The 42,161-nt window shown below is 74.3% G+C and carries 37 protein-coding genes; 14 read left to right on the top strand and 23 right to left on the bottom strand.

What is annotated here, in order from left to right; all coding sequences use genetic code 11:
- Positions 1–275 (top strand): hypothetical protein (locus tag ACGF13_RS39720; RefSeq protein WP_392884475.1); only part of this gene is annotated, 275 nt, incomplete at its 5' end.
- Between the two features lie 135 nt (positions 276–410).
- Here the strand turns inward: ACGF13_RS39720 and ACGF13_RS39715 are convergent.
- Positions 411–1,415 (bottom strand): stage II sporulation protein M, encoded by a 1,005-nt coding sequence (locus ACGF13_RS39715; protein ID WP_392884473.1) that lies wholly within the window; start codon positions 1,413–1,415, stop codon positions 411–413.
- 324 nt (positions 1,416–1,739) lie between these two features.
- Here ACGF13_RS39715 and ACGF13_RS39710 point away from each other — a divergent pair, with 324 nt between their 5' ends.
- Positions 1,740–2,762 (top strand): RDD family protein, encoded by a 1,023-nt coding sequence (locus tag ACGF13_RS39710; protein ID WP_392884472.1) that lies wholly within the window; start codon positions 1,740–1,742, stop codon positions 2,760–2,762.
- Between the two features lie 29 nt (positions 2,763–2,791).
- Here the strand turns inward: ACGF13_RS39710 and ACGF13_RS39705 are convergent, their stop codons facing one another.
- Positions 2,792–3,430, bottom strand: coding sequence for a hypothetical protein (locus ACGF13_RS39705; protein WP_392884471.1), 639 nt, complete (start codon positions 3,428–3,430; stop codon positions 2,792–2,794).
- 117 nt (positions 3,431–3,547) lie between these two features.
- Here ACGF13_RS39705 and ACGF13_RS39700 point away from each other — a divergent pair, with 117 nt between their 5' ends.
- Positions 3,548–4,060, top strand: coding sequence for a SigE family RNA polymerase sigma factor (locus ACGF13_RS39700; protein WP_392884469.1), 513 nt, complete (start codon positions 3,548–3,550; stop codon positions 4,058–4,060).
- On the top strand, positions 4,057–5,082 hold the full coding sequence (locus ACGF13_RS39695) for a hypothetical protein (RefSeq protein WP_392884468.1): 1,026 nt from the start codon (positions 4,057–4,059) through the stop codon (positions 5,080–5,082). The genes ACGF13_RS39700 and ACGF13_RS39695 overlap by 4 nt, the downstream gene beginning before the upstream one ends.
- A 68-nt stretch (positions 5,083–5,150) precedes the next feature.
- On the opposite strand, the gene ahcY is transcribed toward ACGF13_RS39695, so the two are convergent.
- The 6 genes from ahcY to ACGF13_RS39665 form a co-directional block, all read right to left on the bottom strand.
- Entirely contained in the window at positions 5,151–6,599 is a 1,449-nt protein-coding gene (gene ahcY, locus ACGF13_RS39690; protein ID WP_392884466.1) for an adenosylhomocysteinase, read from the bottom strand.
- A 340-nt stretch (positions 6,600–6,939) separates the two neighbouring features.
- The gene (locus tag ACGF13_RS39685; RefSeq protein ID WP_392884465.1) at positions 6,940–7,917 is read right to left on the bottom strand and encodes a cation diffusion facilitator family transporter; all 978 of its coding nucleotides are present in this window, start codon (positions 7,915–7,917) and stop codon (positions 6,940–6,942) included.
- Positions 7,918–7,996: 79 nt separating this feature from the next.
- Entirely contained in the window at positions 7,997–9,247 is a 1,251-nt protein-coding gene (locus ACGF13_RS39680) for an SIS domain-containing protein (RefSeq protein WP_392884464.1), read from the bottom strand.
- An 81-nt stretch (positions 9,248–9,328) separates the two neighbouring features.
- Positions 9,329–9,511: a Trm112 family protein gene (locus ACGF13_RS39675; RefSeq protein ID WP_224284587.1), complete on the bottom strand. Its 183-nt coding sequence runs from the start codon at positions 9,509–9,511 to the stop codon at positions 9,329–9,331.
- 123 nt (positions 9,512–9,634) lie between these two features.
- Positions 9,635–11,020, bottom strand: coding sequence for a phosphomannomutase/phosphoglucomutase (locus tag ACGF13_RS39670; RefSeq protein WP_392884462.1), 1,386 nt, complete (start codon positions 11,018–11,020; stop codon positions 9,635–9,637).
- Positions 11,021–11,149: 129 nt separating this feature from the next.
- Positions 11,150–11,515: a DUF3499 domain-containing protein gene (locus ACGF13_RS39665; RefSeq protein WP_392884460.1), complete on the bottom strand. Its 366-nt coding sequence runs from the start codon at positions 11,513–11,515 to the stop codon at positions 11,150–11,152.
- Positions 11,516–11,679: 164 nt separating this feature from the next.
- Here ACGF13_RS39665 and ACGF13_RS39660 point away from each other — a divergent pair, with 164 nt between their 5' ends.
- Entirely contained in the window at positions 11,680–12,132 is a 453-nt protein-coding gene (locus ACGF13_RS39660; protein ID WP_392884459.1) for a metallopeptidase family protein, read from the top strand.
- Between the two features lie 60 nt (positions 12,133–12,192).
- On the opposite strand, the gene ACGF13_RS39655 is transcribed toward ACGF13_RS39660, so the two are convergent.
- From ACGF13_RS39655 to ACGF13_RS39645, 3 genes are all read right to left on the bottom strand, one after another.
- Complete coding sequence (locus tag ACGF13_RS39655; protein WP_392884457.1) at positions 12,193–13,926, bottom strand: DUF5719 family protein; 1,734 nt, start codon at positions 13,924–13,926, stop codon at positions 12,193–12,195.
- Positions 13,927–13,932: 6 nt separating this feature from the next.
- Positions 13,933–17,775: a glycosyltransferase family 2 protein gene (locus ACGF13_RS39650; RefSeq protein WP_392884456.1), complete on the bottom strand. Its 3,843-nt coding sequence runs from the start codon at positions 17,773–17,775 to the stop codon at positions 13,933–13,935.
- Positions 17,776–17,999: 224 nt separating this feature from the next.
- On the bottom strand, positions 18,000–18,272 hold the full coding sequence (locus ACGF13_RS39645) for a WhiB family transcriptional regulator (RefSeq protein ID WP_030062195.1): 273 nt from the start codon (positions 18,270–18,272) through the stop codon (positions 18,000–18,002).
- Between the two features lie 625 nt (positions 18,273–18,897).
- On the opposite strand from ACGF13_RS39645, the gene ACGF13_RS39640 reads away from it, so the two are divergent.
- From ACGF13_RS39640 to ACGF13_RS39630, 3 genes are read left to right on the top strand one after another with little or no spacing between them, the layout of a single operon-like run.
- Positions 18,898–19,539 (top strand): cysteine dioxygenase, encoded by a 642-nt coding sequence (locus ACGF13_RS39640; RefSeq protein WP_392884454.1) that lies wholly within the window; start codon positions 18,898–18,900, stop codon positions 19,537–19,539.
- A gap of 41 nt (positions 19,540–19,580) precedes the next feature.
- Positions 19,581–20,540: a 2-phospho-L-lactate transferase gene (gene cofD, locus ACGF13_RS39635; protein WP_392884452.1), complete on the top strand. Its 960-nt coding sequence runs from the start codon at positions 19,581–19,583 to the stop codon at positions 20,538–20,540.
- Complete coding sequence (locus tag ACGF13_RS39630) at positions 20,537–21,829, top strand: coenzyme F420-0:L-glutamate ligase (protein WP_392884451.1); 1,293 nt, start codon at positions 20,537–20,539, stop codon at positions 21,827–21,829. Before cofD ends, ACGF13_RS39630 begins: the two co-directional genes overlap by 4 nt.
- Before the next feature lie 57 nt (positions 21,830–21,886).
- Here ACGF13_RS39630 and ACGF13_RS39625 read toward each other — a convergent pair whose 3' ends face one another.
- Both ACGF13_RS39625 and ACGF13_RS39620 read right to left on the bottom strand, forming a co-directional pair.
- On the bottom strand, positions 21,887–22,798 hold the full coding sequence (locus tag ACGF13_RS39625) for a DNA-3-methyladenine glycosylase family protein (protein WP_392884449.1): 912 nt from the start codon (positions 22,796–22,798) through the stop codon (positions 21,887–21,889).
- Between the two features lie 149 nt (positions 22,799–22,947).
- Positions 22,948–24,096, bottom strand: a complete 1,149-nt coding sequence (locus tag ACGF13_RS39620; RefSeq protein ID WP_392884447.1) for a peptidoglycan recognition protein — start codon at positions 24,094–24,096, stop codon at positions 22,948–22,950.
- Between the two features lie 104 nt (positions 24,097–24,200).
- Between ACGF13_RS39620 and ACGF13_RS39615 the strand changes: the two genes are divergently transcribed.
- From ACGF13_RS39615 to ACGF13_RS39605, 3 genes are all read left to right on the top strand, one after another.
- Positions 24,201–24,992, top strand: a complete 792-nt coding sequence (locus ACGF13_RS39615; RefSeq protein WP_392884445.1) for a TIGR03089 family protein — start codon at positions 24,201–24,203, stop codon at positions 24,990–24,992.
- A 36-nt stretch (positions 24,993–25,028) separates the two neighbouring features.
- Positions 25,029–26,327 carry an LCP family protein gene (locus ACGF13_RS39610; RefSeq protein WP_392884443.1) on the top strand — a complete coding sequence of 433 codons (1,299 nt, stop codon included), beginning with the start codon at positions 25,029–25,031 and terminating at the stop codon, positions 26,325–26,327.
- Between the two features lie 203 nt (positions 26,328–26,530).
- Complete coding sequence (locus ACGF13_RS39605; protein ID WP_392884442.1) at positions 26,531–28,156, top strand: LCP family protein; 1,626 nt, start codon at positions 26,531–26,533, stop codon at positions 28,154–28,156.
- Positions 28,157–28,432: 276 nt separating this feature from the next.
- On the opposite strand, the gene ACGF13_RS39600 is transcribed toward ACGF13_RS39605, so the two are convergent.
- The 5 genes from ACGF13_RS39600 to ssuE form a co-directional block, all read right to left on the bottom strand.
- Positions 28,433–29,473 carry a glycosyltransferase family 2 protein gene (locus ACGF13_RS39600; protein WP_392884441.1) on the bottom strand — a complete coding sequence of 347 codons (1,041 nt, stop codon included), beginning with the start codon at positions 29,471–29,473 and terminating at the stop codon, positions 28,433–28,435.
- 161 nt (positions 29,474–29,634) lie between these two features.
- Positions 29,635–31,632 carry a hypothetical protein gene (locus tag ACGF13_RS39595; protein ID WP_392884440.1) on the bottom strand — a complete coding sequence of 666 codons (1,998 nt, stop codon included), beginning with the start codon at positions 31,630–31,632 and terminating at the stop codon, positions 29,635–29,637.
- A gap of 224 nt (positions 31,633–31,856) precedes the next feature.
- On the bottom strand, positions 31,857–34,424 hold the full coding sequence (locus tag ACGF13_RS39590) for an ABC transporter permease (protein ID WP_392884439.1): 2,568 nt from the start codon (positions 34,422–34,424) through the stop codon (positions 31,857–31,859).
- A gap of 19 nt (positions 34,425–34,443) precedes the next feature.
- On the bottom strand, positions 34,444–35,232 hold the full coding sequence (locus tag ACGF13_RS39585) for an ABC transporter ATP-binding protein (protein WP_392884437.1): 789 nt from the start codon (positions 35,230–35,232) through the stop codon (positions 34,444–34,446).
- Between the two features lie 322 nt (positions 35,233–35,554).
- The gene (gene ssuE / locus ACGF13_RS39580; protein ID WP_392884436.1) at positions 35,555–36,109 is read right to left on the bottom strand and encodes an NADPH-dependent FMN reductase; all 555 of its coding nucleotides are present in this window, start codon (positions 36,107–36,109) and stop codon (positions 35,555–35,557) included.
- 842 nt (positions 36,110–36,951) lie between these two features.
- Here ssuE and ACGF13_RS39575 point away from each other — a divergent pair.
- Complete coding sequence (locus ACGF13_RS39575; RefSeq protein ID WP_392884434.1) at positions 36,952–37,920, top strand: LCP family protein; 969 nt, start codon at positions 36,952–36,954, stop codon at positions 37,918–37,920.
- A gap of 38 nt (positions 37,921–37,958) precedes the next feature.
- Positions 37,959–38,444 (top strand): hypothetical protein, encoded by a 486-nt coding sequence (locus ACGF13_RS39570; protein ID WP_392884433.1) that lies wholly within the window; start codon positions 37,959–37,961, stop codon positions 38,442–38,444.
- Positions 38,445–38,509: 65 nt separating this feature from the next.
- On the opposite strand, the gene ACGF13_RS39565 is transcribed toward ACGF13_RS39570, so the two are convergent.
- The gene (locus ACGF13_RS39565) at positions 38,510–39,085 is read right to left on the bottom strand and encodes a hypothetical protein (RefSeq protein WP_392884432.1); all 576 of its coding nucleotides are present in this window, start codon (positions 39,083–39,085) and stop codon (positions 38,510–38,512) included.
- A gap of 283 nt (positions 39,086–39,368) precedes the next feature.
- Complete coding sequence (locus ACGF13_RS39560) at positions 39,369–39,872, bottom strand: peptidylprolyl isomerase (RefSeq protein WP_392884430.1); 504 nt, start codon at positions 39,870–39,872, stop codon at positions 39,369–39,371.
- 190 nt (positions 39,873–40,062) lie between these two features.
- Between ACGF13_RS39560 and ACGF13_RS39555 the strand changes: the two genes are divergently transcribed.
- Positions 40,063–40,467: a MerR family transcriptional regulator gene (locus ACGF13_RS39555; protein WP_392884479.1), complete on the top strand. Its 405-nt coding sequence runs from the start codon at positions 40,063–40,065 to the stop codon at positions 40,465–40,467.
- 6 nt (positions 40,468–40,473) lie between these two features.
- On the opposite strand, the gene ACGF13_RS39550 is transcribed toward ACGF13_RS39555, so the two are convergent.
- The 3 genes from ACGF13_RS39550 to ACGF13_RS39540 all read right to left on the bottom strand — a co-directional run.
- Entirely contained in the window at positions 40,474–40,953 is a 480-nt protein-coding gene (locus ACGF13_RS39550; protein ID WP_392884477.1) for a GNAT family N-acetyltransferase, read from the bottom strand.
- An 89-nt stretch (positions 40,954–41,042) separates the two neighbouring features.
- On the bottom strand, positions 41,043–41,909 hold the full coding sequence (locus tag ACGF13_RS39545) for an oxidoreductase (RefSeq protein WP_392884428.1): 867 nt from the start codon (positions 41,907–41,909) through the stop codon (positions 41,043–41,045).
- Between the two features lie 159 nt (positions 41,910–42,068).
- Positions 42,069–42,161 (bottom strand): acyl-CoA dehydrogenase family protein (locus tag ACGF13_RS39540; protein WP_132919430.1); only part of this gene is annotated, 93 nt, incomplete at its 5' end.

Genomic DNA, 42,161 nt, shown 5'->3' with positions numbered 1-42,161 from the left:
TTTGGCACGCTGTTGAGTTCTCAAGGAACGGACGCTTCCTTCGGACCGCCTTCCAGCAGGCCCTCCGGGCTTCGTTCTTTCGTGTTTCCAGCTTACCAGATGTTTTCCGCTCCGTTTACCGGGGCTTCATTCATCCGATTCCCGCTGGCGGGATTTCCTGCGAACTTCGTTCCGAAGCCTATCAAGGCTTTCGGAGTGCTCAGTCCGTGGGATTTGCTTCGTCGGAGGGCGCGCATTTCGTGAAACGCGCTCGCCTCGATTCGGCGGTGTCGTAGACACTAACGCCCGGGTCCGACTGTTGTCCAGTCAGTCCCAACCGTTCAAACCTACTAGCCCACCCACACCACGTCAATGGTTTGGTCGGGGTGAGAAGAAGAGTAGCAGGTCAGGAGCCTGTTGATCACATCGGCTCAGGCCGCGACGGGCTGGAGGTCCGCCCGGTCGGCCGCGTCCAGATCACCGGACTCGCCGTCCTCGGCGGCCTTTCGGCCCAGCACCAGGGCGTAGACGAGGAAGGCCGCCTCGGCGAGCACGCCGATGGAGATGCGGGCCCAGGTCGGCAGGCCGGACGGGGTCACGAAGGCTTCGAGGACGCCGGAGACCGCCAGCACCGTCGCCAGGCCGATCGACATGCCGATGATCGCGCGGCCCTGTTCCGCCAGTGCCACCGAGCGGGTCCGCGGGCCGGGGTCGATGACGGTCCAGCCGAGGCGCAGGCCGAGGCCGCCGGCCACGAAGACCGCGGTCAGCTCCAGCAGGCCGTGCGGGATGAGCAGGCCGAGGAAGACGTCGAGGCGACCGGCGGAGGCCATCAGCCCGACGCCGACGCCGAGGTTCACCGCGTTGGTCCACATCACGTAGAGCACCGGAATGCCCAGCGCGATCCCGAACAGCAGGCACTGCACGGCGATCCAGGCGTTGTTCGTCCAGACCTGCGCCGCGAAGGAGCTGGCCGGCCGGTCCGAGTAGTACGTCTCGTACTGGCCGCCGGGGCGGGTCAGCTCCTGGAGGTGCTCGGGTGCGACCAGGCTGTTGCGGACCTCCGGGTGGGTGGCGACCCACCACGCGAGCAGGACGGTGGCGACCATCGAGACGATCGCCACCGGCACCCACCAGTGGCGCGCGCGGTACAGCGCGGCCGGGAAGCTCACCGTGTAGTAGCGGGCGACGTCCTGCCAGCCGTTGGTCCGGGCTCCGGTCACCGCGCTGCGGGCGCGGGAGACCAGGCCGGTCAGCCGGCTCACCAGGGCCGGTTCGGGCGCGGCGGCCTGGACCTTGGCGAGGTGTCCGGTGGCGCGCTGGTAGAGCGTGACCAGCTCGTCGGCCTCCTCGCCGCTGAGCCGGCGCCGCCGGGCGAGGGCGTCCAGCCGGGCCCACTCCCCCTGGTGGGTGGCGACGAAGACGTCCAGGTCCATTTCGGCGGCTCCATGATCGGCGGCGGGCGCGGACGTGCGCGGGCGGGCGGGTGGGTCCAGGCTGGCGGTCCGGGCCGGCGGGTCCGGGCGGACGCGTGCGGCCCAGCATGCCAGCAGGGACTGCCGCCCGGGCCGTCGGGATCTCACTTCCCGTGCGCCCGCCGGGCCCCGTATGTTGGCGGCTGCGGATCAGACTGCGGAGAGCGGGTCACGGGGGGGGAGCCGGTCCGGGGTGACTGCCTCCCCCGGGTGCAGCCGTTGTCCCAGGGGTGGATCTCCATGGGCGAGCCGTACGGGCTCCAAGAACGTGAACGGACAGGTGTCTTGAGCGACCTGGTGACGGGTGAGGCGGTCGTTCTCGGCCTCCAGACGGCGAAGCTTCCGAGCAGGGCCCTGGCGATCGTGATCGACCTGTTGGTGGAGTTCGCCGCCCTGCTGGTGTTCACGCTGGTGCTGAGCGTCGCCCTGATCGGCCTCGACAACGCCGCGCTGGCCGCCACGATGATCGGCCTGACGGTGTTCTTCATGGTGGCCGTGCCGGTGATGATCGAGACCCTCACCCGCGGCCGCTCGCTCGGCAAGGCCGCGCTCGGTCTGCGGGTGGTGCGCACCGACGGCGGGCCGGTGCGGTTCCGGCACTCGCTGGTGCGCGGACTGGTCGGCTTCTTCGAGATGATCGTGCTGACCGGCGCCCCGGCCGTGATCACCTCGGCGGTGCACTCGGACGGCAAGCGGCTCGGCGACATCTTCGCCGGGACGGTGGTCGTCCGCGAGCGCACCCCGGGTGCGGGCGGTTCCGCCGCCTCGCTGCCGCCCGTACACCCGCAGCTGCTGCAGGCGATGGGCCACGAGCTGGTCGCGATGGACCTGTCCGCCGTGCCGGAGCCGCTCTGGCTTGCCATCCGCCAACTGCTCGGCCGGGTCGGCCAGTTGGACCCCGCGGTGATGAACCAGATGTCCACCCGGCTGGCCGGGGACCTGTCCGCCAAGATCGGCCACCCGGTCGCGCCGGGGCTGCACCCGGCCGCGTACCTGGGCGCGGTGCTCACCGAGCGCCAGCGGCGCGAGTGGACGCGGGCCCGGGAGCAGCAGTGGGCGGCCGGGCCGATACCCGCCGGGGCGGTCCCCGCTCAGCCGGTCCCCGCCCAGGCGCCGGCTCCCGTGCCGGCTCCGACGGTCCCGGCCGGTCGGCCCACCCGGGTCCTCGGTCTGCCGCCGCAGCAGCAGCCCGCTCCCATGCCCCCGGCCGTACCCGCGGCCCCGGCCGCGCCGGCCCCGACCGCCGCACCGACGGCCCCGTCCCTCGACAAGCCCGCCGCCGACACCGGCTTTGCCCCGCCCGCCTGAAGCCCGGCCACCACGGCCGTACGGGCCCGCTACTCCTCCTCCGCCCCCACCCGCCAGGCGTTCGGCGGCGACTCCAGCTCCTCCAGCTCGATCCCCTCCGCCGCCAGCACCACGTCCCCCGCCAGGTGCACGACCTGCTGCTCGCCCGTCTCCAGGTCCGCCACCTGGTACCGCTCGACCAGCAGCGGCCCCGAATCCGTCTCGTGGGTGTCGACGCCCTCCAGCAGCCACCCCTGGTCGAGGGTGCGCGGCGCCAGCACCGGCTCGGTGAGGGCCACCAGCCGCACCCGCGCGCTCGCCCCCTCCCGCAGCCGCAGCAGCCGGGCGGTGGCGACGAGGAAGCCCGGCGAGCGGCCGGTGAAGGCGTGCGCCCGGTCGTGGCCCTCCACCGCGTGCTCGCCACCGGGGTCGGCCGCGTCGGTACGGACCCAGGCCACCCCGTCCACCGCCCCGCCGCGCACCTGCCAGCCGCCGGCCCGCAGTTCCATCCGCAGCGGCCGGGCCCGCGAGTCCAGCGTGAGGTCGGTGCTGCCGAGCACCCGGCCGTCCGGCGCGTAGGTCTTGGAGACGTACCGCCAGCCGACCGCCCCGGGGGCGCAGCTGAAGCGCTCCTCCCCGAGCAGGACGTGGTCATGAGGGTCATGGAGCGAGTACCGGCCGTTGGGCATGCCGGAAAGCCTACGTGCGCCGCGTGCGCGCTCCGCGTGCAACCTTCCGGCCGGTGCCCGCATTAGAGCGGCGGACGGCGCGGCGGCGCGTCGCCACCACGACGAGAGGGGGTGCGGATGGCGAAGCAGACGCGCGACGTGGAGTTCACGGAGTACGTGGCCTCCAGGAGCGGCTGGCTGCGCAAGGTCGCCTATCTGCTGTGCGGGGACTGGCACCGGGCCGACGACCTGGTGCAGGAGTGCGCGACCAAGCTGTACGTGAACTGGTCACGGGCCGGCCGGGTGGAGAACCTGGACGGCTACGCCCGCAGGGTGCTGGTCAACACCTTCCTCGCCGAGCAGCGCACCTCCTGGTGGCGGCGGATCTCGCGGACCGCGACGCCGGTGGACGTCGCGTCGGTGGCCGCCGACCTCGACGCCAACCTCGACCTGCGCGAGGCGCTGGCCGCGCTGCCGCCCAGGCAGCGGGCCACCGTGGTGCTCCGGTACTACTGCGATCTCACGGTCGATCAGACCGCCGATGCGATGAGCTGCTCCTCGGGCAATGTGAAGAGCCAGACCTCACGCGCTCTCGCCACCCTCCGGACGACCCTCACCCCTCGTCCCACCACCGCCGAGAGGACGCCATGAGGACGCACGAGCAGCGTGATCTGACCGCCCGGCTGAGCGCCCTCGCCGAGGCCCCGGCGCCGCCCCCCGCACTCGACGCCTCGGCCGTGATCGCCCGCGGGCGGGTCCGGCTGCGCCGCCGCCGGCAGGCCCTGATCGGCGTGGTGGCCGGGTCGACCGCCGCCGTCCTGGCCGGGGTGCTGCTGCTGCACCCGGCCGGGGGCCCGCCCGCACCGGCCGTCCCCGCGCCCACCGCACCGGCCTCGATCACGCCGTCCCCGACCGCCGCACCGACCCCGGCGGCCGCCACCGGTCCGCTGAGCACGGAGGTCCGCTTCGGCTGGCTTCCGCAGTGGCTGGCCCACCCGGCCGTCGGCTACGCGAACAGCGACGGCCGGTCCGTCGCGACCGCGGCCACCACGACCGCCGTCCTCAACGCGGTCCCCGACCTGAAGCTGGAACTGCTGCGCGGCCCCGGCGAGTCCGTCGCCCCCGGTACGCACACCGTCACCGCGCCCGCGGTCGCCGGCCGGGAGGCCCGCTGGCTGGTCACCGACGCGTCGGGAACCACGACCGGCCTGCGCTGGCGGACCGAATCCGGCCGCTGGGCCGAACTGCGCGCCACGGTGTGGCTGGGGTCGAAGATCCAGGACGACCTGCTCCGGGTCGCCGCCGACGTCCGGTTCGGTACCTCGGACGTCCCGTTCCCGGTGCGGCCGACCGGCGTGCCCGCCGACCTCAGGCTGCGGACCGCCGAGGTCCACCGGCCCAGCAAGGACTCCGAGCCCAAGTGGAGCGCCATCCTGTCGTACACCGTCGACGACAAGTGGCTGAGCGTCACGATCCAGCCGGACGGCTTCGGGACGTTCGCGGACGGCCGGCCGAACGGCGGCACCCCGGTGTGCCGGGTCGCGAAGGGCGTCCGGCTCTGCGCCAACGGCACCGCGGCACAGGCCGCTTCCGTCCAGGCGGCCGGCGGGCTCGCCGGCCTGCTCGAACGGTTCGACGTGCTCGGCGCGGACGAGGCGTCCTGGGCCCGCTGACGCGCCCCGCACACGCCGACGGCCGGCGCCCCCGGAGAGGAGGCGCCGGCCGTCGGACCGTCAACCGGTCAGTAGCGGTACTGCTCGGCCTTGTACGGGCCCTCGACCGGAACGCCGATGTAGTCGGCCTGCTCCTGGGTCAGGGTGGTCAGCTTCACGCCCAGCGCGTCGAGGTGCAGGCGGGCGACCTTCTCGTCCAGGTGCTTCGGCAGCACGTAGACGCCGATCGGGTACTGCTCGGTCTTCGTGAACAGCTCGATCTGGGCGATCGTCTGGTTGGCGAAGGAGTTGGACATCACGAAGGACGGGTGGCCGGTCGCGTTGCCCAGGTTCAGCAGGCGGCCCTCGGACAGCATGATGATGGTGTGGCCGTCGGCGAAGCGCCACTCGTGGACCTGCGGCTTGACCTCGGTCTTCACGATGCCGGGCAGCTTCGCCAGGCCCGCGATGTCGATCTCGTTGTCGAAGTGACCGATGTTGCCGACGATCGCCTGGTGCTTCATCTGCTCCATGTGCGAGGCAAGGATGATGTCCTTGTTGCCCGTGGTGGTGATGAAGATGTCGGCGATCGAGACGACGTCCTCCAGGGTGGTGACCTGGTAGCCGTCCATCGCGGCCTGGAGCGCGCAGATCGGGTCGATCTCGGTGATGATCACGCGGGCGCCCTGGCCGCGCAGCGACTCGGCGCAGCCCTTGCCGACGTCACCGTAGCCGCAGACGACCGCGACCTTGCCGCCGATCAGGACGTCGGTGGCGCGGTTGATGCCGTCGATCAGCGAGTGGCGGCAGCCGTACTTGTTGTCGAACTTCGACTTGGTGACGGCGTCGTTGACGTTGATGGCCGGGAACAGCAGCTTGCCGTCACGGTGCATCTCGTACAGGCGGTGGACACCGGTGGTGGTCTCCTCGGTCACGCCCTTGATCGTGGAGGCGACCTCGGTCCACTTGTTCGGGGTGTCCTTGAGGGTGCGGTTGAGCAGCTCCAGGATGATCCGGAACTCGTCGTTGTCCGCGGTGGACGGGTCCGGAGCGGCACCGGCCTTCTCGAACTCGACGCCCTTGTGGATCAGCAGGGTGGCGTCGCCGCCGTCGTCCAGGATCATGTTCGGGGTCTTGCCGTCAGGCCAGGTCAGGGCCTGCTCGGTGCACCACCAGTACTCGTCCAGGGTCTCGCCCTTCCAGGCGAAGACCGGCACGCCCTGCGGGTTCTCCGGGGTGCCCTCCGGGCCGACGGCGATGGCCGCGGCCGCGTGGTCCTGGGTGGAGAAGATGTTGCAGGAGCACCAGCGGACCTCGGCACCGAGCGCCGTCAGGGTCTCGATCAGGACGGCGGTCTGCACGGTCATGTGCAGCGAGCCGGTGATGCGGGCGCCGGCCAGCGGCTGCGACTCGGCGTACTCGGCGCGGATCGCCATCAGGCCGGGCATCTCGTGCTCGGCCAGCTGGATCTCCTTGCGGCCGAACGGCGCCAGGGAAAGGTCGGCGACCTTGAAGTCACCGGTGATGTCGGTCGACATGCGTCTGCTCCTCGCTGATGGGGTGGGGCCAAAGGTCCGGGCGTGCTTCGCGCGCGTCAGGCCGTACGGGTGCACGGCCACGCCGGGACCGCCGGATCCGCGCCGGACCGGCCTCCCGTTGCGCAGCACAAACCGTCGGAGGACCTCTCTCCCTCGACCGGCGCACACCCTACGGGTGCGGACCGCCGATCGACCGCCATCAGCAGCGACGTTCTGGCTCTGGTGACGAATCTACACCGACGGCCCCGTCGGCCGTCCGCCGATGACCGATTTCGGCCTGCGGTCCGACCGGGCCCGAGCCGGGCCCGTGACGGTCCCCCGGCCGTGGCCGGGGGACGGCTCAGTGCTCGCCGCCGGGGCCCGGGCCGCCGGGCGTGGCGGCCGGGTCGTCGCCCGCCGCGGCCTTCTCGGCGCTGTAGACGTCGGGCTCCAGGTAGATCGCCCGGGCGATCGGGACGACCGCGCGCACCCGCTCCTCGGCCGCGTCGATCGCCTCCGCGACCCGGGCGGCGCTGTCCTCGGCGTTGACGGCGATCTTGGCGGCGACCAGCAGCTCCTCGGGGCCGAGGTGCAGGGTGCGCATGTGGATCACCCCGGTGACGGTCTCGCCGTCCACCAGCGCCTCCCGGATCCGGCGCACCGAATCCTTGTTCGCCGACTCGCCGAGCAGCAGCGACTTGGTCTCCAGGGCGAGCACCACGGCGATCACCACCAGCAGGACGCCGATGCACAGGGTGCCGATGCCGTCCCAGACGCCGTCACCGGTGATCACGGTGAGCCCGACGCCGAACAGCGCCAGCACCAGGCCGATCAGCGCGCCGGCGTCCTCCAGCAGCACCACCGGCAGCTCCGGCGCCTTGGCGGTGCGGATGAACTGGGTCCAGCTCTGCTTGCCCTTGGCCTTCTCCGACTCCCGCATCGCCGTCAGGAAGGACCAGCCCTCCATGCCGATCGCGAAGACCAGCACGCCGATCGCCCAGCCCCAGGCGTCCAGCGCCTCCGGGTGGCTGATCTTGTGCCAGCCCTCGTAGATCGCGAACAGGCCACCGACGCTGAACAGCACGATGGCCACCAGGAAGCCGTACACGTAGCGCTCGCGGCCGTACCCGAAGGGGTGCTCCTCGTCGGCCTCCCGGCGCGCCCGCTTGCCGCCGATCAGCAGCAGCACCTGGTTGCCGGAGTCGGCCACCGAGTGCACGCCCTCGGCGAGCATCGAGGAGGAGCCGGTGAAGCCGAAGGCGGTGAACTTGGCCGCCGCGATCGCCAGGTTCGCGGACAGTGCCGCGATCAGTGCCTTGGTGCCGCCTTCGGTACTCATGCCTCTTCTTCCTCACGGGTCGGTCAGCGTCGTCGAGCGCTTACCGTACCGGCCGGGAAGTCCCGTCCGACCGACCGCCTCAGGACTGCGCGGCCGCGAGCCCCAGGTAGACGGCGGCGAAGTCGGTCAGCGCGACCAGGTCGGCCAGCGCGTGCAGCGCGTCCGGCCGGGTGCTCGCGTACTCGGTCAGCCGGACGTCGTGGGCGGCGGCCAGCCGGTGCGCCCGGGTGACGCCGAAGCTGCGCGGCCCGGCGTCCTCCTCCGGCACCTCGACCGGGCCGTCCCGCCCCTCCTCCGCCACCGGGCCGGCCGCGCCCGGGACGTGCCGCAGCAGCAGGACCTGCAGGTGCAGCGGGTCCGGCTCCTCGACCCGGTCGCGGAAGAAGTCGTCCGGGTCGGCGCCCGCGCCCAACTGCCCGGTGAACATGCCGCGGTGGGCGGTGAGCACCTGCGGCAGCGGCCCGGCCAGCGCCGGGCGCCCGGCCCGGTCGGCCAGCTGCGCGGCGAACCGGGCGGCGGCCGCCCCGGCGATCGGGCCCTCGGCCCACAGCAGCGGGACCGTCCCGGCCAGCCGGGCGGCCAGGCCCTTCGCCGGGTTGGTGTACGCGGCGGCGTCCGGGCGGCAGCGCACCGCGGCGGCGTCCAGCAGGTCGGCGACGGCCGGCAGCGCGTCGTACGGAAGCTGGGTGAGGCCGATCTTCTGGGCCAGCGCCAGCATCGGGGCGAGGTGGGACCAGAGCGCCGCCGGGTCCTCGGCCGGCAGGTCCGGCTCGACGGCCGGCACGGGCGCGAGGTCCTCGGACAGCACCGAGGCCGTGAACGGCAGCGGCAGCGCGCGCACCTGCAGCGCGGCCTCGGCCAGCGCGCTGCCGGCCGGGGCGGTGACGACGATCGCGCAGCCGCGCGCGTACGCCTGCTCGGCGAGGCTGACCAGACCCTGCTCACCGCCGTCGGCGGAGCTGATCACCAGCAGGTCCAGCGGGCCGGCCCAGCCGGGCAGCTGCCAGCCGAGCCCGGCGGTGAAGGCGGGCCGGGCGCCGGCCCGGTCGGCGCGCGGGGCGGCCGCCTCGGTCGGCGGCAGCGCCGTGACCAGGGAGCCCGTGCCGGCCAGCGCGGACAGCATCTCGGCGGCGGTCAGCGCGCTGCCGTGCCCGGCGACCAGGACGGCGCGCGGACGGCCGTCCGGACGCAGCCGGTCGAGGCCGGCCGACTCGGCCTGCCGCAACGCGGTGCGGACCCGCGCGCCGGCGCCGGCCAGGGCCAGCAGGGCGCGGTCGTGGTCGGCGCGCTGGAGCGCGGCCGGGTCGTCGAGCAGGGTGTCGTCGAGCATGCGGCGAACCTCCGGCTGCGGTCCTCTGGGCGCGCGCTCCGCTGCGCGCCGGGCGGTCGGGGTGGGGCTTCGCCCCCAGGATCACGCCGGGCGGCGGGCCTCGTCCACCAGGAGGACCGGAATGCCCTCGCGGACCGGGTACGCGAGGCCGCAGTCCGCACCGGTGCAGACCAGCTCGGGCTGCTCCTCGGTGCCGCCCTCGGCGAGCGCGGCCCGGCACTGCGGGCAGACCAGGATCTCCAGCAGGAAGGATTCGAGCTTCATGGGGCTCTCCAAAGTTCGGGGGTGGCACGGAGGTGCCCCGGCCGATAGGAAACCCTACCGGCCGGGGCACCGGGGCCCGTGGTCAGGCGCGGGGCTCGGACCGTGGCCCCCGGGCCTCGGGGCTCAGCCGCGGACGACGGCGAGCACGCCGTCGCGCAGCTCGGCCATCTTCGCCGGGTCCTTGGCCTCGACGTTCAGGCGCAGCAGCGGCTCCGTGTTGGAGGCGCGCAGGTTGAACCACCAGTCCGGGCCGGCCACGGTCAGGCCGTCCAGCTCGTCCACCGTGGTGCCCTCGCCGCCGGCGAAGGCGGCGCGGACGGCGGCGGTGCTGGCGGCCTGGTCGGCCACCGTGCTGTTGATCTCGCCGGAGGCGGCGTAGCGGTCGTACTCGGCGGTGAGCGCGGACAGCGTGCCCGGCTGCCCGCCGAGCGCGGCCAGCACGTGCAGCGCGGCGAGCATGCCGGTGTCGGCGCGCCAGAAGTCGCGGAAGTAGTAGTGGGCGGAGTGCTCGCCGCCGAAGACGGCGTCGGTCTCGGCCATCTCCTGCTTGATGAAGGAGTGGCCGACCCGGGTGCGCACCGGCTTGGCGCCGAGCTCGCGGACCACCTCGGGGACGGTCCAGGAGGTGATCAGGTTGTGGATGACCGTCGGCTCGGCCTCGCCGGCGGCCTTGGCGCGGGCGACCTCGCGGACGGCCACCAGGGCGGTGATCGCCGACGGGGAGACCGGCTCGCCGCGCTCGTCCACGACGAAGCAGCGGTCGGCGTCGCCGTCGAAGGCCAGGCCCACGTCGGCGCCGACCTCGCGGACCTTGGCCTGGAGGTCGACCAGGTTCTTCGGGTCGAGCGGGTTCGCCTCGTGGTTCGGGAAGGTGCCGTCCAGCTCGAAGTACATCGGGACGAGCTCGATCGGCAGGCCGTCGAAGACGGTCGGCACGGTGTGGCCGCCCATGCCGTTGCCGGCGTCCACCGCGACCTTGAGCGGGCGGATCGCGGTGAGGTCGACCAGGCCCAGCAGGTGGTCGGCGTAGCCGCGCAGGGTGTCCTGGGCGGACAGCGCGCCCGGCTTCACGTCCTTGACCGGGACGGTGACGGTGTCGTCCTCGGCGGTCCAGGACTCGACCAGCTCGCGGATCTCGGCCAGGCCGGTGTCCTGGCCGACCGGGGCGGCGCCGGCCCGGCACAGCTTGATGCCGTTGTACTGCGCCGGGTTGTGGCTGGCGGTGAACATCGCGCCGGGCAGGTCGAGCTTGCCGCTGGCGTAGTACAGCTGGTCGGTGGAGCACAGCCCGATCTGCACCACGTCGGCGCCGTAGGCCGCCGCACCCTCGGCGAAGGCCAGGCTCAGCGACGGGGAGGAGGGCCGCATGTCGTGCCCGACCACGATCGCGGACGCGCCGGTGACCTGCACGAACGCGGCACCGAAGGCCCGGGACAGGCTCTCGTCCCACTGGTCCGGGACGACGCCCCGGACGTCGTACGCCTTCACGAGCTGCTTGAGGTCGCGCACTGCGGCTCCACCCTGGTCTTAGGACCGATCACGATACGTCTGGGCCACCGCGCGTCCGGTCGACGGGCGCGGTGACGGTAGACGGGCAGCGTACCCGGGCCGGACGAACGCCCCGTGCCGGGTGAGGGCTCAGTTGTCGGGCGAGCGCAGGACCCGGAGGTGGCCGCGGCGGCCGCCCTCGGTGGACTCGCCCTCGGGGAACCGGCCCTGACGGTGGGTCTGCGGGCGGGCGGCCTCGCGCACGGCGTTGGCCAGCGCCTCCAGGTCGTCGCTGCTGCGGCGCAGCGGCCCGGCCTCCGCGGCGAGCCGGACGACCTCCCAGCCGCGCGGGGCGGTGAGGCGCTCGGCGTGCTCGGCGCACAGGTCGTAGCAGTGCGGCTCGGCGTAGGTGGCGAGCGGGCCGAGGACGGCGGTGGAGTCCGCGTAGACGTACGTCAGCGTCGCGACGGCCGGCCGGCCGCACGCGGTCCGCGAACAACGACGTACAGAGCTCACGAGGGTGGACGGTACCGCACTCCCCGCCGGGGAGCGAAGACCGGCTGCCCGGAGGGGGTGCCGTGTCGCCCTCCGGGCGCCGGGGCCGCGGATCCGGCGCCCCGTGTGATTCCCCGTCGGAGTGGTCCACTTCCGACCGTCCAAGGACTACCCTCGGCAGTGATATGGACAGCTCCGCACCGCAGTCATCGACAGGCCCGGCGCGCCGCCCCCGGCACCGCGACCGGCACGGGCGGGGCCTGCGCGGCCCGCTGGCGCCGCCCCAGGTGCCGATCTCGCTCACCCGCTCCGAACTGTTCGACGACTACGTGCGCGAGTCGGTGGAGCGCCTCGAGCGGCGTTGGCCGCAGCTGATCGAGGTGGAGTTCGCCGTGCAGGAGGTGCCGCTGCACGAGCCGGACGGCGCCGACCCCGAGGACGGCGTGCCGCTCGGGCGGGTGTCGCCGGGTGGGCAGGGGCGCAAGAGCCAGATCGTGGTGTACCGGCGGCCGGTGGAGATCCGGGCGAAGACCCGGGAGGACCGCGCGGCGCTGGTGCACGAGATCCTGATCGAGCAGGTCGCCGAGCTGCTGGGGCTGTCGCCGGACGCCATCGACCCGCGCTACGACGAGGACTGAACCCCGACGGGGGCGGCACCCGGTGGTGCCGCCCCCGTCGTCCGCCCTGAGCGGGACGGCTCAGCGCAGGACGACGCCCGGGTCCTGACCGGCCTGCGGGACCTTGACGGTGCTGCGGTCGTCGCGCAGCGCCTGGACGGTGAACATCGGCACGTCCTTGGTCGGCAGGGACAGCATCCGGGCGGCCACCACGGGGCCGCCGGAGACGGTCTCCACGGTGAGCGCGAAGGTCCCGTTCAGCCCGGCGGGCTCGGGTGCCGGGAGGGCGACCGTGCCGCCGGCCGGGACCTGGACCTCCTTGGTGGCCGGGGTGCCGCCGCCGCTGCCGGCCGAGGCGGTGACCCGGACGGTGGCGGCGTCGCCGCTGGAGGTCAGGTAGAGCGTGGAGGCGCCGGCCCGGTTGTCGGCGACGGTGGCGCGGGCGCCGACCGGGTTGCTGCCGGACAGCCAGGCCGCGTCGGTCTTGCCGTTGGCCGCCGCCCGGTCGACCCGCAGTCCGGCCACGATCGGGGTGCGGTGCTTGTCGTCGCTGGGCGACAGCCGCAGCCCGGCGACCTCGTCCCGGGTGACCTTGCCGAGGTCGACGGCGGCCACCATGCCCGCCTTGACGTGGATCGACTCGTTGCCGGCCGGGCTGAACCAGCCGTTCTTGCCGGACAGCTGGATCTTCAGGTCGGCGTCGTCCTCCGGCGGCGCCCAGACCACCAGGCGGGCCGAGGCGGTGTCGGCGGGCAGGCCGGGCAGCACCTGGACGGGGGCCGGGTCGGCCGAGGCCGGGACCCAGTCGGCGCCCTTGCCGCTGTCGGCGGCGTGCAGCGCGGCCCCGACCCGCCCGGAGCGCGCCACCACGTGCACCGCGAGGTCGGCGACCGCGCCCTTGCTGATGGTCGACAGCAGGATGGCCTGGGAGCTGCCGGGCGGGACGGTGATCCCGTTGGCGGCGTCGTTGTCGATCAGGCCCTTGTCGCCGTACAGCTTGATGTCCACCACCGCGGCGGAGGACTCGGTGTTGACCAGGCTGACGTAGTCGACCCGGTCGGCGGCGGTGCTGGCCCCGGCGAACCAGAAGCCGGTCCCGGCCGGGGTGCACGTGAGGCCGGACAGGCCGAGGCCGCGCGGCTCGGTGACCACCGTGCTCTGGGTGACGGTGAAGCCGGGGGCGAGGACGCCGGTGGCGACGGCCCCGGTGCCGGGCGCGGCGTCGCCGTTGGCGGCCGGGCCGGTGGCCGGGGTGCCGGGCTTGGGCACGGTCAGCCGGGCGTCGGCGGGTGCCGCGTTCCTGTCCTGGGCCGGGGCGGCGGGGGCGCCCGAGCCGGTCGGCGCCGGGGTGGCGGGCGCCGCCGGAGCGGTGGTCGGCTGGGCGGCGGGCGCGGCGGGCGCGGCCGCGTCGGAGAGCCAGCCGGCCCCGCCGGTGGCGGAGCCCGTCCCGGGCGGGGTGTAGGCGGTGAGCGTGGTCGAGCCGGTCAGGCCCTGGAGCGGCTGCGGGCAGACCGCGGACGTCCGCTCCACCTGCGCGGTGGTCGGCGCCACGCCGGCGGCCGCCTTGGCCGGAGCGGCCGGCGGGCGCACCTCGGCGATCCCGAACACCGCCGCGAGCACCACGGCCGCGGCGAGCAGCGACGGGGTGGTCCTGGCCGCGCCGCCGGCCCCGGCGGCGAACCGGCTGCGGCCTGGGCGGGCCGCCGGGGCCGGCCCGGACGGCTCCGCCGCGAAGGCGGGCCCGGCCTGCTCGGCGGCCGCGTCGGCGCCGGACTTCTTCCTGAACGCGGGCTTCTTCATCGCGGGCTTCTTCATCGCGGGTCAGCTCCCCGATCCGTGCTGGTGCGGGTACCGGCCGGGGCCGTTGGGGTCGTTCGGGTCGTAGTAGGGCTCGGGCTGCTGCCCGCCGGGCCCCCAGGGCTGCCCGTCCGGCTGCGGCTGGTGCCCCTGGTACCCGTGGGCGTCGTAGCCGTACGGCTGCTGCTCGGGCTGGTACGGCTGCTCGTAGCCCTGCTGCTGTTGCTGGTAGCCGTCGTACGTCTGCCCGCCGTACGGTGCAGCGACCGGCTGCTGGGCCGCGTACTGGTCGTAGCTGTACGGGTCGGCCTGCTGGTACGCCTGGTACGGGTCGCTGTACTGCTCGGCGTCCTGGACGGCGGCGGCCGCCTGGACGGCTCCGGTCAGCGGCTCGGCGGTCGGCTGGGCCGGGATCGCGCCCGGCCTGTCGTACACCCCGGACTCCTCGGCGCCGCCCTCGGTGCCCTCGCCGGCCTCGCCGCGCTCGGCCATCCGGCGGGCCCGGCGGCTGCCGGGCGCGGGGGCCTGCGTCTGGGCGGCGGCCAGCGCGGCGGCGGCGACCACCTCCTCGGGCAGGTCGTCGTCCTTGTGGCTGCGGCGGCCGGGCAGGGCCAGCACCAGGATGGTGAGGCCGAGCAGCACCTGGGCCCAGATCCAGCCGGTGTGGGCGGCGCCGCCCTCCCGGGTGACGGCCAGCTTGCCGCCGGCGGCCGGGAGCTTGAAGCCCTGCGCCCAGCCGTCGACCGTGGTGGGCTCCAGCGCGGTGCCGTCCACGGTGGCCTTCCACTCCGGGGCGGCGGACTCGGCGAGTCGCAGCACCCGGCCGTCCGGGCCGGCCGGGACGGTGGTGGACAGGTCGCGGGTGCCGGACGGGACGACCACCGGGGTGGCGCCCGGGGCGGTGATCACCGCGCGGACCGCGGGGGCGCCGTTGACCTGCCAGAGCGCGGCGGCGCCGTCCTGGTTGGCCTTGACCAGGCCGGGGGTGGTGTCCAGGACGTCCTTGTAGACGTCGATCACCGGCTGCTGGACCAGCACGTAGGCGATGCCGTAGCCGGCCAGGGCGCTCGCCTGGTCGGCGCCGGAGCCGGCCAGCAGGCTGCCGACCATCCGGTTCAGGCCGTCCTGGGTGCCGGTCGCCGGGTCGACGGTGGACTCGGCCTGGCCGAGCGTCAGACCGGCGCCGCGCAGCACGGTGTAGCGGACCGCTCCGCCGTTCCTGTCGCCGGTGACGACGAGGGTGCGGGCCCGGTCGGTGGTGCCGGCCTCCTCGGCGATGAAGGCGGGGACCTGGTCGGCCTGGCCGCGGTGCAGCGGACCGCCGGCGCCGGTCAGCGCCCACCACAGGCCGGTGCCGAGCGGGGCCAGGACGGCCGCGGCCACCACCAGGGCGGCCACCGGCTGGCGCCAGCCGAAGGCGATCCCGGCGACGCGGGCGTTGGCGCCGTCGGCGCCGATCGCGGCGGCGGCCAGCAGGGCGATCCCGGCGATCAGGGTGGCAGGGCCGGCCCAGGCGGGCACCGCAGGGCCGCCGGAGGCCGGGGTGACGGAGGTGCCCGCCACCGCGACCGCGAAGACCAGGCCGGCGCCGGCCGCGCCCCAGGCCACGAGCACCGCGCGGCGGCGGTCGGCGCGCAGCAGCGCGGCCAGCGCGGCCAGCACGACACCCGCCGAGAGCCAGATCGGCGGCACTCCGGCGCCGCCCGGGTTGACCAGCAGCAGGCCGGGCGCGCTCGCGCCGGTGCCGTGCAGGCCGGGCAGCCCGGCCTCCAGCAGCAGCCACTGCGGGTGCGACAGCACCTTGAGCGACCACGGGGCCAGCACCGCGACCGGCACCGCCAGGATCACCAGGACGCGCAGGCCGAGCAGCCGCAGCGCAGCGCCGCCGGATCCGAAGGCGCCGCCGCGCACCACCGCGACGACCAGCATCGCCAGGCAGAGCGGCACCGCGAGCGCCCACGTTATCGGGACGAACGCGGTGGCCAGGGTGAGCAGCAGGACGGTCATCCAGACCGGGCGCCAGCCCGGGCGGGCGCCCTTGGCGGCGCTCTCGTCGCGGATGCCGAGGCCGGCCGCGATGGCGGCGGCGCGGGCCAGCGGCGGCAGCAGCACGGCGAGCACGGCGGTGCCGATCCGGCCCTGGGCGAGCGCGCCGGTCGCGGCGGGCAGCAGCGCGTAGGTGGCGCTGGCCCAGGCGCGGACCAGCTTGGAGTCCAGCAGCGGCCGGGACACCAGGTAGGCGCTGACCGCGGACAGCGGGACGGCGAGCACCACGAGCAGGGTGAGCGCGAGGTCGGCGTGGTCGAACAGCAGCCAGGAGAGCACCGCGAGCACGCCGAGGTACGGCGGTGCGGCGGCGGTGGAGCCGGTGCCGACCGGGTGCCAGGAGTCCGCGTACATCGACCAGAGGCCGCCGGCCCCGTCGGCCGCGGGCAGCAGGGCGCCACCGAACAGTTCCCCGCCGGCGAGCAGGCCGCGGCAGGCGATCAGGGCGAACACCAGCAGGGCCGCGAACAGCACCGGCGCCGGGCGCCGGGCGAGCTTCTTGAGCAGCGTGAACTGCTCGACGACCAGGTCCTCGGCGTCCTCGTCGCCGCCGGCCTCGGCCGAGCCGTGTCGGCCGCCGGTGTCGTCGCCGCCCCCGATCCCGAGCGAGCCGATGACGCCCTCGACCGCCAGCCGGGTGGTGGCGCCGGGGGCCGGGAAGAGCGTGCGGTCGTCCAGGGCGTCCGCCGACCGGGACTTGGCGCGGCGCTTGCGCGCGGCCAACAGCCGTGGGAGGCGGACGAGTTCGTGGCCGAGGCCGGCGAGTTCGTCGAACGCCTGACGCGGGTCCTTGCCGAGCAGGTTGGTGACGGCCCGCACCAGGGTGCCGAGCACCAGCCGCAGCAGGACGTAGGGGAAGAGCGCGCCCTTGCTGTTGGCGAGCAGGGTGTAGACGGCGCCGGCCTTGTCCACCCGGTGCGGGTGGGAGGGGCCGCAGTCGATCGCCCGGCGCTCGCGGGCGGCCGCCTCGGCGTGCCGCAGCACGGCGTCGGGGGCGACCACCACCCGGTGGCCGGCGGCGTTGACCCGCCAGCAGAAGTCGGTGTCGTCCCGCATCAGCGGGAGGGCCCGGTCGAAGCCGCCGAGCTCCTCGAAGACGTCCCGGCGCACCAGCATGCCGGCGCTGGAGACGGCGAGCACCGGGCGGACCTGGTCGTGCTGGCCCTGGTCCTGCTCGCGGCGGTCGAGGCCGGTCCAGCGGCGGCCGGAGCGGGCGATGGTGACGCCGACCTCCAGGAGCTGGCGGCGGTCGTACCAGCTGCGCAGCTTGGGGCCGACCACGGCGGCGCTGGGGGTGGAGTCGGCGACCTGGAGCAGTCGGCGCAGCGCGTCGGTCTGCGGCTCGCAGTCGTCGTGCAGCAGCCAGAGCCACTCGACCGGCCGGGTCTCGCGCGGGCCGCCGCGGCCGAGGTCGTCCTCCTGGGCGAGCGGGTCGCCGAAGTCGTCCCAGCCGCCGGTGACCGGGTCGTAGCCGGAGGGGTCGAGCCGGTACGGCAGGTCCTCCGGGCGCAGGGGCGCGCTGCCGGCCACGGCCTCGGCGACGGCGGTGCCGAAGCCGGCCCGGCGGCCGAGGACCAGCGGGCCGCTCTCGGGCAGCCAGTCGGCGAGGGTGTCCGCGAGCAGTTGCGGAGAGTTGTCGGTGGATCCGGTGTCGACCGCGAGGATCCGCTGGACCTGGCGGTCCTGACCGAGCAGGCCGGCCAGGGCCTGCGGGAGCCAGCGGGCGCCGTCGTGCGAGACGACCACGGCGGTGACCAGGTGGCGCGGGTAGGCGGGCGGCCGGGAAGCGGTGAAGCCGCTCTGGTGGCTGTAGACGGTCATCGAGTGCGCGGGCCCCAGTTCTCGGTGGACACAGCCGGTGAACGGCAACCGGATGGCGCACCACACTAACGGCTCCTGGTGACCGCTTCGTCCGGGGTGTGCGTGCGGGGACGGTGAAAGGGGCCCCGGGAACGCGAAAGCGCCCCACCACCGCGGTGAGGCGCCCGTACAGCTGTGCGGTTGTCCCTCGCTGTCGAAGGGTCAGCGGGACCGGGGGCGTCCGGTCAGACCGCGCTCTTCTTGAGCCGACGGCGCTCGCGCTCGGAGAGACCGCCCCAGATGCCGAAGCGCTCGTCATTGGCGAGGGCGTACTCCAGGCACTCCGAGCGGACCTCGCAGGCGAGGCAGACCTTCTTCGCCTCGCGGGTCGAGCCACCCTTCTCGGGGAAGAAGGACTCGGGGTCGGTCTGCGCGCACAACGCCCGCTCCTGCCAACCGAGTTCCTCCTCGTCCTCCGCGATGCCGTCCCCGATCAACAGCTCAAAGAGCTCGCTCATGTGGCGCGCCTCCTCTGCCCCTACTTGGCGTCCCCGTGGTTGCCGTTGCCTCCTGCGGCTGACGACACGAGTGAAATTACAGTTGCGTCACTCTGGCCCAGTCAAGCCGAGCTCTGGTATTGGGGCCGGGATTCACTCCCTGGCACCAAGCCGTTACGAATAGTGTACATATCCGGACACATCGGACCATCCGCCTCAAGGTCCTGAACGGTGCCGAACCATCCGCAACCACTCGCCGGGTGACGCGCGATCACCGCCACAAGGCCGGTCATCGGCCTGCCTTCCCGGCGATCTTCCCATCGAAACATAGAGAGTGATGAATCACCCCATCAGGGAAAGATCCGGACCTAACCCACTCGAATGCCGCATCATTGCGTTTGACACCGGCCCTACGGATGCGGTGTCCTTGCTGCTATGTCAGAGTTCGCCAGCCCCCGGAGCGGTTCCACCCTCCGCCGTGCCGTGAACTCCTGTTGTCGCCTCTGTTCCTGCTGTATCTAGGCGCCCGCGTCCCACCGCGCGCCGCCCCCAGGAAGCACAGAGGCCGCCCGCGATTCCCGTCCCACGGACATCCCGGATCCGGCTGATCCCGACACACCAGCCGACTCCTCCGAGGACGACTCCCGTGCGCATGATCCGCATCCGCGAGCGGAACCGCGACCGCAACAAGCTCGCCCGCCGCAGCCCCGCCACCGTCCGCACCGGCACCCCCGCCGACGCCCGGACCCGCCAGTGGGCCGACGGCCTCAGCGACGTCTCCATCGCGGGCGACCCGCTCGCCTTCCCGCACCTGGCCCGCACCGACCTGCCGGCCCACCCCACCAGCGTCGCCGAGTACGCCCGGCTGGTGCGCGAGATCGCCGCCGACCGCGCCCGCTGGGAGCCGCTGGTCCGGTACGACGCGCTGACCCGCTGGTACGCGCGGCTGGAGACCGGCCCCGGCTACGAGGTCTGGCTGCTCAGCTGGCTGCCCGGCCAGTCCAGCGGCTTCCACGACCACGGCGAGTCCTCCGGCGTGATGAGCGTCGTCCGGGGCGAGCTGGTCGAGCGCTCCCTCACCCCGACGGGTGAGAAGACCCGGGAGCTGCGACCGGGCGGGCAGAGGGTGTTCTCCGCCGGGTACCTGCACGAGGTCGTCAACGGCGCACTCGAACCCGCCGTCTCCATCCACCTCTACACCCCGGGCCTGACCGAGATGAACCAGTACGGCGCCACCGCCGTCCCCGAGCAGCACCCGGAGCGGCAGGCGCAGGCCGGATCGCACTGATCCCGGCTGACGGAAAGTCCGACCGTGGCAGGATGAGCCCCATGCGCATCGTGGCACTGGCAGGCGGAATCGGCGGAGCGCGCTTCCTGCGCGGGCTCCGCGCGGCAGTCGGACCGCAGGACGAGATCACCGTCATCGGCAACACCGGCGACGACATCCACCTCTACGGCCTCAAGGTCTGCCCCGACCTCGACACCGTGATGTACACCCTCGGCGGCGGCATCAACGAGGAGCAGGGCTGGGGCCGGACCGACGAGACCTGGTCCATCAAGGCCGAGATGAAGGAGTACGGCGTCGGCCCCGAGTGGTTCGGGCTCGGCGACCGGGACTTCGCCACCCACCTCGTGCGCAGCCAGATGCTCACCGCCGGGTACAGCCTCAGCCAGGTCACCGAGGCGCTGTGCGTGCGCTGGAAGCCGGGCGTGCGGCTGCTGCCGATGAGCGACGACCGGGTCGAGACCCACGTGCGGATCACCGACGAGCAGGGCACCCGGGCGATCCACTTCCAGGAGTACTGGGTCAAGCTGCACGCCGCGGTGGACGCCGAGGCCATCGTCGCGGTCGGCGCGGACACCGCCAAGCCCGCGCCCGGCGTGCTGGAGGCGATCGCCGAGGCGGACGTCATCCTCTTCCCGCCGTCCAACCCGGTGGTCTCGATCGGCACCATCCTCGCCGTCCCCGGCATCCGGGAGGCCGTGGCCGCCGCGCCCGCCCCGGTGGTCGGGCTCTCCCCGATCGTCGGCGGGGCGCCGGTGCGCGGCATGGCCGACAAGGTGCTCGCGGCGGTCGGCGTCGAGGCCACCGCAGAGGCCGTGGCGCTGAACTACGGCTCCGCCCTGATCGACGGGTGGCTGGTGGACACCGTGGACCAGGCCTCGGTGGCCGCCGTCGAGGCCGGCGGGATCGCCTGCCGGGCCGTCCCGCTGCTGATGACCGACGTCGAGGCGACCGCCGAGATGGCGCGCGCCGCGCTGGCCCTGGCGGAGCAGGTGCGCAAGTGACGCTGGAGATCCTCGGAGTCGACGGCATCCCGGAGGTCACGGCCGGGGCGGACCTGGGCGAGCTCATCGCCAAGGCGGGGACGTACCAGGACGGCGACATCCTGCTGGTCACCTCGAAGATCGTCAGCAAGGCCGAGGGCCGGCTGCTGCACGCCGCCGACCGCGAGGCCGCGATCGACGCCGAGAGCGTCCGGCTGGTCGCCCGGCGCGGGCCGATCCGGATCGTGGAGAACCGCAACGGCTTCGTCATGGCCGCCGCCGGCGTCGACGCCTCCAACACCGCCCCCGGCACCGTGCTGCTGCTGCCCGAGGACCCGGACGCCTCCGCGAGGGCGCTGCGGGCCCGGCTCCGGCAGCTCACCGGCCGCCGGCTCGCCGTCCTCGTCACCGACACCTTCGGACGGCCCTGGCGCGACGGGCTGACCGACGTCGCGATCGGCGCCGCCGGGCTCGGCGTCCTGGACGACCACCGGGGGCGCGTCGACGGCCACGGCAACACGCTGGAGTCGACCGTCGTCGCGACGGCCGACGAACTCGCCGCCGCCGCCGACCTGGTGAAGGGCAAGACGACCGGCGTCCCGGTGGCGGTGGTGCGCGGACTCGGACACCTCGTCACCGCCGAGGACGGCGAGGGCGTCCGGCCGCTGGTGCGGCCCTCCGCGGACGACATGTTCCGGCTCGGCACCTCCGAGGCGCTGCGCCAGGCCGTCACCCTGCGGCGCACCGTCCGCTCCTTCACCGCGGAGCCGGTCGACCCGGGCGCCGTCCGGCGAGCCGTCGCCGCCGCCGTCACCGCACCCGCCCCGCACCACACCACGCCGTGGCGGTTCGTGCTGCTGGAGTCGGCGGACACCCGGGTGCGGCTGCTCGACGCGATGCTCGACGCCTGGCAGCGCGACCTGCGCGAGCTCGACGGCTGGGACGAGGAGCGGATCGCCCGGCGCACCGCCCGCGGCGACGTCCTGCGCGACGCCCCGTACCTGGTGGTGCCCTGCCTGGTGACGGACGGCTCGCACGACTACCCCGACCGGCGCCGGGCCACCGCCGAACGGGAGATGTTCACCGTCTCGGCCGGCGCCGCCGTGCAGAACCTGCTCGTCACGCTCACCGGCGAGGGCTACGGCTCCGCCTGGGTCTCGTCCACGATGTTCTGCCGCGACACCGTACGAGCGGCCCTGGACCTCCCGGACGGCTGGGACCCGATGGGCGCCATCGCCGTCGGTCGCCCCGCCGAACCCCCGAAGCCCCGCCCGGAGCGCAGTGCCGACGCCTTCATCGAGGTGCGGTAAAGCCTGTCGCAGCGGAAGCAGAAGCGGAAGCGGAAGCGGAAGCGGAAGCGGACCGGCTCAGCGGCGGCGGTGGTCGTTGGGGGCCAGGCGGGGGCCGTAGCGGGGGGCCCGGGCGCCGGCGGCCAGCAGGAGGCGGCAGAGCCGGTGGCGCTGGGGGCGGTAGGGCTCCAGCAGGGCGAGCATCTGGGCGTCGTCGCTGCGGGGGCGACCGGCCAGGGCCCAGCCGACCAGGTTGGGCAGGTGGAAGTCCCCGACCGAGACCGCGTCCGGGTCGCCGTTGCTGCGCTGCAGCGTCTCGGCGGCCGTCCAGACCCCGATGCCGGGGACGGCGGTGAGACGGGCGAAGGCCTCCTCGTGGCCCATCGCCGAGGCCTCCTCCAGCCGCGGCGCCAGCCGGACCGCGCGGATGACCGTCGCGGAGCGCTTCGGGTCCACGCCCGCCCGGTGCCACTCCCAGCTCGGCACCAGCGCCCACTCGCGGGCCGACGGCGCCACCCGCATGCCCTCGGCCGGGCCCGGCGCCGGGGTGCCGAAGTCCCGCAGCAGGGTACGCCAGGCGCGGTAGGCCTCGTCGGTGGTGACCTTCTGCTCCAGGATCGCCGGTACCAGCGACTCAAGCACCAGCCCCGTCCTGGTCAGCCGGACCCCGGCGGTACGGCGCTGGGCGTCCCGCAGCGGACCGGGCGGCAGGACCAGCGACTCCGGGGCGTCCTCGGCGCCGAGCAGGGCGGGGGCGCGGTCGAGGAGCCAGTCCGCGCCCGGACCCCACGCGCTCGCCTCGACCTCGCCGCTGGCCGGACGCGGCAGCACCCGCAGGGTGCCGACACCGGCCGGGGTGCGGGAGGCGCGCCAGACGGCGCCGTCGCCGGTGCTGCGGTACGCCGGGTCGGCGGGGCCTCGGCGCAGCGGGAGCAGGGTGCGGGCGACGTCCAGCGGGAAGCCCGGGCGCCAGCGCCGTACTGCCTCCACTGCCGTCGCCTCCTGTGTCGCCTCCGGATATGAACGATACGCGCGGGGTCGGACAGGCCCGGAGGGGCGCCGGCGGGCGCCGCGCGGCACGAAGGTCCCGCGCCCCGGGCGGGACGCGGGAAGCGGAGGGGGACGGGGAGAGCGGCGGGTCAGCGGGCCTGGAGCCGGGCCCCGGCCGCGCGCAGGTCGGGCAGGCGGGCGTAGAGGGCGTCACCGGGGCACTCGGTGGCGACGCCGTCGCGGTGGCCGGAGATGGCGTCGAACTCGACGACGGTGCCCAGGGGGTAGCGGCTGGAGCTGGAGCCTGAGGTGAGCTTGGTGCGGCCGTCGGTGGCGCGGCCGGTGAGGCCGAGCTTCCAGGCGGAGATGGCGGCGAGGCCGTCGAGGAGGGGCTGGGGCGGCTGGTCGTCGACGTAGGTGCCGATCGCGGCGACGCCGGAGGTGTCGGTGTTGAAGCCGAGGGTGTGGGCGCCGTGGACGGGCTGCTCGACGCCGCCGGCCCGGCCCTCGTAGACGGTGCCGCAGCGGTCGACCAGGAAGTTGTAGCCGATGTCCCGCCAGCCGTTGGTCTTCACGTGGTACTGGTAGATCGCCCGGATCATCCGGGGTGCGTCGGAGCAGTCGTAGTCGGTGGCGGTGTCGGTGTGGTGGATGAAGACCGCGCGGACCGGGCCGGTGTAGTCGAAGTCCTTCCCGCGCAGTGACTCGTCGGCGCCCCAGCCGGCCCGGGTGACGATCGCCGGACGCGAGGCCTGGCCGGTGAGGAGCACGCTGGGCGGCCCGACGGAGGACCCCACGGGCGGCTCCGCGGGCAGGGTCCGTACGGCGGCGGAGGCGGCGCCTGGCCCCGGGTCGACCAGGTCGACCCGCAGCCCGGGCGGCACTCCGGCGGGCCCGGGCCGCAGTTCGACCGCGACGCCGTCACTGCGGCCGGTCCAGAGCGGGGCGGTGGCGCCGTGCGCCGGGTGGTCGGGGCCGTCCCCGGCGTCGGCCTTCAGCCGGCGCCAGTCGCTCCAGCGGCCGGTGGCCGCGTCCCGGGTGCGGACCTGGGCCACCGCGCCGGCGAGCGCGTCAGCCGGGCCGTCCCAGCCGAGGCCGAGGAGTTCGAACGGCGGGGTGTCGCGCGGGGCGAGTCCGGCCCCGGCGGGCAGCGGGAGCGTGGTGGTCGAGCCGCCGCCGGCGAAGTCGTGGCGTTGCGGGGCGGGCGAGGGGGGCGAGGGGGTCGCGGTGGCGGCGGGTTGGAGGAGGAGGGCAGCGGTGCAGCCGGCGAGCAGGGCGGCCGGTAGTGAAAGGCGCATGAAACGGATCGTCGCCGCAAAACGGACCGCCCGCCACGCCGCTCCGCACCCGTTCGGCCGCCCCTCCCGGCCTCCCACCCGAAGGCCGTAGGCTGGGGCGCACCATGACTGCGCCTTTCGCTGCCGATGCCCGCACCCCCGTCGAGCTGCTGCACGCGTTCCTGCGCGGCGGCACCCCTTCGGTCGATCCCGCGGCCCCGCTGGTCACCTTCTACGACGACGCCACCGGCGAGCGGGTGGAGCTGTCCGCCCGCACCTTCGACAACTGGGTGGCCAAGACCGCCAACCTCCTCCAGGACGAGCTGAACGCCGGTCCCGGCGACCGGGCGGCGCTGCTGCTGCCCGCCCACTGGCAGAGCGCCGTGTGGCTGCTGGCCTGCTGGTCCGTCGGGGTGACGGCGGTGCCTGGCGGCGACCCTGCCGCCGCCGACCTGGTGGTCAGCGGCCCGGACGGGCTGGAGGTCGCCCACGCGTGCGAGGGCGAGCGGGTCGCGCTCGCGCTGCGCCCGCTCGGCGGCCGCTTCCCGCAGCGTCCGGACGGCTTCCTCGACTACGCCGCCGAGGTGCCCGGCCAGGGCGACCGCTTCGCGCCGTACTCCCCCGTCGCCCCGGACGAGCCGGCCCTGGAGACCGCGGTGGACGGACTGCCCCTGAAGCTGACGGGCGAGCAGACCGTGGCACTGGCCCGGGAGGGCGCGGTCCGGCTCGGCCTGAAGCCCGGTGACCGGGTCCTGTCAACCCTGTCCTTCGACGACTGGTCCGGTCTGGAGGCCGGTCTGCTGGCGCCGCTGGCGGCCGGCGCCTCGGTGGTGCTGTGCCGCAACTCGCAGGGGCTGGACGCCGGGCAGTGGGAGAAGCGGACGGAATCCGAACGGGTGACACTGCGCCTCGGCTAACCCCCGGGCCGGGCCTGGCGGGTAGGGATCGCTGCCATGGCCGAGGACGACACCGAGCACCCCCCGACCGCCACTCCCCCGACGAACGGCCCCGCTCAGGAGGGCCAGTCGGCGGACACCCCTCCGGCCGGAACGAAACGCCCGCGCAAGCGCCGGCGGTGGCTGATGATCACCGCCGGCGCCGTCGCGTTCCTACTGGTCGCCACCGGGGCGCTGCTCTGGATCGCCTATCGCAAGCTGGACGGCAACATCCGCACCGACTCGGCCACCGACCGGCTGCTCGCCAAGCTGGAGGCCGAGCGGCCGAGCCGCACCGCCGGGGCGCGGGGCGCCGAGAACATCCTGCTGATCGGCAGCGACGACCGATCCGGCGCGAACGGCTCGTACGGCGGCGAGGCCGGCAGCCAGCGCTCGGACACCACGATCCTGCTGCACCTGGCCGCCGACCGGAAGCACGCGACGGCGGTCTCCGTCCCGCGCGACGTCATGGTCGGCGTGCCCGCCTGCGAGAAGCCGGACGGCACCCTCAGCCGACCGGCGCTGATGCAGTTCAACCAGGCCTTCGAGACGGGCGGTCCGGCCTGTTCGATCCGCACGGTCGAACAGTTGAGCGGCATCCGGATCGACCACTACGTGATCCTCGACTTCAGCGGCTTCAAGACGATGGTGGACTCGATCGGCGGGGTCGAGGTGTGCGTGCCGCAGCCGATCCACGACAAGGACGCCAGGCTCGACCTGCCCGCCGGCCGGCAGGTCCTGCACGGCGAGCAGGCGCTCGGCTACGTCCGGGTCCGGGAGAGCCTGGGCGACGGCAGCGACACCCAACGCATGGGCCGCCAGCAGCAGTTCCTGGCCTCGCTGATCCGCAAGGCGCAGTCGCAGGGCGTGCTGCTGAACCCGGCGAAGCTGTGGCCGGTGCTGAACGCCGCCACCTCCTCCGTCCGGGCGGACGGCGGGCTGTCCTCGCTCGGCGCGCTGTACGACCTCACCCAGGACCTGCGCGGTGTCCCCTCGGCGGACGTGGTCTTCCTGACCGCGCCGCGCCGCCCGTACCACTACGACTCGGACCGGGACGAGTTCGTGCAGCCGCAGACCGGCCAGTTGTTCGCGGCGCTGCGGGACGACCGGCAGGTCGCCGTACGGCCGCCCGCGTCCGTGTCCTCGCCGGGCCCGGCCGCGGGGACGGGCCCCACCCTGGCGCCGGGCCAGGGAGCGGGCGCCGGGACGACCCCGACGGCCGACGCGGCGGCGCTGGCGGACACGTCACCCTCGGCGAGCGCCGCACCCACCTTCGAGGGACGCACCGCCGACGTGGACGCCTGCGCCCCGCACTGAGCCCGGCACCCTGGACCGGCCCGCCCGCCGATCCGGACGCTTCCGCAATTGCTCGGCCGCGAGCGGTATTTGGCTCCGCACTGCCGGAACGTGGCGGAGATCACACCGGGAACGACTCCTCCGTTCGGCTCGTCTAGTGTGTCCGGATCGGCCTGTCCGCGCGGGCGGTCCGTAGCCGTGACCGGTCGAAGGTAGGGAACCCCGTGCACGAGGAGCAACCGGAAGCCGGACGGTACCGGGTGGAGCCGCCCCCCGGCGTCCCCCGGCAGCGCCGCCGGGCCGCCGAGGCACCCACCGCACCGACCGCATCGACCGCACCGACCACGGAGGGCCGCCGGGACAGCCGGCGGCGGGCGGCCGCGCTCGCCAAGCGCAGCCGGCGCCGACGGGCGCTCAAGTGGACGGCCGGGGCGGGCGCCCTGGTGATGGTGGCGGGCTGCGGTGGGGCGTACTACCTGTACCGGCACTTCAACGACAACCTGACCTCGGTCAAGGTCCAGCTGGGCGACGAGTCCGAGCGCCCGGCGGCCGCCGGGGACGCGCTGAACGTCCTGGTGATCGGCACGGACAGCCGGGAGGGCCTCGGCCGCGAGTACGGCGACGAGGGCAGCACCGGGCACGCCGACACCACGCTGCTGTTCCACATCGCCAAGGACCGCTCCAACGCGACGGTGGTCAGCCTCCCGCGCGACCTGATGGTGCCGATCCCGGAGTGCCAGAACGCCCAGGGAAAGAAGATCCCGGGCTCGACCCGGAGCGAGTTCAACAACAGCCTCGGCCAGGAGGGGCGCGACGCGGGCTGCACCTGGAAGACCGTCGAGAAGACCACCGGCGTCCGGGTCGACCACTTCGTGCAGGTCAACTTCGAGGCGGTGAAGACCCTCTCCACCGCCGTCGGCGGGGTCGAGGTCTGCGCGGCCAAGGACATCAACGACTCCGGCTCCCACCTCAAGATGACCAAGGGCCGGCACGTGGTCCAGGGCGACGAGGCGCTGGCCTTCGTCCGCACCCGGCACGCGGTCGGCCAGGGCGGCGACCTCACCCGGATCCCGCTCCAGCAGCAGTTCATCAGCTCGATGATCCGCAAGATCAAGAGCGACGACACCCTGACCAGCCCGAGCAAGCTCTACAAGCTCGCGGACGCCGCCACCAAGGCGCTCACCGTGGACTCCGGCATCGGCAGCGTGGACAAGCTCAAGGACCTCGCGCTGGACATCAGCAAGGTGGACACCAAGAACATCACCTTCACTACCGCGCCCGTCCTGGACGACCCCAAGGACAGCGACCGGGTGATCCTCAAGCAGCCGGACGCCGGGCAGCTGTTCGCGATGATCGCGGGCGACCGCTCGCTGACCGAGACCGCCGCGCCGCCCGCCGCGGAGGCCCCGGCCACCGACGCCGCGTCGCCCGCGCCGCAGGCCCCGGCCGCCACCGCGCCGGCCGCCGCCCCGGCCCTCCCCGCCAAGCTCGTCCAGCTGACGGTGCGCAACGGCAGCGGCACGCGCGGGCAGTCCGGGCCGACCGTGGAGAAGCTCCGGGCGAAGGGCTACGACAAGGCCGCGGTGGGCAGCGACGCACCGCCCGCCGACACCACGACGGTGTCCTACCCGTCCGGCCGGGAGGCCGAGGCCCAGGCCCTGGCCGCGGCCCTCGGCCTGCCCGGCGACGCCGTCCGGCCGGCCGAGAAGGCGGACCCGAAGGGCGGGCTGCTGCTGGTGCTCGGCAAGGACGTGCTGGCCGCCCCGACCGGCCCGGCGGCGGTGCCCACCGAGGCGCCCGAGGACCTCCAGCGGGTGCAGGCGGACGACACCGACGTCTGCGCCAAGTAGCCGCCGGAGTACGGGGGTTCCGTGCTGCTCCGGCTGCCGCTCCGCGGTCCGGGGGGGGCACTGCCGGCCACGGTCCGGGGGGCACTGCCACTCGGCGGTCCGGGGGCACCGCCGGCCGCGGCGGCCCGCTCGTCGAGGTCCGCGCCCGGCTCGGTCCCGGCCCCGGCCGACCCCGCCGTCGACTGCCGCCCTGCGCACCGGCGGCAGCGGGGCCGACGCCGGTCACGAGCGGGTGGCGAAACGAATCAGCGGGTGTGCGGGTCGGCGGTGTGCGGGTCAGCCGGCCTTCGAGAGCACGTCCTTGGCGGACGGGCCGACGCTGGCGATCACTCTGCGGGCCAGCGAGCGCGGCGAGGTCAGGAAGCCGAAGCCCCAGCTGAGGTGCATGGTCGCGAGGGCCACCGGCAGCAGCGCCTTGGCCTTGAACGACAGGCCGCGGCCCTCGACCGCCGCACCGCCGAGGATGCCCAGCAGGTAGGCGCCGGGCACCGCGAGGAAGGCCGGGTGGACGGCGGCGCCGAGCGCCACCCCGAGGACGACCGCGGCCAGCGCGGCCGGCGGGGCGAGGTAGCGCATGTTGACCGAGCCGCGGTGGTAGCGGGTGACCACCCGGCGCCAGCGGCCGTAGTCCTTGTACTGCTTGGCCAGCGCCCGCACCGAGGGGCGGGGCCGGTACGTCACCTTGAGCTGCGGGGTGAACCAGACCAGTCCGCCGTCCTGGCGGATCCGGTAGTTCAGCTCCCAGTCCTGGGCGCGGATGAACTCCTCGTTGTAGCCGCCGAGCTTCTCCAGCACCTCGCGCCGGAACACCCCGAGGTAGACGGTGTCCGCCGGGCCGGCCAGGCCGCCGGTGTGGAAGGCCGCGTTCCCGACGCCGATCTTGGAGGTCATCGCGGCGGCGACCGCGTGCTCCCACTCGGTCTCGCCCTCGGCGTGCATGATGCCGCCGACGTTGGCCGCGTCCATCTCGCCGAGCAGTCGGACCGCCGTGGTGATGTAGCCCGGCGTGAGCAGGCCGTGACCGTCCACGCGCACGACTATCGGGTGCCGGGAGCCCCGGATCGCGGCGTTCAGCCCGGCCGGCGTCCGGCCGGTGGGGTTCGCCACCGTCCGCACCCGCGGGTCCTCCGCCACCAGCTCGGCCGCGATCTCCGCGGTGCGGTCGGTGGACGGCCCCAGGGCGATCACCACCTCCATCGGCCCGGGGTACTCCTGGTCCAGGATGCGGCGGACCGCCGTGCGCAGGTGACGTTCCTCGTTGAGCACCGGCATGATCACGGAAACAGCCGGCAGCTCCTCAGCAGCCTTGGTGTTCATCGGGGCCAACCGTACCGGTGCGGACACGTCCCCGTCTTGTCCCGGTCAGGGCCTTCCGGGACGCCTCGCGGCGCGACACGGGCGCTGTGATCAAGAACACCGTACTCCCCCTCGGAGGCGGGCCGGAAGCGGTGTGGATCCGGTGTCGGTCCGGGGCGGGTTCAGAGTGCGTAGTGGGCGACGGTGAACACCGCGTAACCGGTCAGCGCGAGCCGGTTGACCAGGTGCTGGGGGCCGCCGAGGCGGTCCGGCAGGGCCTGCGCCGGGCGCAGGTCGGGGCGGTGGGCGGCGGTGGCGACGGTCCTGGCCAGCGCCGCCGGGTCGTACCGGCCGCCGAAGAGCGCGGCCAGCCAGACCGTCGGGCGGTTGAAGAAGGAGAACTCCCGGCCGCCGCGCACCCGGATGGTGAGCAGGTCCCGGTGCACCGCCGCCGCGGTGATCTCCGACCACCGGTAGCCGCGGGTGCGCAGCGCGGTGGCCACCCGCAGACCGTCGCGGTCGGCCACCAGCTGCCAGGAGAGCGCCTGGGCGCAGGCGAGGATCGCCAGCGAGCCGATCCACAGCGGGCGCAGCAGCCCCTCCCACCAGCCGTCGTCGTCGAGCAGCACGACGGCGGCGGCGACCAGCAGCGCCGCCAGCGGCCCGGCCGCCGCCCGCAGCGGCAGCGGCATCTCCCAGCGGCGGGCGGCGAGTGGCTCGGTGTCCGGACCGGGTTCGGGGGCGGCGGCGACCGTCTCGGCGGTCAGCGCGGCGACGGCGAGCTCGCGCTCGCGGTAGCGCCCGGAGCGCCGGCCGAGGCGCGGGGCCCGGGCGGCGGGGGCGACCACGGCCGCCACCCAGTGCGGGTCGCCGTCCAGCAGGCCGGGGCGGACGAGGAGCTGGTGGTCGGGGCCGTCGGGGCCGACGTAGAGCACGGCGGGCACGCTGCGCCCGGCCCGGGCCAGCCACTCGGCGGCCTCGGCCGGGGTCGCCCGGTCGAACAGCTCCTCGTCCTCCTCCTCGTCCTCGTCCTCGTCGTGGTCGAGGACCGGGTCGGGGTAGTCGGCCTCCTCGTCCTCGGTCGCCCGGTGCTCGGGTACCCAGGCCGGGGACTCGCCGTCCGGGGCGGCGGCGCGGGCCCAGCGGTAGCGGTCGCGTTCGACCAGCCGCCAGAGCCCGGGGCCGTCCGGCGGGCCGTCCAGCGGCAGCACCAGCAGGTCGCCGCGGGCGTCGGCGCGCACCCGTACGGCGAGCGCGGGGGCGGCGCCGACGAAGGCGGGCCTGTTCCGGCGGGCGCTCGCCGCGGCGGCCGAGCCGAGCAGCACCAGGCCGGGCAGGGCGATCAGGCCGCCGGCGGCCAGCTGGCCGGAGACCTCGTAGTCGTCGCCGAGGGCGCGCACCGACTCGCCGTTCACCAGCAGCGGGACGGGATCGCCGGAGCGGGGGCGGTGCTGCCACCAGACGTCCAGGTCGGCGGTGCGCTCGGGGCCGCCGCCGGGCGGCTGGAAGCGGACGGTGAGCACACCGTCCCGGTCCTCCCCGTCCACGGTACCGGTCACCCGGGTGGCCAGGTCGGCGGCGGCGGTCTCCCGGGCCTGCGCCCAGAGGCCGTACACCGGGAAGGCCGCGGCGACCACCAGCAGCAGGACGCCGAGGGCGCGGCGCAGCACGGGTGGGCCGTCCGGGTGGACGGGCGAGGGCGCGCCGGCGGCCGCCCAGGGGTAGGGGACGGGCGGGGCCATCAGCTCGTCCAGCTGCTGGCGGGCGCGGCGGCGGCCGGCCTCGGCGCCGAGCAGGACGGCGGCGAGCAGCACGTGGACCAGCACCGCCGACCAGCGGGCGAGCGGGGTGACCAGACCCTCCGGGAGGTACCAGAGCAGGGCCAGGACGACCGGCGGGACGAACACCCGGATCCTGGCCCTGGTGGCCAGCAGGACGATCTCGGCCAGCGCCGACCAGGCGGCCAGCCCCGAACCCCAGGTGTCCCGGCAGATGTTCTGGGCGTTGCACCGGCCCACGTCCGGTTCCACCACGCTCGCCAGGATCACGAACCCGAGCGGCACCAGCGCGAGCCAGCGGCCGTCCAGCCGCCAGGCGGTCCGGGCGGCTCGCCAGCGGGCGGCGGCCGCGCCGGTGAGGGGCGCGGCACTGGGGAGGGACGGGGCGTCCGAGGGGAACATCGGACGATCATCTCAGCACTCCGGAGAGCGGACGCCGCTCGGGCGGAGCCGCCCTGCGGGGGCGAGGACGGGGGCGAGGAACGGCACCGGGGCCGGGTGCTGTCGCGCACCCGGCCCCGATCCCCCGTGCCCCCGTTTCCCCCGTGGGCGTCCCCGTCCCCCGTTCCCCCGTGGGACCGCCCCGTTTCCCCCGTGCTCCGGACCCGGCGCCCGCCGGCGCCGGGTCAGTCCGTCGCGATGGCCGCGAGGACGTTCATCCGTCCGGCCCGGAAGGCCGGGACGAGGGCGGCGAACAGGCCGATCAGCACCGAGGCGACCAGCGTGATCGCCACCGTGGCGGTCGGGACGGAGAGCGTCCCGAGGCCCTGGTCCCGCAGCACCCGCTGGGCGGTGACGCCCCAGGCGAGGCCCAGCCCGGTGCCGAGGACCGCGCCGAACACCGCGATCACCACGGACTCCAGCCGGATCATCCGGCGCAGCTGGCGGCGGGAGAGCCCGATCGCCCGCAGCAGGCCGATCTCACGGGTCCGCTCGACCACCGACAGCGCCAGGGTGTTGACCACACCGAGCACCGCGACCGTGATGGACAGCGCGACCAGCCCGTAGATCAGGTACAGCAGGGTGTTGATCTGGGACTGGGCGAGCTCCTTGTAGCCGGCCCGGTCCTTGATGGTCAGCTGCGGGTACTCCTTGAGCCCGTCCTCCAGCGCGGTGAGCGTCTTCTCGACGTCGGCGCCGGAGGAGGCCTTGGCGAAGAAGGTCCGCACCGGCGGCTGCTCGGCGGCCGGGACGGCCTTCTCCATGGTGTCCATGGCCACGAAGGAGCCGTCGCCGAACAGTTCGCCCTTGCCGAGGACCGCGCCGACCGGCAGCGCCTGGGTACGGCCCTGGCCGTAGTCGACGGTGACCTGGTCGCCGACCTTCAGGCCGTGGTCCTTGGCGAAGGCGGCGCCGATCGCCAGCGAGCCGCGCTGGAGCGAGTCCACCGCGCCGGAGTCGACGGTCGGCCGGAAGTCGGTGCCGAAGAAGGCCGGCGGCACGGCGCTGAGCTGGGTCTTCGCCTGCTGCCCGTCCGACAGCCGGACCTTCGCGGAGAAGAAGGACCGCTGGATGGTGATGTGGTCGATGCCCTGGGTCCGCTTGACCGCGTCCATCATCTCGGGGGTGATCGCGGTGCGGCCGCCGGAGACGATGTAGTCCGCGCCCACCGACTTGTCGATCTGCGCGCTGGTCGAGGTGACGGCCGAGGAGCTGAACACCGCGGAGGCGATCACCAGCGCCAGGCCGATCATCAGCGCGGCGGCGGTGGCGCCGGTGCGGCGCGGGTTGCGCATCGCGTTGCGCTGGGCGAGCCGGCCGGACGGGCCGAACAGCGCCGGCAGCAGCGCGCCGAGCACCCGGACGACGGCCGAGGCCAGCAGCGGGCCGAGCACCACGAAGCCGACCAGGGTGAGCACCACACCGAGGCCCAGGTACCGGCCGCCGGTGGCGGCCTTCTCCGCCCCCGCGCCGAGCACCAGCACCGCGCCGCCGCCCGCCGTCAGCAGCAGGCCGAGGACGGTGCGGACCAGGTTGCCCCGGGACTCGGCCGGGGTGCCGTGGTCGCGCAGCGCGGCCATCGGCGAGATCCGGCTCGCCCGGCGGGCCGGGAGCCAGGCCGCGGCCAGGGTGACCACGATGCCCAGCGCGTACCCCGCGACGAACACGTCCGGCCCGATCTGCAGGTCGGCCGCCTCGAGGTCCATGCCGATCGCGGTCATCAGCTTGATCAGGCCGACCGCCACGCCCAGGCCGGCCGCGACCCCGAGGGTCGAGCCGAGCACGCCCAGGATCAGCGCCTCGACCAGCACCGAGCGGTTGACCTGCCGCCGGCTGCCGCCGATGGCGCGCAGCAGGCCGATCTCCCGGGTGCGCTGGGCGACCAGCATCGAGAAGGTGTTGACGATCAGGAAGGCGCCGACGATCGCCGAGACGAAGGCGAAGCCGAGCATCGCGTACTTCATGAAGCCGAGGCCCTTGCCGACCTGCTCGCTGCGGTCGGCCTTCTGCTCGGCCGCCGTCTTCACCTGGTAGCCGGAGCCGAGCCCGGCCAGCGCGTCCGCCTTGAGCCGGTCGTCGCCGCGGCTGCCGTCACCGTACGCCTCGACGGTGGTGAAGGCCTGCTCGCCGAGCAGCGTGCGCTGGGCGGTCGGGGTGTCCAGGAAGCCGAGCGCCGCGCCCGGGTTGGTGGTGGTGAAGGTGGCGATGCCGACGATGGTGAAGTCCTGCCGGCCGAGCGGGTTCTCGACCCTGAGGGTGGCGCCGAGGCCGAGCTTGGCCTTCTTCGCGGTGTCCGCGTCCAGCACCAGCTCGGTCGGGCCGCTCGGGGTGCGGCCCGAGGTGATCTTCACCGGGTTGCTCGGGGTGTCGATCCAGTTGCCGAGCAGGGTGGGCGCGCCGGTGGTCGGGCCGACCAGCTTGTTGGTGGCCGGGTTGATCAGCACGGCGTTCTCGACCAGGACCTGGCCGACCGCGCGCTTCACCCCAGGCAGCCCGGCGACCCGCTGTTCCAGCGCGACCGGGACGGTCGGCGGCTTGACGGCGGCCTGCATCTCGTCGTCGGAGGGCTTGGGCGGCTGGACCGAGATGTCGGAGGCGGTCGCGGCGAAGAGCTTGTCGAAGGTGCCGGTGGCCGTGTTGGAGAAGACCAGGGTGCCGGAGACGAAGGCCACCGACAGCACGACGGCGACGAGCGAGAGCGCCATCCGGCCCTTGTGGGCGAAGAAGCTCCGCAGTGAGGTCTTGAGCAGCATGATGGTGTCGCCCCGCCGCTCAGCTGGTGCGCTTGCCGTCGAAACGGCGCATGCGTTCGAGGACGGAGTCGGCGGTGGGCGCGTACATCTCGTCCACGATCACGCCGTCGGCGAGGAAGAGCACGCGGTCCGCGTAGCCGGCGGCGACCGGGTCGTGGGTGACCATCACGATGGTCTGGCCCAGCTCGTCCACCGAGCGGCGCAGGAAGGTCAGCACCTCGGCGCCGGAGCGGGAGTCCAGGTTCCCGGTGGGCTCGTCGCCGAAGATGATCTCGGGGCGGGCGGCCAGCGCCCGGGCCACCGCGACGCGCTGCTGCTGGCCGCCGGAGAGCTGGGTCGGGCGGTGCTTGAGCCGGCCGGACAGGCCGACCGTCTCCACCACCTGGTCCAGCCAGGCCCGGTCGGGTCTGCGTCCGGCGATGTCCATCGGGAGCGTGATGTTCTCCAGCGCGTTCAGGGTCGGGAGCAGGTTGAACGCCTGGAAGATGAAGCCGATCTTGTCGCGCCGGAGCCTGGTGAGCTGCTTGTCCCTGAGGCCGGTGATCTCGGTGTCGCCGATCCAGATCCGCCCCGTGCTGACCGTGTCCAGGCCCGCCAGGCAGTGCATCAGGGTGGACTTGCCGGAGCCCGAGGGGCCCATGATCGCGGTGAACCGGCCGCGCTGGATGTCGACGTCGACCGCGTCGAGCGCGGTCACCCTGGTCTCGCCCGAGCCGTACGCCTTGGTGACCTGACGGGCCGACGCGGCGACGGCGGACGCTCCGCCGGGAAGCTGGGGGTCGTACACGGCTGCTGGTGCCGTCGTCACTGGAGTCTCCTCAGAAGATGCGCTCACCCGTTGGCCCCCAGCCTCGCGGGCCCGCCCGCCGCGCGACATGGCGCAGGCGGTAGTCCTCGACCTGGAGTTGGCACCACCCTCCCGGTGGAGCCGGCCACCGGACCCGGCATGGCCGGGCCGCTTCCTGACGGGCGGGGATGTGAGAACCACGTTAGGAGTCGGCGGCGGACGGCTCGTCATCCGCCGGAATGACCCCTCTCAACCAAGGTTCTACGGGCCCCGGAGCGCATCCCCCTAGGGGTCGCCGCGGCCCGTCTCGGGGACGCCCCGTACGGGCCGCGGCGACGGGGCGTCAGCCCGCCAGCGCGGGTGCGGCCAGCCGCTCCAGGGCCGCGGCGAAGCCCGCCACGACCGGGGCCAGCAGCACCTCGGTCTCGCGCTCCACCAGGGTCGTGCCGTCCTCCCGGGCGGTGATGTGGCGGTCGAGCACGAACCAGCCCTGGGTGATGTGGTCGGCGCCCATCGAGCTGAGCACCGGACGCAGCGCGTAGTCCACCGCGAGGACGTGCGCGGGCGAGCCGCCGGTGGCGAGCGGCAGGACGGCCTTGCCGGCCAGCGCGTACTGCGGGAGCACGTCCAGCAGGGCCTTCAGCAGGCCCGAGTAGGCGGCCTTGTAGACGGGGGTGCCGATGACGACGCCGTCGGCGCGGGCGAACAGCTCGGTGACGGCGACGATGTCGGGGTGGTCGAAGTCGCCCGACAGCAGCGCGTGCGCGGGCAGGCTGCGGGCCTCGAAGGGGACGACCCGGTGGCCGCGCTCCGCCAGCCGCGCGTCGACGTGGCGCAGCAGGCGGGTGGTGCGGGAGGTGGCGGACGGGGAGCCGGAAACGGACAGGACGACGGCCATGGGTTCACCTCTGGCTGGAAGCGGGGCGGCGCGGGGCGGCAGGGCGTGGTGCGGTGGGGACCGCGCTGCGGCGGGGCCGGGACCGGGAGAAGCGGTGCCGGGGCGGCACCGGGGCCGCTACGTCGGCGGACGTGCGGGGAACGCGGACGTACGGGAGACGCGGGCGCGCGGGGAAGGCGGGCGCGCGGATCGTTACAGCGGGGCGCGCGTCAGCCGCGACAGAGCGAACAGGCCACACCGCGCCGCAGGTCGACGTGCCGCCGACGCGTGAGTGCCCAACGCTGATCCATGCCAGGAATGCAAACACGCCGTGTTCGAGCCGGTCAAGAAACGTTTCAGCAGCCGGAACGCCGGGTGTCCGGACGTTACGGCGGAACGATCCGGTACGTGCATCAAAACTGCTACAAGAGGCCTGGCGGACCCCCCGGGGGGAGTCAGCCCGACCTGGGTCGGGCATCCTCGTCGGCATGAACACGTGGCAGGAGGGCCGCCCGGGGGGCGGCGGGAACCCGTACGGCGGCAACGGCGGACGCGGCGCCGGCGAACGGCCGCTGCCGCCCTCGCTGAACCCGCGCGGGCCCGGGGCGGCCGCGCCGCGACAGCCGGGGCAGCCCGGGCCGTCCCGACTCGGCGGGGTCCCGCCGCAGGGGGCCGGCGCCCCCGGTGGCCGTCCGGGCGGGCCCGGAGGCCACGGCGGTCCCGGCGGTCCCGATGGTTCCGGTGGTCCGGGTCGCCCCGGTCCCGGCGGTCCGGGCGGTGCCGGTCGTCCCGGCGGTCCGGGCGGGCCCGGCGGCAGCCGCCCGTCCGGCGCCCAGGCCCGGCGCTGGCCGCGGCGGCGGATCGTGAAGTGGTCGGTCTTCGGCCTGCTGATCGCCGTCATGGTGACCGCCGTCTCCACCTGGTTCTGGGCGGACTCCAAGCTCAACCACGAGAACGTGCTCGCCGACTACCCCGGCCGCCCGGCCGCGGGCAAGGGCACCAACTGGCTGATCGTCGGCTCCGACAGCCGCCAGGGCCTCACCGACGCCGAGCAGGACGACCTGCACACCGGCCACGACACCGAGGGCAAGCGCAGCGACTCGATGATGATCCTGCACGTCGGGGACAACGGGAACACCCTGATGAGCATCCCGCGCGACTCCTGGGTGCCGATCCCCGAGCACCCCGGCAGCAACGGCAAGCCGGTCAAGGGCACCACCGCGAAGATCAACTCGGCCTTCGGCAACGGCGGCGGCCGGCTGCTGGTCCAGACCGTCGAGCAGACCACCGGCCTGCGGATCGACCACTACGCCGAGATCGGCTTCGGCGGCTTCGTCGGCATCGTCGACTCGATCGGCGGCGTCGAGATGCACATCGACCAGGACGTCAAGGACAAGGACTCCGGCCTCGACCTGAAGGCCGGCGACCAGACCCTCAGCGGCAAGCAGGCCCTGGCCTTCGTCCGCCAGCGCCACCAGATGGCCGACCAGGACCTCGGCCGGATGCGCAACCAGCAGAAGTTCCTCGGTGCCCTGGCCCACCAGGCCGCCTCGCCCGGCAACCTGATGAACCCGTTCACCTTCTACCCGCTGGTCGACTCGGCGCTCGGCACCCTGATCGTCGACGAGGACTGCGGGCTGACCGACCTCGGCTCGCTCTTCCTCGCCATGAAGGACGTCAACGGCGGCGACGGCAAGTCGCTGACCGTGCCGATCGGCAACCCGGACTTCCGGACCAAGACCGGCGAGTCCGCCGTGCTGTGGGACACCAACAAGTCCAAGCAGCTCTTCGACGCCTTCAAGAACGACACCGCGGTGCCGGAGTTCAAGTAGTCGGCCACCTCGTGTGACCGAGCCACCACAATGGGTGGATGTCACTCGTCACCGCGCTGATCCGCCACCGTCGCCACCGCCTCCTGGGCCGCCTGGTCCAGGAGGCGCTCGCGCTCTACGGGATGGAGGTGCCCGCCGCCTGCGAGATCGGGCCCGGGCTGCTCGTCTACCACCGCGGCTTCGGCACCGTGCTGCACCCGTACACCACCCTCGGCGCCGGCGTGACGCTCTACAACGGCGTGACCATCGGCCGGGCCGACCCGTGGGTGCCGCAGGAGGAGAGCGCGATGCGGCGGGTGGTGGTCGAGGACGGGGCGGTGCTGTGCGCGGGCGCCAAGGTGGTGTGCAAACAGGGCGTGCTGACCGTCGGCGCGGGCACCGTCGTCGGGGCCAACGCGGTACTCACCCGCTCGACCGGGCCCGGGGAGATCTGGGCCGGCGCACCGGCCCGGAAGGTGGGGATGCGGGCGGGCGACTGGGGGCCGTCGCCGATGCCGGCCCAGCCCGCCCCGAGCCACTCCTGAGCGGGCCGGCACCCTCCCGGACGGACCCACTCCCGGACGGGCGGACCCCTCCCGAGCGGACCCGATCAGACGAACGGCAGCAGACCGGTGCCGCACTCCGGGAAGCGGACCAGCCACTCCCCCTCGCCGCCGGCCGCCTCGGTGGCGCCCGCGAAGCCGTAGTGGATCGGCTGCCCGTCGCCGCTCAGCCACCTCGCGTGGGTCAGCTGCACCGACAGCGCGGCCGGGCGGAGCGGGGCGGTCACCTGGGCGGTCGGGGCCGGCTGCTCCAGCACCAGTTCGTGCTCGGTCTCGCCCGGCCGGAAGGTCACCACGGTCTCGGTGCCCGGGCGGCGCGGGAGGGCGCCCGCCGGGTCCGTCCAGTACGCGGCGACCATGACCGCGAGGGTGCCGTCCAGGCTGCCGGTGTCCGGGTGCACGTACTCCTCGTCCGCGACCCAGCGGGAATGGTGGCGGACCTCCTCCGGGCCCCACCGCTCGTCCCAGCGCACCCAGTAGCCCGCCACCCGCTTGACGGTCATGCCCTCGCGGACGACCCGGACGGCGAACCGCGCCGGGCCGACCGGATCGCAGCCGACCAGGGAGACCACCGTCACCTGTTCGTAGGTCACCTCGCCGTCGTCGGCGCCCTGCTCCATCATCGGTCAACCACCTTGCCGCTGAGTCGAGTTCGGCCGCGGATGGGGCCGCGTCCGAATCGAGCGTAGGGCCCCGGCCGAGGACGGCCACCCGATTGCCCGGTTCCGGCCCGGAGCGCGGCGCTCCGGGCTACCCTGCCCGCCGCACCGCGACCGGCCGCACCGGCGGGCATCGGACCGGGTGCGCGACCGGACACCCGGACGGATACGAAACCGCCCCGGAGCGGGGCGCCGGAACTCTCCGACGCCCCGCTCCGGGGCGGTGCGTGCCAGGTGGCGGCGGTCGTTACTTGACGTCGCCGACCACGCCGGACTTGGCGATGGTGATCTTGGCCGAGGTGCGGCCGCTCTGCGAGCCGAGGCCCTCGATCTTCTTGACCAGGTCCATGCCCTCGACGACCTCGCCGAAGACGACGTGCTTGCCGTCCAGCCAGTCGGTGACGATGGTGGTGACGAAGAACTGCGAGCCGTTGGTGTTGCGGCCGGCGTTGGCCATCGACAGCAGGCCCGGGCGGTCGTGCTTGAGCTGGAAGTTCTCGTCCGCGAACTTCTCGCCGTAGATGCTCTTGCCGCCGGTGCCGTTGTGGTTGGTGAAGTCACCGCCCTGGAGCATGAAGGCCGGGATCACGCGGTGGAAGCCGGAGCCCTCGTAGCCGAAGCCGTGCTGGCCGGTGGCCAGCTCGCGGAAGTTCTTGGCGGTCTTGGGGACGACCTCGTCGAACAGCTTGAAGACGATCCGGCCGGCCGGCTTGTCGTTGATCGTGATGTCGAAGAAAACGTTGGAAGACATGCAGGCGATGATGGCACGATCACCTGATCGGCGCTCGGCACCCCCGGCCGGGCGGGGCCGCGCGCGGCCGCGCCACCCGGTCGCGCGGTCCGGCTCCCGCGCCCCACCGGGCCGGCGCCGCGGAGGTTAACATCGTTGCCGGATCCAGGACTTGGCGCGGCACGGCGACCGGGGCGGCGGGGTGGACGGCATGCGGATCGGTGAACTGGCCCGGCGGACGGGTGTGAGCGAGCGCTCGCTGCGCTACTACGAGCAACAGGGCCTGCTGGCCGCCCGCCGCACCGAGGGCGGGCACCGGGAGTACCCGGAGGCCGCCGTCGACCGGGTGGTGCACATCCAGGAGCTGTTCGCGGCCGGACTGCACAGCCGGACCATCTACAAGATCCTCCCCTGCATGCGGGACTCCGACGGCGGCCCGAACGAGATCGCCACCCCGCTGCTGGTCGAGGAGCTCACCGCGCAGCGCGAACGGATCGACCGGACGATCAACGACCTGATGCGCTCCCGCGAGGTGCTGGACGAGGTGATCGCGACCGCCGCCGGGAGGCCGCCGACCGCCTCCGCGCAGCCGGCGGCCCCCTCCGAGGCCGCGTAGGAGCCCTCAGCCGAGCGGCGGGAGGTCCCGCTCGGCGACGGCCTGGTCGCCGCTGGTCTCCCCGGTCGGACGGAAGCCGAGGCGGGCGTAGAACTCCGCCGGGCCGTCCGGACCGGGGTGGTAGGTGACCGTCGCCCGGGTGCCGCCGCGGCGGCGGATCTCCGCGCAGACCTGCTCGACGGCGAAACGGCCGTAGCCGCCGCGCTGCCGCTCGGCGTCGACCAGCAGCCGCCACAGGCCGGAGCGGGGGAGGTCGCCGGGGCGGTCCGGGTGGAAGGTGATGTCGAAGAAGGCCATCACGAAGCCGACCGGCCGCCCGCCGTCCAGGATCAGCCGGGGCCAGGCCGTCTCCCCGTACGCGTACGCCTCGGCCAGCGACTTCACCACCGGCGCCACCAGGCCCTCCTGGCCGGGGCGGACCCGCAGCGCGAGGGCGGCGTCGATGTTCTCGGGGGTGATGGGAGCCAGGCTGAGCGCGGGCGGCATGATCGGCATGGCGGGCAGCCTAGAGATCACGGCCGCCCGCCGTCGCACGGTTTTCCGGGCGCCCCGCCGGGCGGGGCTACTGCCCGGGGCTACTGCCCGGCCGGGAAGTCGGTGCCTCGGCCGACCTCCGCCCAGGCCTCGGTCTCCCGCCGCGCCTCGTCGAGGGTGCCGAGGACGCCGTCCACCGCGTCGCCGCCGAGCGCGAGCCGCAGCGGGGTCCGCTCGGCGGCCAGCGCGGCCAGGATCGCCTCGGCGGCCTTCACCGGATCCCCGGCCTGCTTGCCGTCGGAGTCCGGCAGCCCGCTGCGGACCGGGCCGACGATCGGGTCGTACGCCTCGATCGGGGTGGAGTGGGCGAGCGCGTCGCCGCCCGCGAAGCCGGTGCGGAACGCGCCGGGCTCGACGATCAGCACCTTGACCCCGAAGCCGGCCACCTCCTTGGCCAGCGCCTCGGACAGCCCCTCCAGGGCGAACTTGGTGGCCGAGTAGGCGCCCACGCCGGGGAAGCTGAAGCGGCCGCCCATGCTGCTCATCTGCACCACCGCGCCCGAGCCCTGGGCCCGCAGGTGCGGCAGCACGGCCCGGGTGAGGGCGGCCGGGCCGAAGAAGTGCAGCTCCATCAGGTCCCGCAGCTCGCGGTCGGTGGACTCCTCTACGGCGCCGATCAGCCCGCGCCCGGCGTTGTTCACCAGGACGTCGATCCGGCCGTGCCGCCGGACGGTCTCCTCGACGACGACCGGGATCCGCTCCTGGTCGGTGACGTCCAGCCGGACCGGGAACAGCTTGCCGGGGTGCCGGGTGGCCGCCACCTCCAGCGTCTCGGGGCGCCGGACGGCCGCCACGACGGTGTCGCCGGCCGCCAGCGCGACCTTCGCGATCGCCCGGCCGAAGCCGGAGTTGGCGCCGGTGATCAGCCAGACCTTGCCGGCGGGGTCCTGCTCGGGAGTGCTGCCCATGATCGTCGATCACTCGCAATCGTCGTGTGCTGCCCATGAATTGACGATCATTTATGACACCGGCACGGGCGCCGCGTCCAGGACGGTTCGATGCCGGACGACATACGGCCCCCGACCGCGGACGGGCGGTCGGGGGCCGTAGGAGCAGGTCAGGGACGGTTACGGGAGGTTGCGGGCCATCACGATCCGCTGGACCTGGTTGGTCCCCTCGTAGATCTGCGTGATCTTCGCGTCCCGCATCATCCGCTCCAC

The sequence above is a fragment of the Kitasatospora sp. NPDC048286 genome, assembly GCF_043201735.1.
Lineage (GTDB): Bacteria > Actinomycetota > Actinomycetes > Streptomycetales > Streptomycetaceae > Kitasatospora.
Note: the sequence above shows the minus strand (reverse complement) of the source record. Positions and strands in the feature narration are given on the sequence as shown.

Excerpts from the sequence above, each read along its gene's own strand:
- ACGF13_RS39715 (WP_392884473.1), bottom strand. The coding sequence starts at position 1,415 with ATGGACCTGGACGTCTTCGTCGCCACCCACCAGGGGGAGTGGGCCCGG.
- ACGF13_RS39705 (WP_392884471.1), bottom strand. The coding sequence starts at position 3,430 with ATGCCCAACGGCCGGTACTCGCTCCATGACCCTCATGACCACGTCCTG.
- ACGF13_RS39700 (WP_392884469.1), top strand. The coding sequence starts at position 3,548 with ATGGCGAAGCAGACGCGCGACGTGGAGTTCACGGAGTACGTGGCCTCC.
- ACGF13_RS39695 (WP_392884468.1), top strand. The coding sequence starts at position 4,057 with ATGAGGACGCACGAGCAGCGTGATCTGACCGCCCGGCTGAGCGCCCTC.
- ahcY (WP_392884466.1), bottom strand. The coding sequence starts at position 6,599 with ATGTCGACCGACATCACCGGTGACTTCAAGGTCGCCGACCTTTCCCTG.
- ACGF13_RS39685 (WP_392884465.1), bottom strand. The coding sequence starts at position 7,917 with ATGAGTACCGAAGGCGGCACCAAGGCACTGATCGCGGCACTGTCCGCG.
- ACGF13_RS39680 (WP_392884464.1), bottom strand. The coding sequence starts at position 9,247 with ATGCTCGACGACACCCTGCTCGACGACCCGGCCGCGCTCCAGCGCGCC.
- ACGF13_RS39675 (WP_224284587.1), bottom strand. The coding sequence starts at position 9,511 with ATGAAGCTCGAATCCTTCCTGCTGGAGATCCTGGTCTGCCCGCAGTGC.
- ACGF13_RS39660 (WP_392884459.1), top strand. The coding sequence starts at position 11,680 with ATGGACAGCTCCGCACCGCAGTCATCGACAGGCCCGGCGCGCCGCCCC.
- ACGF13_RS39655 (WP_392884457.1), bottom strand. The coding sequence starts at position 13,926 with ATGAAGAAGCCCGCGATGAAGAAGCCCGCGTTCAGGAAGAAGTCCGGC.
- ACGF13_RS39650 (WP_392884456.1), bottom strand. The coding sequence starts at position 17,775 with ATGACCGTCTACAGCCACCAGAGCGGCTTCACCGCTTCCCGGCCGCCC.
- ACGF13_RS39645 (WP_030062195.1), bottom strand. The coding sequence starts at position 18,272 with ATGAGCGAGCTCTTTGAGCTGTTGATCGGGGACGGCATCGCGGAGGAC.
- cofD (WP_392884452.1), top strand. The coding sequence starts at position 19,581 with ATGCGCATCGTGGCACTGGCAGGCGGAATCGGCGGAGCGCGCTTCCTG.
- ACGF13_RS39620 (WP_392884447.1), bottom strand. The coding sequence starts at position 24,096 with ATGCGCCTTTCACTACCGGCCGCCCTGCTCGCCGGCTGCACCGCTGCC.
- ACGF13_RS39615 (WP_392884445.1), top strand. The coding sequence starts at position 24,201 with ATGACTGCGCCTTTCGCTGCCGATGCCCGCACCCCCGTCGAGCTGCTG.
- ACGF13_RS39610 (WP_392884443.1), top strand. The coding sequence starts at position 25,029 with ATGGCCGAGGACGACACCGAGCACCCCCCGACCGCCACTCCCCCGACG.
- ACGF13_RS39600 (WP_392884441.1), bottom strand. The coding sequence starts at position 29,473 with ATGAACACCAAGGCTGCTGAGGAGCTGCCGGCTGTTTCCGTGATCATG.
- ACGF13_RS39595 (WP_392884440.1), bottom strand. The coding sequence starts at position 31,632 with ATGTTCCCCTCGGACGCCCCGTCCCTCCCCAGTGCCGCGCCCCTCACC.
- ACGF13_RS39590 (WP_392884439.1), bottom strand. The coding sequence starts at position 34,424 with ATGCTGCTCAAGACCTCACTGCGGAGCTTCTTCGCCCACAAGGGCCGG.
- ssuE (WP_392884436.1), bottom strand. The coding sequence starts at position 36,109 with ATGGCCGTCGTCCTGTCCGTTTCCGGCTCCCCGTCCGCCACCTCCCGC.
- ACGF13_RS39570 (WP_392884433.1), top strand. The coding sequence starts at position 37,959 with ATGTCACTCGTCACCGCGCTGATCCGCCACCGTCGCCACCGCCTCCTG.
- ACGF13_RS39565 (WP_392884432.1), bottom strand. The coding sequence starts at position 39,085 with ATGATGGAGCAGGGCGCCGACGACGGCGAGGTGACCTACGAACAGGTG.
- ACGF13_RS39560 (WP_392884430.1), bottom strand. The coding sequence starts at position 39,872 with ATGTCTTCCAACGTTTTCTTCGACATCACGATCAACGACAAGCCGGCC.
- ACGF13_RS39555 (WP_392884479.1), top strand. The coding sequence starts at position 40,063 with ATGCGGATCGGTGAACTGGCCCGGCGGACGGGTGTGAGCGAGCGCTCG.
- ACGF13_RS39550 (WP_392884477.1), bottom strand. The coding sequence starts at position 40,953 with ATGCCGCCCGCGCTCAGCCTGGCTCCCATCACCCCCGAGAACATCGAC.
- ACGF13_RS39545 (WP_392884428.1), bottom strand. The coding sequence starts at position 41,909 with ATGGGCAGCACTCCCGAGCAGGACCCCGCCGGCAAGGTCTGGCTGATC.